Source organism: Paludisphaera soli, from assembly GCF_011064595.1.
Lineage (GTDB): Bacteria > Planctomycetota > Planctomycetia > Isosphaerales > Isosphaeraceae > Paludisphaera > Paludisphaera soli.
The window spans coordinates 1-56067 of record NZ_JAALJI010000036.1 but is presented as its reverse complement, the minus strand read 5'-3'; the positions used below and the strand labels follow the sequence as shown (position 1 = coordinate 56067).

The window sequence follows — 56067 nt, the reverse complement described above, 5'->3', positions numbered from 1 at the left end:
AATCCTTAAGAGTCGCTTAGGTCAAGTCGGACCGGCCCTGTTTGCCTCCGCAGCGACCGCGGGCTCGTCGCGAATCGAGACGATCCTGCTCCCGCGTGTTGCTCCGCCGAGGTTCTCGCGTTGGGCTGCTCGTCCTGGTCGGACCGAAAGCGGACGAGCGCCGAAGCCGTCCAACCCTCCGCCTTGCCGGCGTCGCCGTCCCGACGGCACGCCTCTTATTCCATCCCTTGTTGACACAGGATCTGCACGCATGCAAAAGCGACCCAGTCGCCGTGGTTTCACATTGATTGAGCTGTTGGTGGTCATCGCCATCATCGCCGTCCTGATCGCGCTCTTGCTCCCCGCGGTGCAGTCGGCCCGCGAGGCCGCCCGCCGCGCCCAGTGCACCAACAACCTGAAGCAGATGGGCCTGGCCCTGGCCAACGCCGAGTCCGCCTCGGGCGGCTACACCCCGGGCTTCGGACCGGCCTACAACCAGCCTGTGACCGATCCGGGCAACAGCGGTTGCGGCGGCCGGCCAAATGTGCTGACCCAGCTTCTGCCCTTTCTGGAGTTGAACAACGCCTTCAGCGCCTTCAACTTCGAATGGTGCCAGAACCTCTACGGCCCTGGAACGATCAACTTCACCGCGCAGAGCCAGATCGTCTCGGCCTACGTCTGCCCGTCCGACCCGATCAACACCAAGTTCTCGGACATGGGATACGCGAACTACGTCGCGAGCCTGGGGGCGACGGCGGCCCAGCGGCTCGGCACGGGCGTCGCCTCGTGGGAGGCCAACACGGCGCGGGCCGGCATCTTTAACGTGACGATCGACACGGCGGCCCCGAGGGTCTACCCCGGCTGGCAGCGGGCCATCCCCGTCACGGTTGCGGCCGTCACCGACGGCACCAGCAACACGGCGGCCTTCTCCGAGACCCGCCGCGGCAAGGCGCCTTCCAGCACCTCGGTCGGCGGCTTCATCGGCGGCATCCCGACCGGCGACCAGCTCAACGTCTACATCATCAACGACGGCGACCTGGGCGTGGCCCCCAATTGCACCTACGGCATGAGCGGCTACTACACCCGGATCGTCTACCGCGGCCAGCAGTACTACCGCAACCTGCCGATGACCGGGTATTTCAACCATACGCTGACGCCCAACTCCAAGTTTTACGACTGCGGCGTGTTCGGGTCGGCCTTCAACAACGGCCACCTCGCCGCCCGGAGCTACCACTCCGGCGGCGTGAACGTCGGCTTCGCCGACGGCTCGGTCCGGTTCATCAAGGACTCGATCAATCCGCAGGCCTGGCTGGGCCTCGGCACCAAGGCCGGCGGCGAGATCGTCAGCTCCGACGCCTACTGATCGGGCCCGTCCCGCTCGACACGCTTGGATCGGAGAGACGGCTCGCCCCGGGCCGTCTCTTTCCATTTCCCCCCTTCACCCTTCCGATTCGGACGACCAGGCTCCATGCGATCCCACCACCTTGCCGCTTTCGCACTCACCCTCGGCCTCGTCGCGACGCTCGCCGGCTGCGGCGAGACGGCCGCCCCGCTCACCGCCGAGAACAAGACCGAGTTCGTGCTGAACGACGTCGGCGAGATGTACCGCCAGTTCGCGTTCGCCAAGAAGAAGCCCGCGGCCACCGTCGCCGACTTCGCCCCGCTCGAGCAGATAGCCCCGCTCGGCCTGAAGGCCCTCCGCGACGGCGACGTGATCGGCCGCGCCGGGGTCGAGATCCAGGACGTCATGGAAGGCCCGGCCACGACCGACCCGGCCGACGCCGTCCTCGCCTACGCCAAGGAGGTCCCCACCTCCGGCGGCCCCGTGCTGATGCACAACCGGACGGTCAAGCAGATGACGGCCGACGAGTTCAAGGCCGCCAAGCTCGCCGGCACCGGCGACCTCGCCCCCGGCGCGGCCGCCAAGTCCAAGAACTGATCCGCCCGCGCCGGCCCCAAGGCGGCCCGCCCGAAAATCCGGCCCGAGCCTCGATCGTCCCTCGCGGGACCCTCGAAGCTCGGGCCGGTTCGCATTCCCGCTTCCTCAAGTTTCGCCGCGATCGGGCCGATGCGCCCTGGCCGGCGCGCGATCGACGCGGGCCGCCGATCCCCGGGGAGGGCGACCGATGGACGAGGACGTCAGGGCGAAGATGGACGACATCCGATCCGGCGACCGCGCCGTCCAGGGGCGGGCCTTCGAGGCCCTCCTGGCCGCGGCCGAGGGGCCGGTCGACTGGGCCTACGAGGCGTGGGACGACCTCGTCGCCGGGCTGACGCACAAGGACAACCGCCTGCGGGCGATCGCCTCGCAGCTCCTTTGCAACCTGGCCAAGAGCGATCCCGAAGGCCGAATCCTCGACGACTTCGACGCCCTGCTAAACGTCACCCGCGACGAGAAGTTCGTCACCGCCCGGCATTGCCTGCTGGCGCTCTGGAAGGTCGGCCTCGCCGGCGACCCCCAGCGTCGGATGGTGGTCGATCGCCTGGCCGGGCGCTTCGCCGACTGCGCCTCGGAGAAGAACGCCACGCTCATCCGGTTCGACATCGTCCAGGGGCTTCGCAAGCTCCACGACCAGAGCGGGGACGCGTCGATCCGCGAGACGGCCCTCGCCCTGATCGCCACCGAGACCGACCCCAAGTACCGCAAGAAGTACGCGGGCGTCTGGAAGCCCTGAACGCCCACGTCGTCAGACCTTCGAGGGCCGCGACCGGGGCTTGCGCAGGGGCTGGCACTTCGGGCAGTGGTAGGTGGGCCGGCCGATGAGCCCGGCGATCTTCGACTTCTGGACCGGGGCGCCGCAGCCGTGGCAGGGCTTCCCCCATCGGCCGTACATCGAGTTGACGGCGAGGAAGCCCCCTTCGAGGCCCAGCACCGTGCGGTAGCCGGCGTCGAAGCTGGACCCCTCGGCCTCGATCGCCCGGGCGAGCACCGGGAGGATCGCGGCGTGGAGGCGGTCGACCTCGCGCGCGGTCAGCTCGGCGGCGACCCGGAGCGGGTTGAGGCGGGCCTGGAAGAGGATCTCGTCGGCGTAGATGTTGCCGATCCCGGCGAGCACCTTCTGGTCCATGAGCGTCGGCTTGATCGCCCGGCCGGTCCGCTTCAGACGCGCGGCGAGGTCGTCGCGGGCGATGGCCAGGGCGTCGGGGCCGTGGGCGCGGGCGAAAGCGGCCTCGGCGGCGTCGGGGCCGTCGAACCAGAGGATCCGGCCCAGCCTCCGGGCGTCGCAGAACCAGACCGACGCCTCGGGTCCCGCCAGTCGGAACGTCAGGCGGACGTGCTCCGGCCGGGGGGGATCGACGAGCCAAAAGCCTCCAGTCATCCGGGGCTGAATGACGATCATCCCCGTGTCGTCGGCCAGCTCGACGACGACCCACTTGCCCCGGCGCCCCACCCTCGCGACCCGCACCCCGACGCCACGCGCCGCGAACTCCCCAGACGTGCAACCCTGGAGCATTGTCGGGTCGTGCAGCTCGATTCGGAGGACCGCGCGCCCCTCCAGGGCGGGCCGGAGCCCGCGCACCATGGTCTCGACCTCGGGGAGTTCCGGCATGGACGCCTCAGGCGGAAGGATCGGGGGTCGGGTCACGGAGGGACGGGCCATTATACGGGCGGGGCCCGGCGATGCGGGCGCGGCCCGGCCAATGAGAAGATTCCGTCAAGACTCGATCAAATTCCGTCAAGCACGATGAAAGTTCTTGACAGCTCTCCCGCCACGGTGGACACTTGATTTCGTTGGTCGTGCCAGAATCCAACCAGAACGAGTCTTCCATGCTGCCAGAGACGCGTCGTCGACGGCTCCGCGAGCTGATCACGAAGCAGGGCTACGCGACGCTCGACGAGCTGGTGAAGGCGCTCAACGTCTCCGAGAGCACGGTCCGCCGCGACCTGGAGACGCTGGACCTCACCGGCGCCGTGAAGCGGACGCACGGCGGTGCGGTCTACTCGGGGGAGGTCCGGGCGCTGCCCGCCTTCGACGAGCGGACGCACACCGCGATGGCCGAGAAGCGGGCGATCGGCGAGGCGACGGCGGCGCTGATCGAGGACGGCGACACGGTCTTGCTGGACGGCGGGACGACGACGCTGGAGGTGGCCCGGGCGCTCCTGGCGCGGGAGATCCACGTCCAGGTGGTGACGAACAGCCTGCCGATCGCCCAGCTCGTGGCGGCCAGCCACCAGACCGACCTGATCCTGATCGGGGGCTACGTCTACCCGAGGACGGGCGTCGCCCTGGGCCCCCTGGCGATCGCGATGATGCAGGGCATCCGGGTGCGGAAGGCGATCCTGGGGGCGGGCGGGATCATGGCCGACGGCGTGTACAACTCGAACCTGCTGCTGGTCGAGACCGAGCGCCAGATGATGGCGTGCGGGCAGGAAGTGGTCATCGCGGCCGACTGGACCAAGTTCGGCCGGCTGGCCCTGGCGAGGCTCTGCGGGCTGGACGAGGTGACGCGGCTGGTCTGCGACGACCGGACCCCCGAGGCGCAGCGGGCGATGCTCGAGGCGGCCGGGGTGATCGTGCATACGGCCGGGCTCGAGGGCCGCAACGGCCACGACGGGCCGGGCGGCAAGGCGGCGGCGGGACTCCCAGGCAAGGCGACCGAGACCGACGAGAGGACCGAGGCATGAGCGCGACGGCGACGGCGAACCGCGAGCAGATCGAGGATCTGGTGCGGTCGATCATCCTCAAGAGCCTGGGCGCCGCCCCGGCCGGCGGCCCGTCCGCCGGCAACGGGAACGGCGCGGCGGGGCCGCCGAAGGTGATCGTCAACATCTCGGCCCGGCATTGCCACCTGACGCAGGAGGACGTGGACGTCCTCTTCGGCAAGGGGCATCAGCTCACGCCGATGAAGCGGCTGTACCAGGACACCGACTTCGCCGCCGAGGAGACGGTGGCGGTGGTCGGGCCTCGCCAGCGGATGATCCCCGGCGTGCGGATCCTGGGCCCCTGCCGCAAGTTCAGCCAGGTGGAGCTGGCGTTCACGGACGCCATCAGCCTGGGGATCGACGTGCCGGTGAAGCTCTCGGGCGACATCGAGAACACGCCGGGCTGCCTGCTGATCGGCCCCAAGGGGTCGCTGGTGATGCCCAAGGGGGTGATCCGGGCCGAGCGGCACGTGCACATGGGCCCGAAGGACGCCGAGTACTACGGCGTGAAGCACCTGGACCGGATGAACATGCGGGTCGAGAGCCCCTGCCCCAGCACGCTGGAGGGCCTGCTCGTGCGGACCCACCCGGACTGGAAGCTGGAGGTCCACATCGACACCGACGAGGCCAACGCGTGCGACCTGGCGCACGCCAGCAACGTGATCCTGACGAAGGCCTGATCGCCTGGCGTCGCATCGGATCGGATCGAAGCGGTCGATAGTTTCCTGAACCCACCCGCGGAAGGAGGGCCCCCGTGGCCTCTGCATCCCTCGAAGCGCTCGGAATGATCGAAACCAAGGGGTTCGTGGCGCTCGTCGAAGCGAGCGACGCCATGCTGAAGGCGGCGAACGTGGAGCTGGTCGGCTGGGACAAGGTCGGCAGCGGCCTGGTGACGGCGTTCGTGGCCGGCGACGTGGCGGCCGTGAAGGCGGCGGTCGACGCCGGCGCGGCGGCGGCCAGCCGGATCGGCGAGGTCGTCAGCGTCCAGGTGATCCCCCGCCCGCACGAGGACCTCGGCGGCATCCTCTCCTTCGGGAACAAGGCCGCGGCGGCCCCCGCCAAGGCCAACGGCTGAGAAGGAGCTTCCACAGATGGCGACGGCACAGAAGCCCGCGACTCGCGGGAGCAACGGGAGCCTGGGGATGAACGGCGAGGCGCTCGGACTGATCGAAACCAAGGGGCTCGTGGGCGTCATCGAGGCGACCGACGCGATGCTCAAGGCCGCGAACGTCACCCTGGCCGGCAAGGTCTCGGTGGGCGGCTCGTTCATCACGACGCTGGTCCGCGGCGACGTGGGCAGCGTCCGCGCCGCCGTCGAGGCGGGGGCCGAGGCGGCCAGCCGCGTCGGCGAGCTGGTCAGCGCCCACGTCATCCCCCGGCCCGACGCGGCGGTCCTCCGCACGTTCCTGGGCTGAGATCCGGCCCCCTCCCCACAGACCGAACACTCACTTAGACAGGGAGCCGAGATCATGAACGGCCAAGCGCTGGGCCTCATCGAGACGATGGGCCTGGTCTGCCTGATCAACGCGGTCGACGCCATGCTCAAGGCGGCGTCCGTGGAGCTGGCCACCCCGATCATCAAGCTCGACGGCGGCGTCGTCAGCGTGATGGTCCGGGGCGACGTCAGCAGCGTCCGCGCCGCCGTCGAGGCCGGGGCCGAGGCCGCGGCCAAGGCCGGCGAACTCCGCGCGGCCCACGTCATCCCGCGGCCCGGCGCCGCGATCCTCCGCGCCTACCTGGGGGGCTCGCGTTGAAAGTCCTCGTCGCCAACCTGGGCAGCACCAGCTTCAAGTACCGCCTGTTCGACCTGGGCGACCCGGCCGAGCCGGTCCTGGCCCGGGGGGCGATCGACCGCATCGGCTCGCCCTCGTCCAGCGTCTCGTTCAAGACGGCCAAGGGGGCGGCGGAGTCGTCGCGCACGGTCGTCGATCACGGCGACGCGGTGCAGCTCTGCCTGGAGCAGCTCACCGACCCGACGACCGGCGTCCTCTCCGACGCCTCCGAGGTCTCGGCGATCGGCTTCAAGGCGGTCCACGCCCGCAACCTGACCGGGGTCCACCTGGTCGACGACGCGGTGCTGGAGGCCATGGAGGCGTTCGCCGACGTCGCCCCGGCCCACAACCCGCCGTACACCAAGGCCATGCGGATGCTCCGCGGCCGGTTCCCGGGGCTGCCGCTCGTGGCCGCCTTCGAGACCGGCTTCCACCGGACGATCCCCGAGGCCTCGCAGCGCTACGCCATCCCCGAGGAGTGGGCGACCACCCTGGGGGTGCGCCGCTGGGGCTTCCACGGGGCGAGCCACCGCTACATCTCGTGGCGGACGGCCGAGCTGCTGGGCCGCACCGACCTGAAGGTGATCTCGTGCCACCTCGGCGGCAGCTCGTCGCTGGCGGCGATCCGCGACGGGGCCTCCGTGGGCTGCAGCCTGGGGATGAGCCCGCAGTCCGGCCTGCCGCACAACAACCGCGTCGGCGACTTCGACGTCTTCGCCCTCCCCGTCCTGCTCCGCGAGACGGGCAAGAGCCTGGAGGAGGTCCTCCACGTCCTGGCCGAGAAGTCGGGCCTGGAGGGGATCTGCGGGGCGCGCGACGTCCGCGACGTGGAGTCGGCCGCCGCGGCCGGCGACGTCCGGGCCCAGCTGGCGCTCGACGTCTTCGTCGCCTCGATCCGCCACTACCTGGGGGCCTTCCTCCTGGAGCTGGGCGGGGCCGACGCGATCGTCTTCACCGGCGGCATCGGCGAGAACTCGTCGCTGATCCGCTCCAAGACCTGCCGCGACCTGGCCTGGTTCGGCGTCGAGCTGGACCCCGCGCTCAACGCCGGGGGCCCCGCCGAGCGCCGGATCTCGACCGAAGGCTCGCGGGTGCAGGTCTGGACCGTGCCGACCAACGAGGAGATCGTGGTCGCCCGCCAGTCCCGCGACCTCCTGAACTCGGGCAAGTCGTCCTCGGCCTGACCGAGCCGAGGCCGGCCGGACCGCCCTCCCGACCCCGACCCCCACAGGACCCCCCGACGATGTTCCTGGCCCGCGTGACGGGAAGCCTGGTGGCGACCCAGAAAGTCGCCTCGATGACCGGCCACAAGCTCCTGATCGTCGAGCCCTACCGGGTCGACGAGAAGGGGGGGGACCGCCTGGTCCCCACCGGCCGGACTTTCGTCGTGGTGGACTCGCTGGGCGCGGGGCTCGACGAGATGGTGCTCGTATGCCAGGGGGGGAGCGCCCGTCTGACGCCCGAAACCGAGAAGCTCCCCATCGACGCCGTGGTCATCGGCCTGGTCGACACCGTCGACGTCCGGGGCCGCGTCGTCTTCTCGACCAAGTCCGAATCCTGAAGTCGACCGGGATCGTCGCGATCGGCCCCGGCCCGAATCGCGCCCCCGCCCCCCGTCGCCTGAATTCCGCCCCAGCCCAGGAACCCCGGTGTCCGTCATGCAAACCACTGAAGATCTGATCCGCAACGTGGTCCAGCAGGTCCTCACCCAGATGGGGACCGGGCCCGCCCCGACGAACGGCCACGCCAACGGCGCGCCCAAGGGCCCGTCGGGCGACCTGGGCGTCTTCTCGACGGTCGAGTCGGCGACGGCGGCGGCCGAGGCCGCGTTCCACGCCTTCCGCGACCGCCCCCTGCTCGACCGCAAGAAGGCCGTCTCGGTCATCCGCAAGATCTGCGTCGAGCAGGCCGAGGAGCTGGGCCGGCTGGAGCTGGAAGAGACGCAGATCGGCCGGCTGGACCACAAGATCGCCAAGCTGAAGGTCTCGATCCCGCTGATCCCGGGCGTCGAGTACCTGCGGACGGACAACGCAAGCGGCGACGCCGGCGTGACCTTCACCGACTACACCCCGTTCGGCGTGATCGGGTCCATCACCCCGGTCACCCACAGCCTGCCGACGCTCGCCGCCAACGCCATCAACATGCTGGCCGCGGGCAACACGGTGGTCTTCAACGCCCACCCCTCGGGCCGGGCCATCGCCGCCCTGGGGGTCCAGAAGTTCAACAAGGCCATCGCCGAGTCGACCGGCCTGGAGAACCTGCTGACGATCATCGACCCGCCGACCATCGAGACGGCCAGCGGCCTGTTCGCCAGCCCGAAGGTCAAGCTCCTGGTCGTCACCGGCGGCCCGGCGGTCGCCCGCGCGGCCCTCGGGAGCAAGCGCCGCGCGATCGTCGCCGGGCCCGGCAACCCGCCGGTCGTCGTCGACGCCACGGCCGACCTGGACCAGGCCGCCCGCTGCATCGTCGAGGGCGCCGCGTTCGACAACAACTTGCTCTGCATCGGCGAGAAGCAGGTCTTCGCGGTCGGCTCGATCTTCGACAGGCTGATGGAGACCATGCCCAAGTACCAGGGCTTCCGCCTGACCGCCCCCCAGATCGAGTCGCTCACCCGGGCGGCCTTCGAGAACGGGTCGGACGGCAAGCCGCACGTCCGCAAGGAGCTGGTGGGCAAGGACCCGGCCATCCTGGCGGCCCACGCGGGGGTCAAGATCCCGGCCTCCACGCAGCTCCTCTACGGCGAGACCGGCGCGGACCACCCGTTCGTCCAGGTCGAGCAGATGATGCCGTTCGTCCCCTTCGTGAAGGTGCCGGACGTCGACCGGGCCCTGACGCTGGCCCACGCCAGCGAGCACGGCTACGGCCACACGGCGGTCCTGCACTCGCGCGACGTGGCGGTGATGGCCAGGATGGGCAAGCTGATGGACTGCACCATCTTCGTCGTCAACGGCTCCAGCCTCGACGGCCTGGGGGGCGAGGCCGTGCCGTCGTTCTCCATCGCCGGGCCGACCGGCGAGGGCGTGACCACCCCCCTGACCTTCTGCCGCCAGCGGCGGACGGCCATCGCCGGCGGCTTCCGCTTCTCCTGACCCGACCGCGAGGGAGCCCGCCCGATGCAGCTCGGCCGAATCGTCGCCACGGCGACCTCCACCCTGAAGCACCCGTCGTTCGAGAAGGAGCGGCTCCTGGTCGTCCAGCTCGAATCGATCGACGGCCGGCCCGACGGCGAGCCCGTGCTCGCCTTCGACCGGCTGGGGGCCCGCAAGGGGGACCGGGTCGTCCTGACGAACGACGGGGCGAGCCTTCAGGAAATGCTCGGCCGCGAGACGCCCGGACGCTGGTGCGTGCTCGGCCTCCCGGACGACCTTTGAGAACGTGGACGAGAAGCAAGGCGGGACGATCGCGATGACCCAGGCGACCTGGAACGGATCCGAGACGATGAGGCGGGCGACGGCCCCGGCCCCGGGCGCCAGCCCGACGCCGGCCTTCGCGCCCTCGCACGTCCTCGACCCGATCCGCGCCGTCGACGAGGCCGTGCGGTCCGTCCTGGCCGGGCTCTTCGGCCCGAGCCGGCCGCCGGCGCGGGCCGCGACGGCGCCGGCGAAGGGCGAGCCGGTCTTCGCCGACCGCCTGTTCGCGCTCCGGCACGCGGAGGCCCTGCCGGCCGACGCTCGGTCGGTCCGGGTCGCCGCCGGGACCGTGATCACTCCCCTGGCCCGCGACCTGCTCAAGCGTCGCGGGATCGACGTCCGGCTCGCCGGCGCGGCCGACGTCGCCGCCGCGGCGAAGGGCGAGTGGGCGTTCGCCGTCGAGCCCGGCGCGGGCTGGCTGGGCGCCCTGCAGCGGTCGTTCCTGGAAGACTCCGGCCTCTGGCGCGAGCTGGAGGCGTCGGTCGACGCGGTCGTCGAATGGCTGTCCGACGGCGAAGGGCGAGGCGCGATCTTCGTCACCACCGATGGGGCCACGGCCGTCTGGCGGGCCTGCCGGGCCCACGGCGTCCGCGCGGCGTTCGCGAACGAGCCGGCCGACGTCCACCGGGCCACCGGGACGCTGGGCGCCAACCTGATCGTGGTCGACCCGGCCGGCAAGTCGATCGCCTGGATCAAGCAGCTCGCGACCGCGTTCCGCAGGGCCGGGGCGCCCCGGGACCTGATCGCGGCCGAGTACGAACACGAGCACGAACGGGGGACGGCATGAGGATCGCCGAGGTCGTGGGCCGCGTGACGCTGTCGCGGTCCCATCCCAACCTGCGGGGCGGCCGATTCCCGATCGTCCTGCCGATGACGTTGGAGGCGCTCCGCGACGGCGCCCCGACGCGCGGCGAGGAGGTCGTGGCCTACGACCGCCTGGGCGTCGGGCTCGGCGACCTGATCGGGCTGAGCGAGGGCCGCGAGGCCGCCAACCCGTTCGGCAAGCAGAAGACCCCCGTCGACGGCTACTGCGCGTGCCTGCTGGACGCGATCTCCTTCTGAAGCCTACACGCATCCCCACGGACCAAACCGAGACGACAATCCCCCGACGGCGAAGCGAGGAACGGCCATGAGCGCGATGAACGAGTGGAAGTTGCGGGAGACGATGTGCGAGATCGGCCGTCGGATCTACAACAAGGGGTTCGCGGCGGCCAACGACGGCAACATCAGCTACCGCCTGAGCGAGGACCGCGTCCTCTGCACGCCGACGCGGGTCTCCAAGGGCTTCATGAAGCCCGACGACCTCTGCATCATCGACATGGACGGCGGCCAGGTCTCCGGCAAGCGCAAGCGGTCGAGCGAGATGCTGCTGCACCTCGCCGCGCTGAAGGCCCGGCCGGACCTCCGCTCGTGCGTCCACTGCCACCCGCCCCACGCCACGGCGTTCGCCGTCGCCCGCGAGCCGGTGCCGAAGTGCGTCCTCCCGGAGATCGAAGTCTTCCTGGGCGAGATCGCCATCTCCCCATATGAGACCCCCGGCGGCCAGGCGTTCGCCGACACGATCCTGCCGTACGTCAAGGACACTGAGACGATCCTGCTGGCCAACCACGGGACGCTCACCCTGGGGGTGGACCTGGAGGACGCCTACTTCAAGACCGAGATCATCGACGCCTACTGCCGGATCCTGATCCTGGCCAAGCAGCTCGGCCGGGTGAACTACTACGGCGACGACAAGGCGGCCGAGCTGATCAAGCTCAAGCCGGGCCTGGGCATCCCCGATCCCCGGCTCACCCGCGGCCTGGAGAACTGCGACCTCTGCGGCAACAGCCTGTTCCGCGAAGGGTACGGCTCCTTCAGCCCCGAGCCCAAGGTTTTCATCCACCCCAAGCTGCTCAACGAATCCACCCCCTCCGGCGAGACCTCGGCCTGCGGCTGCTCCACCGGCGCGGCCCACGCCCCGGCCGCCAAGGCATCGTCGAACGGCAACGGCCACTCCGGCGGCCCCGACGTCGACGCCCTCGTCCGGTCGATCACCGACCAGGTCATGAGCGCCCTCAACGGCTCGGCGAAGTGACCGGCCCGATTCCCCGCATCGCCATCTGAAACAGTCGAGCGGATCGAGACATCCCGAGGACGGCGTTCTCATGAAAGTCAGCATCATCGGCGGCGGCGGCCTGGTCGGCTCGTGCGCGGCGTTCGCCCTCCAGTGCGGCGGGATCGTCAGCGGCCTCGACCTGATCGACGTCAGCGCCGACCTCGGCAAGGGGCAGGCGCTCGACCTGCTCCACGGCTCGTCGCTGACGGCCGACCAGGTGATCCGCTCGACCGGCTACGAGGCGATCCCCGAGAGCGACCTCGTGATGATCACCGCCGGCCTCCGCCGCAAGCCCGACGAGAGCCGGCTCGACCTCATCAACCGCAACGTCGAGCTGTTCCTGAACATCCTCGACCAGGTGAAGGCCGCCGGGCTGAAGCGCGACGCGATCGTCCTGGTCGTCTCGAACCCGGTGGACGTGCTGACCTACCTGGCGACGACCCGGCTGGGCCTGCCGGCCTCGCAGGTGATCGGCCTGGGGACGCAGCTCGACACGGCGCGGTTCCGCAGCCTGATCGCCGAGGCGCTCAAGCTGCCGCCGACGCAGGTGACGGCGACGATCCTGGGCGAGCACGGCGACAGCATGGTGCCGATCTGGTCGGCCGCGCAGGCCGCCGGGATGCCGCTCGACAAGTTCCCCGGATGGACGCCCTCGCTGGGCGAGTCGCTCTTCGCCCGGGCCAAGGCCAGCGGCGCCGAGGTCATCAAGCTGAAGGGGGGCGCGGGGTTCGCCGTCGGGCTGGCGATCCGCGAGGTCGTCCACGCCGTCGCGCTCGACTCGCGGCGGATCCTGCCGGTCTCGTCGCTGGTGAACGGCCCGTACGGGATCCGCGACGTCTGCATTTCGGTCCCCACGGTCGTCGGCCGCGCGGGGGTCGTCGCCCGGCCCGAGATCGAGCTCTGGACGAAGGAGGCCTCGGCCCTGCAGCGCTCGGCCCAGGTGCTCCGCGAGACGATCGATCAGGTCCTGAAGGTCAATCCCAAGGCCGCCGGCAAGGTCCCGGCGGCCCCGAGCAAGCCCGCCGAATCCGGCCCCCGCCCCGTCCGCGTGACGATGGGCGGCGGAGGGGGCGGCGGTCCGATCGTCGGCGCGGCCTCGCGCGTGACGGTCTCGGGGCTCGGCAACGGCAACGCGAACGGCAAAGGCTACGGCCGAGGGGGCCGCTGAGATGATGAAGTCGCTCGACCGCAAGCTCGCCGCGATCCACGCGAACCCGGACTGCCGGGAGTTCATCCTGGCCGACGCCAAAGACGCCGACATGGCCCTGGGCCTCGGCGCGCCCGGCGCGTCGCCCGAGCTCCACGCCGGCGAGGTCCGGTTCAAGACCCTGGAGCAGTACCGCGAGCAGATGCGGCTGATCACCCGCCAGGGCCTCGTCGACATCATGCTCATGTCGGCCAGCTCCAATTATGCGTTGACGTTCGGCGAGCGGCTGTTCGCCGACTCGCACGTCACGCCCGCCATCCGCGCCAACGACACCACCGACATCCACCTGGCGCGAGGGGCCTCGTACGCCTCGCAGCCCGCCCTCCCCTTCCGCACCGCCAGCCTCGACCACGCGATGTGCGGCCACCTCGACTGCAAGCCCGAGGAGCGCTCGATGGGCGCGAACCTGGGCCTCTACAGCGTCACGTTCAACAACGACCTGCGCCGGGACATCGAGACGCTGGAGCGCTTCCACGACTTCCGCGAGGAGGCCGAGCGCAAGGGCTTCCGCTACTTCCTGGAGGTCTTCGACCCCAACGTCGCCACCGGCCTGGCCCCCGAGACCCTGCCGCACTACCTGAACGACATGATCACCCGGATGCTGGCGGGCGTCGCCCCGGCCGGGCGTCCCGCCTTCCTCAAGATCGTCTACCACGGCCCGAAGGCGATGGAGGAGCTGGTCCGGTTCGACCGGCAGCTGGTCGTCGGCATCCTCGGCGGCTCGTCGGGCACCACCCGCGACGCCTTCCAGCTCCTGCACGACGCCCAGAAGCACGGGGCCAAGGTCGCCCTCTTCGGCCGCAAGATCAACCACGCCGAGAACCAGCTCGCCTTCGTGCAGTTCCTCCGCCTGATCGTCGACGGGGTGATCCAGCCGGTCGACGCCGTGAAGGCGTACCACGCGGTGCTGGCCAAGCTGGGCGTGGCCCCGATCCGATCGCTTGAGGACGACCTCCAAGTCACATCGCAGTCCATGAGCTACGCCGGCGGCAAGACCGTCGCCGTCCCCGCGTCGCAGCCCGAGGCCCCGACGCCCGCACCCTCGCCGAGCCTCTTCGCGGCGATCCCCTCGGCGAACGGCAACGGCAAGCACGCGACGTCCGCGAACGGGAATGGGAAGGGGAATGGCAGCGTCTCCCACGCATCGAACGGGAGCGGCTTCCACGCCGCGCCCCGGCCGCTGGTGACGGAGTCGCAGTCCACCCGGGCGTACGAGGGGGTCTCGACGCCGGACGCGTCGGCGGGCGGCCTCCCGGACTTCGGCCGGATGACGCCCATCGACCGGCTGGCCTACCACCGGGCCCGGCTGGGACTGGGGCGCTGACACCGGCCGGGCGATTCCCGTACCCTGGTTCGTCGGCCAAGCGGCTCGGCCCCCCTTCTCCTCGGTCGGGGCCGGCCCGAATCCCGACGAACCGGAGCCGCCCCCGGGCGGGGAGAATCGCATGACGTCGGTCCGTTCGAGTCGACTGCTGATCGCGGCCCTCGCCGCCTCGGTCCTCCTCCCCGCGGCGACGGCGGTCGCCGAGGAGGCGTCGTACGTCCAGGCGAACTACACCAAGTACGAGTTCCTGATCCCGATGCGTGACGGCGTCCGCCTGTTCACGGCGGTCTACGTCCCCAAGGATCGGGCGAAGCTCTACCCGGTGATGCTCAACCGCACGCCCTACGGCGTCGCCCCCTACGGCGCCGACGCCTACCGCTCCGAGCTGGGCCCCTCCCCCCTGTTCAGCCGCGACGGGTACATCTTCGCCTATCAGGACGTGCGCGGGCGTTACATGTCGGAGGGCGAGTACGTCAACATGCGTCCCCACCGGCCCATCAAGACCGACGCCGTGGAGGTCGACGAGAGCACCGACACCTACGACACGATCGACTGGCTCCTGAAGAACGTCGGCGGCCACAACGGCAAGGTCGGCCAGTGGGGGATCTCGTACCCCGGCTTCTACACGTCCATGGGCATGATCGACGCCCACCCGGCGCTCAAGGCGTCGTCGCCGCAGGCCCCGATCGCCGACTGGTTCGCCGGCGACGACTGGCACCACAATGGGGCCTTCTTCCTGGCCCACGCGTTCAACTTCATGTCGAGCTTCGGCCACCCCCGGCCCGAGCCCGTGAAGCGGAACGCGTTCGACCGCTACATGTACAACGACAAGCCCGACGGCTACGCCTTCTTCCTCGACCTGGGCCCTCTCTCCAACGCCGACTCCCGCCACTTCAAGGGCGACGTGCCGTTCTGGAACGAGATGATGAAGCACGCCGACTACGACGACTTCTGGAAGGCCCGCGACATCCGGCCCCACCTGAAGAACGTCAAGCCGGCCGTGCTGAACGTGGGGGGCTGGTACGACGCCGAGAACCTCTTCGGCCCCCTGGAGACCTACCGCGCCGTGGAGGCCTCCAGCCCCAAGGCGACGAACGTGCTGGTGATGGGCCCCTGGCTCCACGGCGGCTGGGCCGGCGGCGACGGCGCGTCGCTCGGGCCGATCGCGTTCAATTCCAAGACGGCCGAGTACTACCGCGAGCAGATCGAGTCCCCCTTCTTCCAGGCCCACCTGAAGGGCGAAGGGGACGCGGACGCCCCCGAGGCCCGCGTCTTCGAGACCGGCACCAACCAGTGGCGCTCGTTCGACGCCTGGCCCCCCAAGGCGGCCAAGCCCAAGACGCTCCACCTCGCCGCCGAGGGCCGCGTGAGCTTCACCCCGCCCGAGCCGTCGACCGGGCCGGCGTACGACGAGTTCGTCAGCGACCCCGCGAAGCCCGTCCCGTTCATCGAGGCCGTCTCCAACCGGATGACCGGCGACTACATGATTCAGGACCAGCGGTTCGCCTCGCGACGCCCCGACGTCCTGGTCTATCAGACCGAGCCCCTGGCGGAGGACCTGACGCTCGTCGGGCCGATCCGGGTCAAGCTCCACGTCTCGACCAGCGGGACCGACTCCGACTGGATCGTCAAGCTGGTCGACGTCTTCCCCGACGACCACGCCGGCCAGACCACCGAGGGGACGCCCCTGGCGAGCTTCCAGGGCCTCGTCCGCGGCGACGTCATCCGGGGCCGCTACCGCGACGGACTGGGCTCCCCCGAGGCTTTCGCCCCCAATCAGCCGACCGCCGTGAGCTTCACGATGCAGGACGTGGCCCACACCTTCCGCTCCGGCCACCGGCTGATGATCCAGGTCCAGAGCACCTGGTTCCCGCTGGTCGACCGCAACCCCCAGAAGTTCGTCGACGTCTATTCCGCCCGGCCCGAGGACTTCCAGAAGGCCGTCCAGCGCGTCTTCCGAGAGCCCGCCGCCCCCTCGCGCCTGGAAGTCCTCGAACTGCCGCGCTGAAGCTCACGGGCCGTCCCGCGATTCGTCGCTCGCGCCTTCGCGGGGCGGGGCCTGGGGCTTACAATGGGCGTGGGGCGCGCCAGGCCCCGGATGATCCGTCGGGAGACGCCGCCTGCGAGACGAGAGAGGAAGTCGATGAACCGCCCGTCCTATCGCGTCACGGAACTGCTCGGCGACGGCATCGGCGCCGAGCTGTCGGCCGCCGTGCACCGCCTCGCCGAGTCGCTCCCCATCGACCTGGAGTTCCTCCCGGTCGACCTCCGGGTCGAGAACCGCCGGGCCCGCGGCAAGGCGATCTACGACGAGACGGTCGAGAAGATCCTCGACACCAAGGTCGCGCTGAAGCACCCGACGGCGACCACCGAGGAGAGCCCCAACGCGATCCTCCGCCGCCGGCTGGACCTCTCGGTGATCCACCGGCCGGTCTACACGATCCCCGGCGTGCCCACCAACTTCCGGCGCGAGCTGGACCTGGACATCGTCCGGATCGCGACCGGCGGGACCTACGACGACCCCGGCCGGATGATCGGCGACGACGGCGCGGTGAGCCTGCGGATCGTCGAGCGCCGGCCGGTGCGCGAGGCGGCCCGCTACGCCTTCAACCTGGCCCGCAAGACGAGCAAGAAGGTGACCAGCTCGTCCAAGTACACGATCCAGAAGGCGACCGACGGCCTGTTCGAGGCCGTCGCCAAGGAGGTCGCCGGCCAGTTCCCGGAGGTGCCGCACAACGTCGAGCTGTTCGACGCGATGCTCGGCAAGCTGATCATGGCGCCGGAGAAGTTCCAGATCGTGCTCGTGCTGAACGAATACGGCGACTTCCTGTCGGACATGGCGTGCGGCCTGGCCGGGTCGCTCGGCATCGGCGCCAGCGCGAACCTGGCGTTCGACGCCTCGGCCGTGGTCCGCGTCGCCCTGTTCGACGCCGCGCACGGCACCGCGCCGGACATCGCCGGCAAGGGGCTGGCGAACCCGACGGCCATCTTCCTGGCGTTCTCCATGCTGCTCTACCAGATCGGCGAGATCAGCCTGGGCCAGGCGGTGAAGAACGCCACCCTCGACCTGCTGCGCGAGGGGGTGCGGACGCCCGACCTGGGCGGCAAGGAGTCGACCGGGTCGTTCACCGAGGCCGTCGCGGCCGAGGTGGCCCGTCGGGTCGAGGAGAAGGCCAGGCCGCAGCCGGCCGGGCCCGGCGACGTCCCCCCGCCGGCCGCCGGCTGACCGGATCGGTCAGGGCTCGCCGAATCGCCGCCGTCGGAGCGCCGCCGCCGAGATCGGGGGGCTGAGTCGGAACCCCTGCGCCAGGTCGCAGCCCCAGTCGCGCAGCAGGGCCAGGGTGGCGTCGTCCTCGACCCCCTCGGCGACGACCTGGAGCCCCAGGTTGTGGCCCAGGTCGATGACCGAGCGGACGATGCAGGCGTCGCGACGGCTGACGGCCATGTCCTTGACGAACGAGCGGTCGACCTTCACCTCGTCGACCGGCAGCTCCTTCAGGTAGGCGAGCGAGGAGTAGCCGGTGCCGAAGTCGTCGATGGCGATCCGCACCCCCATGTCGTGCAGGTCCAGGAGGACCGCCTTCGCCCGCGACGGGTTCCTCATCATGGCGCCCTCGGTGACCTCGATGGTCAGCAGGCGGGCGGGGGTGTCGTAGCGGCCCAGGAGGTCCACGACGACGTCGATCAGGTCCGGGTCCTGGAGGTTGTCCGGGGCGAGGTTGACCGCGACCCCCTGGGGCGGCCCCCCCTCGGACAGGGCTCGGGTCTCGGACAGGGCGCGGTCGAGGACCCAGAGGCTCAGGGGCCGGATCAGCCCGGTCTCCTCGGCCAGCGGGATGAACGCCCCGGCCGTCAGGAAGCCCTCGCGGGGGTGACGCCAGCGGACGAGGGCCTCCGCGTCGGCGTCGCGCATCGTCCTCAGGTCGACCTTGGGCTGGTAGTGCAGGAGGAGCTGGTCTTCCTCGACGGCCTGCCTCAGCTCGCCGACCATTTTCAGTCGGCGGGGGTTGCAGTGGTTCTGGTCGGGCTCGTAGATCGACCAGCCGGCGCGGGCCCGCTTGGCCGCGTACATGGCGATGTCGGCGACCCGCATGAGCGTGGCCACGTCGCGGCCGTGGTCGGGGAACAGGGCGACGCCGACGCTCGCCCCCACCTCGAACACCTGGCCGTGGACGAGGATCGGCTGCTGCAAGGCGGCGAGGATCGCCCGGGCGACCTCCTCCGCCTCGGCGGCGCCGGCGTCTCCCAGGAGGATCCCGAACTCGTCGCCGCCGAGCCGGGCGACCAGGGCGGGGGGCCCCACGGCGCCGTTGAGGCGGGGGTTCAGCTCGCGCAAGACGGCGTCGCCGTGGTCGTGGCCGAAGGTGTCGTTGATCTCCTTGAAGCGGTCCAGGTCCAGCAGCAGCAGGGCGAACCGCTCGCGGCCCGATCGGGGCGACGCGAACGACTCCATCGTCGCCTGGAGCATGTGACGGTTGGGCATGCCGGTCAGGGCGTCGTGGTTGGCCCGATAGGTGAGCCGCTCCTCGGCCGTCTTGAGGCTGGTGACGTCGACGCAGCCGCCGATCGCGTAGGAAGGCAGGCCGGCCTCGTCGTCGAAGATGCGGCCCTTGCCCCGGAGCCAGCGGACCCGGCCCCCGGGCAGGAGGGCGCGGAACTCCATCGGCGTCTCGACCCGCCGGACCCGGCTCTCCTCGATCGCCGCCATCAGCGACGTGCGATCATCGGGGTGGATGCGGCCCATGGCGTCGTCGAGCGTCCTGGGGAACCCTTTCGGGGCCTCGAAGAGCGCCTGCATCTGGTCGTCCCATTCCACCCGGCCGGTCTTGAGGTCCCAGCGATAGGTCCCGGTCCCGGACGCGGCCATCGCCGCCGCGTGGCGCTGGCGGCTCTCCTGCAGCTCCCGCTCGACGGCCTTGCGGTCGGAGACGTCGATGTGGGCGCCCACCCACTCGCGGAGCGAACCGTCGGGCGCGAGGATGGGGACGGCCCGCACGCACATCTCGCGGTGGAGGCCGTCGCGGCCGCGGAGGCGGTGCTCCACCTGATACACGACCCGATCCGCCACGGAGCGCGACCAGGCCCGGCAGGTCTCCTCGCGGTCGTCGGGATGGACCGCGTCGAGCCAGCCCCAGCCCTTCAGGTCTTCGAAGGATTGGCCCGTGAACGCGCTCCAGCCGGCCTGCTCCGATTCGAACTCCCCCGTGGCCGGCGTGGACCAGACGATCGCCGCCGTCGCCTGGATCAGCGAGCGGTACCGCTCCTCGCTCAGCCGCAGCGACTCCTCGGCCCGCTTCCATTCGGTGATGTCGGTCGAGATCCCGCAGAGGGCGTAGACGCGGCCCCACGGGTCGAACAGCGGCTCCTTCACCGAGACGTAGACGTGGGGCCGGTCCGAGCCCGCCACGGGGATCACCTCCTCGATCTCCATCGCCTCTCCGGCCGCCAGGACGTGGCGGTCGTTGGCGCAGACCGCCTCGGCCGTCTCCCTGGGGTAGAGGTCGTGGTCCGTCCTCCCCAGCAGGTCCTCCGACCTGACCCGCAGCACCGCCTCGAACTGGTGGTTGATGAAGACGTACCGCCCCTCGAGGTCCTTGACGTAGACGATCGCCTTGGAGTTGTCGAGGATCGCCCGCGACAGCGCCCCCCGGGCCGTCCAGGCGGCCCCCGCGCCGCCCATGGCCTCCTCGGGCGTCCCCATGAAGCCCGAGGCCCCCGCGGCGCCGAGGGAGTGCGGGCCCGAAAGGAACCCGACGGGTCCTTCGGCCATGAAGGTGGGACGCCTCGTCATCATCCGACCCTTTCCCGATAGGGACGCCCCGGCGCCCCGACCGACCCACCGTCCACCCCCCGGCGCGGCATCCGACGGCCCCGTCGATCCCCGACGGCGGCCCCTAGGAACAACATAGGTCGCGTCCCGCCCCGCGGCGCGAAAACGCCGAGGATGCCGGTCGCGCCGGCGCGGCCTCCCGGGCCCTCGTCACCCCCCCGCCCAGCCGCGCACCCGATCGACCAGCCGGGCGGCCAGGTCCGGGCCGGGGGCCAGGGTCTCCTCGGGCCGGCCGGGGCGGACGAGGTGCAGGGCGTGGCGGCCGGCCCGGACGTCGGCCAGGTCGTTGGCGACCGTCACGTCCGCCCGGTTGATCAGGCAGGCCTCCCGCGCCCGGCGGATCAGCTCGGGCAGGGGCGCGCCCGACAGCAGCTTGAAGCCGACGAGGAAGACCGAGGGGGACCAGTCGCGCACCGAACGGATCACCTTGGGGGTCCGCCGCAGGGGGATCGTCAGGTCGTCGTGCTGCGAGCCGATCTTGCCGGCGCGGGGGGCCGGCTCGTAATCCGAGACGGCCATGGGGAGGAACGCGACGTCGATCGCCCGCGAAGTCAGCACGTCGCGGAGGGCGGCCGCGTACTCGGCGACCGTCCCCCCCGCCAGCGGGACCAGGTGCAGCCGGTCGCGACGCTCCCGCCAGCGGAGGCGGAGCCGATCGAGCCGCTCGCGCTCGGCGTCGGGGTCGGCGTCGAGGTCGCAGGCGGCCGACCGCAGGAGCGGCAGCTCGGCGAGCGGGGCGTGGACGTGCCAGACCTCGTCGCCGCGGTCGAGGCAGGCCTCGGCGATCGCCGCGGCGGTCCGCCCCGTCGAGACGTTCGTGATCACGCGCACGTCGTCGATGGGGGCGGACGTCCCGCCGCCGGTCACGACCACCTTCATGACGACCCGGCTCCTCTCCCGCCCCTTGCACGCCCCGAGGGCCCTGGGCTACGCTCGCCCAAAACGAACCGGCGACGCCGGGCCCCGCCCGCGCGCCGACCGCCCGGCGTCCCCTTCGATCCGAGCAGGCCGACATGACAGCCGACAGCCACGCCCGACGACCCGCCGACCCCGCCGCCCGCGACCTGTTCGAGGAGATGAGCCGCTGGCCGATCTTCGACCCGCACTCGCACATCGACCCGCACCGCCCCGCGGCCCGGGACCTGGACGAGGTCCTAGGATACCATTATTACACCGAGCTGGCCCATTCCTCCGGCATGCCGGCCGAGGCCGTGGCCCCCGGCCTGGCCCCCCGCGCCCGGGCCGAGAACCTCGCCCGCCACCTGGGGGCGATCGACAACACCGTCCAGCACTCCTGGCTGATCGAGATCGCCCGCACGTTCCACGGCTTCGAGCCCGACCGGATCGGCCCCGACACCATCGGCGGCCTCTACGACGCGGCCCTGCGCGAGGGCGCCCGCGAGGGCGAGGCCTGGGACCGCCGGGTCTGGGAGCGCAGCAACCTGGAGGCCGTCTTCCTGACCAACGAGTTCGACGACCCGCTCGAAGGCTGGGACACGACCCGATACGTCCCCTGCCTGCGGACCGACGACCTGGTCCTGAAGCTCCACCAGCCGGGGACGATCGGACGGCTGAAGAAGGCGACCGGGGTCGACGTCGGCGACGCGGCCTCGCTCCGCGAGGCCGTCGTCAAGCTGTTCGAGCGGTTCGTCTCCCGGGGGGCGCGGGCCTGCGCGATCAGCCTGCCGCCCGACTTCGCCCCCCGCAAGGCCGCGTTCAAGCGGGCGGTCACGCCGGTCCGCCGGGCCGTCCAGGGGCTGGACCTCAGGCCCGACGAGCACGCCGAGGTCCGGGCTACGGTCTTCTGGATGCTGGCCGAGTGCTGCGCCGAGTTCCGGCTGCCGTTCGACCTCATGATCGGGCCGATCCGGAACGTCTACCCGGCGGGCGTGGCCGGCGGCCGCGACCTGTTCGACCGCCGCGTCAGCCTGCACGAGTACCGCGAGCTGTTCAACCACTTCGCCGGGGTGACGTTCCCGGTCTCCACCCTGTCGCCCGACGCCGGCGCCGAGCTGGTGGCGTACTCCTGGATCTTCCCGAACGTGCTGCCGATGGGCCACTGGTGGTACTCGAACGTGCCGGCGTTCATCGCCGCCGATTTGAAGGCGAGGCTCCAGGCCGTCCCCAAGGTGAAGCTCCTGGGGTACTACTCGGACGCCTACAAGCTGGAATTCATCCTGCCGAAGTTCAACATGTACCGGCGGATCCTGGCCGAGACCCTGGCCGAGGAGGGGATCGTCGGCCGGGGATGGTCCCCCGAGCGGGCGCTGGAGGTCGCTAAAGTCGTCCTGGTCGACAATCCGAGACGCGTCTTCGCCCCGCGTGGCCCCGGAGAGCCCTCGGCGATTTGACCGGCCCGGGATCGGAGGGCATCCTTGTGGTCGTCGGCCGCGCGCCGACCGCTCTTCAGTTCCGCCGGAAGACCTCGGCGTCCGAGACGACCCTTTTCGTCGGCCCCCTCGCCGATCGAACTTGAGGATAGACCCCATGCGGCCCGCACACCCGGTGATCCGGTATCCGGCCCTCCTGCTCGCCTCCCTGGCGCTCGGGGCCAGCCCGCCCGCGAGGGCCCAGGACGACCCCGGCCTCTCCTCCGGGAGCGGGGCGGGGACCGCGACCGGCCGGTCTTCGGCGATCGACGACCCGATCCGGCCTCCCCAGGGCCCGCAGGCCGAGGGCCCGACGGCGCCCCTCCCCGCGCCCGACGCGGTGGCCCCGCTGGGGCCGGGCGCGAACGTCCGATTCCCCGACGACCCCTCGCTGGCGCCCTTCCTGACGATGGAAGACGCCCCCGGCGTGCCCGGGGGCCGCAGCGTGCGGATCACCCCCGAGATGATCGACAACGCCAAGCTGATCTCCGAGCCCGGCGAGCGCGGCCGGATCCTCCTGCAGATCGCCCGGGGCGCCATCCTCGGCAACCAGCTCACGCTGGCCAACCGGGCCGTCGAGGAGGCCGCCGCGGCCGCCGTCGACGAGCCCAACCGGCTGATCCACGACCAGCTCGTCATCTCGATCGTCACCGTCGCCGGGCTCCTCTCGGACTCCCTGCTCCGCGAGGCCAAGCCCCAGCTCCAACTCTTCCCCGGCGAGGCCGAGGGGGCGAAGGCCCCCGAACGCATGACCCCCGACGTGGCCATCCGGCTCGCCCGCCTCGAATGGCGGCGGGCCGCCTACATGGCCCGGCAGACCCGCAACCCGACCTACCGCAGCGAGTACCTCGACCGCGCGGTCGAGAACATGGCCGTCGGCAGCGCCGTCGTGGCCCTGGAATTCGGCCGGCCGCGGGGCGATCGCACGGCCGAGGACGTCGACGACGAGCGCGCCGCCTTCGCCAGGCAGGCCGACGAGATCCTCCTGGAAGGCGCCGACTTCGCCCAGGCGATCGAGCGACCGATCTGGAAGAACCGGGCCATGGAACGGCTGGCCACCGCCGCCGGCGAGTCCGGCCAGTACGAGCGCGCCACCGACCTGGCCGACCGGATCCAGAACGCCGAGGCCCGCGCCCGGGCGCTCGTCCTCGTCGCCGAGTTCCAGGCCCGCAAGGGCCGCGACGCCGACGCCACCCGCAGCTACAACCTCGCCGCCGTCGCCGTCGCCTCGATCGAGCAGCGCGGGCTCCGCGGCGTCCTCACCGGCATCCTCATCGACAGCCTGGTCTCCACCGGACGCTTCCAGGACGCCCGCGCCGCCCTGGCCCTCTATCCCTCCGACGCCGAGCGGTTCGTCGCCATGGGCGCGATCGCCGAGTCGCTGGGCGCCCGCCGCATGGAAGACGAGGCCCGCACCTGGATCCAGACGGAAGCGCCCGCCGTGTATCGGTCGACCCTCTTCCGACGCCTGAGCAACGGCATGCTCCGGGCCATCTCCGAGGACCGCGCTCGCGAGTTCCAGGACCGCGACTTCCCCGGCGGCCGGGTCGACTGACGCCCCCACCACCGCCCCGGCGGCGCGTCCCCCTCGACGCGCCGCCGGTGGCCGTCCCGCGATCGGGAGGCCGTGGACGCGGCCAAGCTGTTTCCCTGACGGACGATCCCTTCCGGGGTCAGCCCACCCGGGCGATGACGCACTTGAGGTAGTCGGTCTCCGGGCAGGCGGCGGAGACGGGGTGGTCGGGCCCCTGCCCTCGCTGTTCGAGGATCTGGACGGGGCGGCGGGCCTGCTCGGCGACGCGGGCCAGGACGTCGCGGAAGGTCGAGCGGTCGACCAGGCCCGAGCACGAGCAGGTGGCGAGCACGCCGCCGGGCGAAAGGACGTCGACCGCCGCGCGGTTGAGCCGGGCGTAAGCCCCCAGCGCGGGGCCCAGGTCGCGGGCGTGGCCGGCGTACTTGGGGGGGTCGCAGACGACCACGTCGAATCGCTCGCCCGCCGCCTTCAGGCGTTCGAGGACCTTCGGCACGTCCCCCTGCTCGAACTCGACGTTCGCGACGTCGTTGAGCCGGGCGTTCTCACGCGCCGTCGCGAGCGCGGGGGCCGAGCTGTCCACCGCCAGCACGCTCGCCGCGCCGCCGTGCTTCGCGGCGTTGAGGGCGAAGCCGCCGGTGAAGCTGAACAGGTCGAGCACGCGACGCCCCTCGCAGTAGCGGGCGACGGCCCGGCGGTTCTCGCGCTGGTCGCAGTAGAAGCCGGTCTTCTGGCCGTGGAGGATGTCGACCTGATACGAAAGGCCGTTCTCGACGACCGTCTCGGGCCCGTCCGGGAGCGCGCCGAGGATGTGGACGTCGCTCGCGTCGAGCCCTTCCTCGCGGGCCACGGCGCGGTCGGTGCGGGCGAGCAGCCCTTCGGCGCCGGTGAGGTCGCGCAGGGCCTCCAGGATCAGGTCGCGGCGACGATGGAGCGCGAGGCTGGAGAACAGGACGACGAGCCGGCGGCCGTAGCGGTCGACGGTCAGGCCGGAGAGGCCGTCCCCCTCGCTGAAGACCAGGCGGTAGGCGGCGTCCTCGGCGTCGAGCTTGAGCACGTCGCCGCGGAGGCCGACGGCCGCTTCGAGCCGCGACCGCCAGAAGGCGTCGTCGAGCGGAGCGTCGTCCCAGCGGTAGAGGCGGGCCCGGATGGCGCTCGACGGGTTGAACAGCCCCCGGGCGACGAACGCCCCCTCGTGGCTGACGACCGAGACCTCGTCGCCGGGGCCGGGCTCCCCCTCGACGCGGGCGATGGACGTGGCGAACGCCCAGGGGTGGCCGGCGAACAGCGGCCGGGCGCGTTTGGGCTTGAGGACGACCCTCGCGGGCGCCGCGACGGCGGCCGCGGCCGTCGCCGGCGCGTCGCCGGTCATGATCCTTCGGTCGCGCGGCTGGCGGTCTCGAACTCGGCGAGGTAGGCCAGCGTCCGTTCGAGCTGGTTCTCCAGGTGGCGGACTCGCAGCAGGCTGCGGATCCGGCAGAGCAGCTCGACCTTGTTGACGGGCTTGGTCAGGAAGTCGTCGGTCCCGGCCTGGACCCCGCGCTCGAAGTCGGCCGCCTCGTTCAGGGCGGTGACCATCAGGACCAGGAGGTCCTTGGTCTCGGGGTTGGACCGGAGCTTGCGGCAGACCTCGAAGCCGGAGAGCCGCGGCATCATGACGTCGAGCAGCAGGAGGTCGGGCTTGAACTCCTCGACGACCTGCAGCGTCTCCTCGCCGTCGCGCGCCGTGCGGATGTCGCAGTCGACGTCCCCCAGGTACGCTTCCAGCAGCTCGACGTTCTGGGCGTTGTCGTCGGCGATCACGATTTTGGGGCGGGCTTTCTGATCTTCCAAGGCTGAACCTCGCAGAGGGATCCCCAGACCGTCGCCGAGGCCGAACCGCCGACTCGACCGAGGGAAACGTCGCAGTGCGACGCATCCGGATGATTGTATCGGCAGGCGGCGGCCCCGAAAACGACCGTCCTCCGAACCCGCCGTCGGGATCCACGCTCCGATCCCGACTAAGCGAGGGATTTTACCAGATCGCCCCGATTCCAGAAGCCGGAAACGGCCGAGGGGCCCGCCCCGGACCCGGCCGGCCTAATATCGCGGCGGCGGGTGCGAATACCGGACGGAATCGAAACCCAACCGCCCCCAAGGGACCGCCGCCGCGATGAAGACATCCGCCGCCCTGTTCGTGGGCCTCGCCGCCGCCGCGCTCGCCTCCTCGGCCCGCGCCCAGGAAGCTCCCGGGCCTGAGACCGTCGACTCCTACGTCCGCGAGGTCATGGCCAAACGCCACGTCCCGGGCGTCTCGATCGCGGTCGTCCGCGACGGCAAGACCTTGCTGGCGAAGGGCTTCGGCCTGGCGGACGTGGAGCTGAACGTCCCGGCGACGGAGGAGACCGTCTATCAGCTCGCCTCGGTGACCAAGACGTTCACCGCCGCCGGGGTCATGCTGCTGGTCAAGGACGGCAAGCTCGCGCTCGACGACAAGGTCGCGGATCGGGTCCCCGGCCTTCCCGACGCCTGGAAGGACGTGACCATCCAGCAGCTCCTGAGCCACACGTCCGGGATCAAGAGTTACACCTCGGTCGAGGGCTTCGAGAAGTCCGTGCGGAAGGATTTCGCCCCGCGCGAGATCCTGGACCTGGTCGCCAAGGAGCCGCTGGAGTTCGCCCCGGGCGAGAAATGGAACTACAGCAACACCGGCTACTTCCTGCTGGGGATGCTGATCGAGGAGGTCGCCGGAAAGCCTTACGCCGCGTTCATGTCCGAGCGCGTCTTCGAGCCGCTGGGCATGGAGCGCACCCGCGTCAACGACCTGAAGGCGATCATTCCCGGCCGGGCGAGCGGCTATGGCTGGGACGACGAAAAGCAGGAACTGCGGAACGGCGAGTACGTCAGCCCCACCCAGCCCTTCGCGGCGGGGGCCCTGGTCTCGACCGTGGCCGACCTGGCGAAGTGGGACGCGGCGCTCGTCGAAGGCTCCCTGCTGGACAAGCCGACCCTGGAGCGGATGTGGACGCCCGCCAGGCTCAAGGACGGCGAGGCGGGCTACGGGCTGGGCTGGGCCGTGGGGAAGGCCAACGGCGCGCGGATGGTCTCGCACGGCGGCGGCATCCCGGGCTTCTCCACCGAGATCGCCCGGTTCCCGGACGACGGCCTGACCGTGATCGTCCTCACGAACGCCGAGGGGGGCCACGCCGGGGCCATCGCCCGCGGCATCGCCGGCCGGTTCGTCCCGGCGCTCGCCGAGAAGCCCGACGAGCCGATCGCCGACGCCGACGAGGCCACCTCGCGACGGCTCCGGGGGTTCTTCGAAGGCTTGAGCAAGGGCGAGATCGACCCCGAGCTGTTCGGCGACGAGGCCAAGAAGGTCCTCGTCCCGCGCATCGAGGCGACCAAGGCCCAGATGGCCTCGCTGGGGGCCGTCCGCGATTTCCAGCTCCTGGAACGCAAGGAGGAATCCGACGGCCTCCGGGTGCGGTATCGCGTCGCCTTCGAGAAGAGGACGCTCAAGGCGTCGTTCGCGCTCGACAAGGACGGCAAGATCCGCGGGGCGATGGTCCAGCCGGAGGACTGAGGCCGGGCGACCGGCGGGGTACAATGGCGCGATCGTCCGCCCGAAACCAGGCCCTCTCCCCCTCCCCCGGAGTCGTTTCCACCATGCCCCGCGCCCTCCTGGTCATCGACGTGCAGAACGAGTACTTCACCGGCGCCCTGCCGATCACCCACCCGGCCGGGCACCTGGAACGGATTTTGGAGGTCATGGACGCGGCGCAAGAGAGCCGGACTCCGGTGGTCGTGATCCAGCACGAGACGGCCGACGGCCCGATCTTCCGCAAGGGGTCGCCCGAGTGGGAGCTGCACCCCGAGGTCTCCGGCCGCCCCCATGACCTGCTGGTCCACAAGACCCTGCCGGGGAGCTTCACGAACACCGAGCTGGAGGCCTGGCTGCGCGGCCGCGGGATCGACACGGTGGCGATCGCCGGCTACATGACCCACATGTGCTGCGACACCACCGCGAGGCAGGCGGCCCACCTGGGGCTGAAGTCGGAGTTCCTCAACGACGCCACCGGCACGCTCGACCTGTCGAACGCCGCCGGCCGCGTCACGGCCGAGGAACTCCACCGTTCGACCTTGTGCGCCCAGCAGCAGTTCCTCAGCGAGGTCCTGCCGACCTCGGACTGGCTGAAGCGGTTGTGAGGCCCCGCCCCGCCCGGCCCCGGTCGAAACCGGCGTCCGGGCGGATTGCCGATCGCGCCGACTGTGCTACAATTGAAGGAATGCTCTGCCGGAGCTGAGTTTGGGCGTGCGTGTGCGTTCGATCGTCGAGGGCCTTCTTCTCCTTGAGGAGGCATCCCCGTGCCCCTGAGCGACCTGGATCGGAAACTGATCGACCGCTGCCTGGGCAAGGAGCCGGGGGCCTGGAACGACTTCGTCGACCGCTACCTGGGCCTGATCTACCACGTCATCCACCACGTGGCCCACTCGCGGAGCCGCCTACTCAGCGAGGCCGACACCGAGGACATCGCCGCCGAGGTCCTGCTGGCCGTCGTCGACGACGATTACGAGGTTTTGCGTCGGTACAAGGGGCTCAGCTCCCTCCCGACCTACCTGACGGTCATCGCCCGCCGCATCGGCGTCAAGGAGATCATCCGACGCCAGCGCGAGGCCGAACTCGGCCACGCCAACGCCCACCGAGAGACCGTCAGCGACCTCTCCGGCGAGGCCGAGGCCATCGCCACCGCCGAGGAGGTCGAGCGCATCCTCGACGAACTCCCCGAGAAGGAGGCCGAGGTCGTCCGGCTGTACCACCTCAAGTACATGAACTACCGCCAGATCGGCAAGCAGCTCGGCATCTCCGAGAACTCCGTCGGCCCCATTCTCGCCAAGGCCCGCAAGCGGATGCGCCGCGCCGGGCAGTCCAACCGCGCGGGGTGAGAAGACGATGAGGGGTGGACGGCCATGCGCGTTCCCCGCCCCGACGAGCGGCGCCCGCCCCTGCCGGCGGTGGTGATCGCCTGCCTGGCCCCGGGCCAGGTCCGCATCGTCGCGCTCCCGGGCGTCGGCCTCGTCGACGGCGGGATCGAGGCGGACATCCCGGCGCATTCCGTCCCGCCCGAGCTGCGGATGCCGAACTCCCGGCTCTGGGTCCAGTTCGACGAGGCCGGGACCGTCGATCGCGTGTGGTTCCGCGATGAACCGCCCCGGCCGTCGCGACCGAAAGTCGCGCAAGGACCGACGCTGCGATGGCGGTTCCTGAGCCTCTTTCGACGGGCCTTCCGCTGACGCGCGGTCGGCTCAGGGGGTCTTCGGCTTCAGGTGCTGGTCGAACCAGTCGGCGAGGATCGCGTTGTCCTTGCCGATGTCGCCCCAGCCGTGGCCGGCGCCCGGCTTGACGACTAGCTTGGCTTCGACGCCCTTCTCCTTGAGCTTCTCGATGACGATCTCGGCCTGCTGGATGGGGACCAATTCGTCGGCGTCGCCGTGGATGATGAGGGTCGGCGGGTCGTCCGGGGTGACGTGGGTGATCGGGCAGATCTGGCGGCCGATCACCTCGCGCATGGCCTCGTCGGTGATCGGCCGGTAGACCTTGTCCTTGGGGTCGAGCTGGTTGAAGTCGAACGGGGCCTTGAAGCCCTGCAGGATCCCCCGCCCCAGCGCGTTCTCGCCGGGCTTGCCGTAGTTGAAGAAGTCGGTCGGCGGGAAGAAGCAGGCGACGGCCTGCACCCGGCTCGACCCCCGATCGACCGGGTCCTTGGCGAACGGGTTCCCCAGCGCCCCGGCGGTCCCCAGCATCAGCGAAAGGTGCCCCCCCGCCGATCCCCCGGTCACCCCCAGCCGGTCCGGGTCGACGTGGTAGTCGGCCGCGTGGAAGCGGATGAACCGCACGGCGCGGTTCACGTCCTCGACGACCTCCGGGATCGTGAACCGGGGCTGGCTGCCGTGCACCACGGCGAAGACCGTGTAGCCGCGCTTCAGATACTCGGCGATCGAACCGGCGTTGATCGCCTCGTGGGCCGAGTACCAGCCGCCGCTGACCATCCAGACGATCCCCGCCCCGTTGGCGTTCGCCTTCGGCGTGAACACGTCCATCGTCAGCGCCATGCCGTGCTTCCGGCCGTACACGACGTCCTCGGTGCGGGTGAAGCTCGGAGCCTCTTCCGCACGGATCGCGGACGAGACGGCCGGGACGAGACAGACGCAGGCGGCGAAGACCCAGACGAGGCGCAGGCGATTCATCAGCCACTCCGTTTCAAATCGAGAAGAGGAAGCGATCCGAGCGGCAGTCTAGCAGCCGAGGCCGCCCGATGCGACCCGCCACGGCGGCCGCGAGAAACCCGAATCCCCGTCGGGCCGGTGGAGTCCGACTTGCCTCGGACTCGCGATCTGCTCTAATCGACGCATCGCATCAACGCCGATGACATGTCGGCCGACGTCCCCGGGGCGGAGATCCCATGAAGCCGAAGACCGTCGGCCCGATCGCCACCCTCGCAATCCTCCTCGCGGCCCTCGCCCCGTCCGGGGCGGGCGCCGAGCCCGCCCACGCGAAATTCCTGGCGACGGTCGCCGACCGCTTCGAGGAGAACCGCGCCAAGTTCACGCGGGGACGCGTCCGATTCGACTACCTGGACGGCCGCGCCGACGACCCCGACGCCGCGAGGAAGGGGGAGATCCGGGACCCCTGCACCGCCCGTTGCGAGTACCTGTTCGACGTCGAGGGGAAGCGTCCGCAGCTTCGCTACGAGAAGGAGTTCCCGCCCGAGGACATGGACGCCCGCACGAAGTCGATCTCGGATTCCCGGACGGCCTCCACCCTCGACTCGTTCCGCGCCCTGTGCGACGGGTCGCGAACGCTCTTCGACGCCATCTCCTGGCATCCCGGCCAGGGGCTGACCCACAACCCGGAGATCAGGCCGGGGAGCGACGATTTCGAGCGGCGGGCCGAGTTCCCCTACGAACTCGGCCTCCCCGAGCCGAAGACCAGGGGCATGGCCCGGCAGATTCGGAAAGCCCTCGCGGGCGAGGCGGGGGCCTCGGTCGGCTCGGTGGAGGAGGCGGCCCGCGTGGGCGACCGCGTCCTGGCCCGCTTCACCCTCCGCTTCGAGCACGGCGAGGTGACCTACCTGGTCGACCCCGAGCGTTCGTACGTCCCCCTGGAGTCGCGGTTCCGCTCCAGAGAAGGCCTTGAAAACGCGACGTTCTACGACGACGTCCGGCTCGCGCCGAACCGCGGCTGGCTCGCCTTCGAGCAGACCAAACACCTCGGCGGCGGCCCCGCGAGGCGACTCGTCGTCCGCGAGGCCGACTTCGAGGCGGCCCCCCGGCCGGCGGAGTTCGCGCTGGAGTTCCCGGAGCCGGTGCCGATGGTCGACGCGGCGAAGGGAGCCTGGTACCGCAAGCCGCAGAAGGTCTGGAGCCTCGCCTCGCTCCCCTCGTCGTCCTCGCCGAGCGTGAAGAAGCTGACCGTCCGGCGCGGGGAGTCGTCGTCGGGGACGCCGTCCGACCCGCTCCCCGGCGAGCTTGAGCCGCCCTCCTGGGCGCCGATGACGCTCGCCCTCGCGGCCGTCGGGATCCCGGCGGTCGCCCTGGCGATCCTCGCGATCCGACGCCGATCGGCCCGGCGATGAGGAAGGAAGACGCGATGCGACGGACGAGCGGGAACGAAGGCGGGCGACCGCTTCGGGGCTTCACCCTCATCGAGCTGCTGGTCGCCGTCTTCCTCGTCGGCGTCCTGGCGGCGCTCGCGATCGCGGGGGCCCAATCCGTGCGCGCCAGGGCGAGGCGGGCGGGCTGCTTGACCCACCTGGTGCAGATCAGTTTGGCGATGCACAATTACCTGCAGGCCGCCGGATCGTTCCCGCCGATCATGCTGGGCCGGCCCAACGGCGCTGGGGGAGAAGCCTACTCCCACCTCGTCAGCGCCTCGACGCGGTTGCTCCCCCACCTGGGCCAGGCGCCGCTCTACCACTCCGTGAACTTCGACCGGTCGCGGCCCTCCCCGATCGACCTCGACCTCAATTTCACGGCGATGACGACGACGGTGGCGGCCTTCCTCTGCCCGGACGACGCCCGCGCCACGGTCCCGGGCTACGGGCGGAACGGCTACCGGTTCAGCGTCGGCCCGACGGCGATGGGCGGGCCGGACCCCGTGGACTCGGCGTGGGATTCCGGGGCCTTCTCGGGCTCGAAGACGTACCGCCCTGCCGACTTCGCCGACGGGCTCTCCAACACGATCGGCGTCTCGGAGCGGCTCCAGGGGGACTGGACCCGGGGGCCGTTCCGTCGCGGGGGGGACTACCTGGGGCCGCCGGGTCCGGGGTTCGGTTCGAATCGATCGGCGGACCAGGCCGTCGCCCTCTGCTCCGGGCTCCGCGAGCCCGAAGCGATCGCCGATTCCCGGGGGGGCGAGACCTGGTTCTACACGGGCTACGCGTTCACCCTGTACAACCACTGCGCGACGCCCAACGGCGCGGTCCCCGACTGCGTCCTGGAACTCACCCCGGACACCCTCCACGGACGATCGCTCCGCGAGGGGGTGATGTCGGCCACGAGCCTGCACTCCGGGGGCGTGAACGTCGCCTTCATGGACGGGAGCGTCCGGTTCGTCCGCGACGCCATCCACCTGGCCGCCTGGCGAGCCCTGGGGACGCGCTCGGGAGGCGAGGCCGTCCCGGCCGAGTGACGGGACGTCCCATCCAGGCGCCGCGGTCGAGCGAGCGGCGGCCGACGGCCTCGGCGATGTGCTGGGGCTGGATGTCCTCGGAGGCTTCCAGGGCGGCGATCGTGCGCGAGACGCGCAGGACCTTGTCGCGGGCTCAGAAGCACGCCTTCTCCCAGCCCGTGCGGAGGAAGCCCCGGTAGCTTCGGAACAGCGACCCGGCCCGGGGGACGAGCGGCGCGAAGGCTCGGCTTCGGGAGAGGGCTTCGGCGAACTTTTTCTCGTACGGATCGAGGTCGGGGCCCTCGGCGTCCAGGGATTCGCCGATCGCGCGCAGCGCGGAGGCCGCGGCGGGCCAGTATTCCAGGTCCTCGCGGCAGGCGGGGGGCATGCCCGGCGGCAGCTCGTCCAGGAGGTCTCCGAGCTTGCGGGCGGCCTCGACGGTGATCCCCTTGGCGGTCAGCTCGTCGAGGACCACGACGGCCTCGGCGAGCCGCTCACCGGCGGCCTCGTCCCCGGTTTGCCAGTCGGTCAGGCGGCGGAGGACGCGGTGGGTCGACAGGTCGGGGTCCCAGAACCACTGGCCCATCAGGAAGGTGCTGGAGTCGCGTGTGGCGGCCTCCAGTCGGTGGCCGAACGCGACTTCGAGGCCGTTCCGCCGGACGGCCTGCGCCGTGCGCCGGAAGTAGTCCAGGTGCGGCGTGGGGAAGACGTAGGAGGACTCTGGGTTGGCCGCGAACAGGAAGGTCCCCCCGCGCATCCCCAGGCTCCGTTCCAGGTCGGGGACCGGGGCCGGAGAACCCTCCACCATGCCGATCATGGTGAGCGGGGCCGCCCCCGGCGGGGACTCGGCCTGCAGCCGCCGGGCGAGGCCCTCGCGGACCTCCACCTTCATCTCGGCCTCCCAGAGGTTCACCGGCCAGAGGTTGTACTCGATCTCGCCGTCGGGGTTCAGCTCCCGATACATCGCGCCGAACTCCCGGACCTGCCGGACGAGGCTGTCGACCTGGTTCGGCTTGCAGCCGTACCGCTCGCACCAGCAGCCGCCCGGGTCGTAGAACCAGACCTGGATCGCGTCAACCTCGCGGAACCACTCCAACTCGGACCGCCAGACGGCCTTCATCTGCTCCCACGCGCCGGGGGCGTTCGGGCAGACGCAGGCGAACCCGTGGCGGGCGTAGCTGATGTCGGCCTTCCATTCCGGATGGGCCTCCCAGAGGTCCCGGGGCAACATCGTCGGCGAGACCATGAACGTCACCTTCAGGCCCCGACGGCGCGCGTACCGGATCGCCTCGCGGACCCCTTCGTGGAGCCGGGCGTTGACGGGCCGTTTCGACAGCTCGGAGCCGGGGAACATCGTCTGGGAGTCGATCCAGAGGTAGACGTACCAGCGATTGAGCCGCGACAGGACCAGGCGGTCGACGTACCACCGCCACCTCGCCGCGTCCCACTGGTGGGGCGTGATCCCGGCCAGGTCGTAGCCGATGTTGAGGTACTCGCCCCGGGTCGCGATCGCCGGCTTCTCGACGAGCCGCCGGGCATCTCCCTCGCCCCACTCGGGGAACGCGAGCCGCACCCCCTCGGAATTCGCCCGAAGCCGCGTCTCCAGGTTCGAGACGGCATGGACCGCCCCCGCCGCCCCCGCGACCCGGACCGACAGCTTCCCCGGGCCGTCGGCCTCGATCAGGTAGCCCTCCTCGCGCTCGAAGTCGGCGAGCCCGGCGAAGGCCGCGTCGCCGGCGTCCTCGGAGACGACGACCTCCAGCCCGCCGTCCGCCGATTCGGGACCGCCCAGGGCGTGGACCCGCTCGCGGAAGTGCCGCACGGCCTCGTCGACGGCCTCGGACTGTATGGAGGACCGGAGGTCCCACCGGGCCATCGGAAAGTCCGCGGCCGTGGCGCTCGCGGCGAAGGCGAGGCAGCAGGCCAGCGCGCCGAGCGCGGCGGCCGGCGAGGCGTTCGTCGTCATGGTCGCGTCTCCAGGTGGGCGTCGCGGCGGGAGGGGGTGGCGAGGGTCGATCCGGGGCGTCACATCCAGACGCTGCGGTCGAGCGAGCGGTAGCCGACGGCCTCGGCGATGTGTTGGGGCTGGATGTCCTCGGAGGACTCCAGGTCGGCGATGGTGCGGGAGACGCGCAGGACCTTGTCGTGGGCGCGGGCGGAGAGGCCGAGTTCTTCCATGGCGGCCTTGAGGATGCTCATGGCCTCGGGCTTCAGCTTGCAGTGCTTGCGGAGCTGGCGCGGGGCCATGCGGCCGTTGACCAGCGTCCCCTCGCCGGCGAACCGTCTGGCCTGGCGGGCGCGGGCCTCCAAAACCTGCTCGCGGATCTGGGCCGAGGTCGCGCCGGGGGGCATCTCGGCGAGCTGGGTGAACGGGACGGCGGGGACCTCGACGTGCAGGTCGATGCGGTCGAGCAAGGGCCCGGAGATCCGGCTCAGGTACTTCTCCACCTGCGGCGGCGAGCATGAGCACGACCGACGAGGGTCGCTCCGGTACCCGCACGGGCACGGGTTCATGGCCGCGACCAGGATGAAGTCGGCCGGGAACGTGGCGCTGTTCATCGCCCGGCTGATGGTGACGCGGCCTTCCTCCAGCGGCTGGCGCAGGACCTCCAGTGTCTTGCGGTTGAACTCGGGCATCTCGTCGAGGAACAGCACGCCCTTATGCGACATGGAGATCTGCCCCGGCTGGGGCGGGTTGCCGCCGCCGACGAGGCCGGCGTCGCTCACCGAGTGGTGGGGCGTGCAGAACGGCCGGACGGCCATCAGCGCCTGGCCGGGCGCGAGCCTCCCCATGCTGCTGTAGATCCGGGTCGTCTCCAGGCTCTCGGCCGGGGTGAGCGGCGGCAGGATCGTCGGCAGCCGCTTGGCGAGCAGGGTCTTGCCCGAGCCCGGCGGCCCGATCATCAGGCAATTGTGATTCCCGGACGCGGCGATCAGCAGCGCGCGCTTGGCGTAATCCTGCCCCTTCACGTCGACGAAGTCCTCGTCCATGTGCGAGCACTTCGAGAAGATCTCGTCGAGGTCGACGGCCTCGGGGTCCATGTCGAGCTGGCCGGAGAGGAAGCCGACGGCCTCGGCCAGGCTCCCCACCGGGTAGACGTCGATCCCCTCGACGACCGCCGCCTCGGCCGCGTTGGCCCGGGGCACGACGACGCCGTCGCGGCCCTCGGCGGCGGCGCGCAGGACCATCGAGAGGACCCCCTTGATCGGCCGGGTCTCGCCCGTCAGGGCCAGCTCGCCGACCACCGCGAAGTCCCCCGGCCGGTCGAGCGCAATCTGCCCGCTCCCGGCCAGGATCCCCAGCGCGATCGGGAGGTCGAAGCCCCCGGCGTCCTTCTTCAGGTCGGCCGGGGCCAGGTTGATCACCACGCGGTCGGCCGGTCGCAGGTAGCCGGAGTTGACCAGGGCGCGCTCGACGCGATGGGTGCTCTCCTTGACGGCGACCTCGGCCAGGCCGACGAGGACGGTCTTGGGCATCGAGGCCGGCGAGACGTCGACCTCGACCTCCACCGGGGCGGCGTCGATCCCGATCAACGTGTAGGAAAAGAGCTTGGCGAGCATGTCTTCGGTGACCGTCTCGGGGCCGGGCCGCGGGGGCGTCGCGGGCCCGGGCCGCGCCCGGGCTTTCCTCTACTATACGTCCATGAACCGATGATTGCGAACGGCCGGCGGCCCCTCCCGGCCGGACGCCCGGGGGCGTCGCGGCGGGCCGCCCGGGACGGCGGTCGATCGTTGCGAGATTCTCATCTCCCTACTTGACGCAGCCCACGATGACAGGGATGCTGTGACGTATCGCCGGGTGACAGCCCTTCTCCCCCTCCTCATGAGGCCGGGGCCCCGGAATGCGAGTCCGCCGGTAAGGAAGCCGTGGAGGTCGTGCCGCGATGAAATACTGGATCCGATCCGCGTCGGCGTGCGGGGTCGCGTACGCGTGCCTCGCCTTCGCGGGCTGCTCGTCCTCGACCGCCGAGGCCCCCCAGATCGAGGGGAAGACCCCGGCCGATTTCCGCGAGGACATGGACAAGAAGATCAGCCATCCGCTCGGCGAACCCCCGCCCAAGGCCAAGCGGAGCGGCCGTCGATAAGGCGGACGCGCGTCCGCGCCGCCCCCCGCCCAAGCCCGCACTTCGATCGTTCCCCGTGGTCGTTCGTCGGCATCTTCGTCGTTTCTGCGAACCGAAAGGGCCTTTGCATGCGCTCGAACCCTCTCCCGCGTGGGGCTCGCGGCTTCACGCTGATCGAGCTTTTGGTGGTCATCGCCATCATCGCCGTCCTCATCGCGCTGCTGCTGCCGGCCGTGCAGTCGGCGCGCGAGGCGGCCCGCCGCGCCCAGTGCACCAACAACCTGAAGCAGATGGGCCTGGCGGTCCACAACTACGTCAGCGCCAACGAGACCCTGCCGATCGGCGCGTTCTACATGTACCCCCTGACCTGCAACCGCTGGAAGCAGGCCCACAGCTTCTTCGTGGGGATGCTCCCCTACATGGAACAGGGGACCGTCGGCAACGCCTTCAACTACAACCTGCACCCCTACCAGGCGGACAACTCGACGGTGATGGGCCTGGGGATGAGCATGCTCTGGTGCCCCAGCGACGGCGAGGTCTCGCAGCCGGTGCAGGCGTCGATCCCGCGCAACTACCTGGGGGGCTGCAGCGGCATGCCCGGCGGTGCCACGGCCACCCCGGCCTGGAAGCTCTACCACACCTCGTACGCGGGCAACGCCGGCGTCTTCCCCAACTACCCCACCGGCCCTTCGGGGGTCGACGCCGACTACGGCGCCAAGACCGGCCAGGCCAACGGCGTGATCTACTTCGGCAGCGCCACCCGGATCTCCTCGATCACCGACGGCACCAGCAACACCCTCCTGATCGGCGAGCGGGACTTCTCGCGGATCCAGCCCCAGGCGGCCAAGGACGTCTGGTTCCTCTGGTTCTCCAGCGCCTTCAGCGACACCATGTTCTTCACCTTCTTCCCGATCAACCCGTACAACCGGATCGCCACCCCCACGGTGGGCGACCTGGGGGTGCCCGGCGGCGGCAACGCCTACACGGCGGCGGCCTCCAGCCGGCATCCGGGCGGGGCGAACTTCGCCCTGTGCGACGGCTCGGTCCGGTTCATCAAGGACTCGATCAGCACCTGGCCCTACGACCAGACCACCCTGCTGCCGATCGGCGTCACCCTGAACGCCAACGGCACCTACTCCCTGGCCCCGGGCACGCAGACGGGCATCTATCAGGCCCTCTCCAGCCGCAACGGCGGCGAGATCATCAGCGCCGACCAGCTCTGACCCGGACGGGCCCGACGACGCGCCGCGCGGGCCGATCCCGCGCGGCGCGTCCCCTTCCTTTTCGAACCGCACCCGACCGGGAGCCCGCTCATGACGAGCCGACGCGCCTTCCTCGCCGGGGCCTCGGCCCTCGGTGCCGTGGCCTTCCGCGCCGACGCCCTGGACCGCGCCGCCGGCGCGGCCGAGGACCTCGGCGACGCACGCCCGTGCGACCTCGCCGCCGACGAGGACTACTGGGGCGAGATCCAGCGCTGTTTCGACGCCGACCGCACCGTCGTCAACCTGAACAACGGCGGCGTCTCCCCCACGCCGACCCACGTCCTGGAGGCCATGATCCGCGACCTGCGGTTCACCAACGAGTCCCCCGTGCAGCACATGTGGCGGGTGCTGGAGCCGAGGGTCGAGTCGGTGCGCCGGGACCTCGCCCGCGAGTTCGGCTGCGACCCCGAGGAGATCGCCGTCACCCGCAACGCCTCCGAGGCGATGGAGACCCTGATCTTCGGGATCGACCTGAAGCCCGGCGACGAGGCGATCATCACCGACCAGAACTACCCCCGCATGCAGACGAGCTGGGCCCAGCGCGCCCGCCGCGACGGGATCGTCGTCAAGAAGCTCGCGTTCCCCGTCCCCCTCACCTCGCCCGACGACTTCCTCGGCCGGATCGAGGCGGCGATCACCCCGCGCACCCGCGTGATCGAGATCCCCCAGGTCACGAACCTCACCGGCCAGGTCCTGCCGGTCCGCGAGGTCGTCGCCCTGGGGAAGTCGCGCGGGATCGAGGTCTTCGTCGACGGCGCGCACGCCTTCGCCCAGCTCCCCTTCCGCCGCGACGACCTGGACTGCGACTACTTCGGCACCAGCCTGCACAAGTGGCTGCTCGCCCCGATCGGCACCGGCTTCCTCTACATCCGCAAGGCCAAGCAGAAGTCGATCTGGCCGCTCATGGGGGCGGACCCCGAGCTGGACGAGGACGTCCGCAAGTACGAGCAGATCGGCACCCACCCGGCCGCGAACCACAACGCCGTCTCCGCCGCGATCGCCTTCCACCGCGCGATCGGCGTGGAGCGGAAGTCGGCGCGGCTGCGGCACCTGCGAGACCGCTGGGCTAGGGCCCTCCTGGACGCCAGCCCGAAGTTCAAGCTCTGGACCCCCCTGGACCCGGACTGGTCGTGCGGGATCGCCCTGGTGCAGATCGAGGGGATCGACTGCGGCAAGCTGTTCGGCCACCTCTGGGACAAGCACCGGATCGTGACCTCGCCCACCAAGCACGCCCAGTTCGAGGGGGTGCGGATCTCGGCGAACGTCTACACCACCCCCCAGGAGCTGGACCTGTTCGTCGACGCGATGAAGAACGCGGCCGCGAACGGCGTCTGACCGCCCGCCCGGCTCAGGCCTGGACGGCCGCCAGCAGGCGGAGCATCGCCTCGGGGAGGTGGTCGACCACGTCCGAGGCGATCAGGCCGTCGTCGCCGAGCTTGCGGGCGGCGGCCTCGCCGGCGAGGGCGTGGAGGTGGACGCCCCAGGCGGCCGCCGTCGTCGGGTCGGCCCCTCGGGCCAGGAGGCCGCCGATGACCCCCGCCAGGACGTCGCCGCTGCCGGCCGTCCCCAGGCCGGGCGTCCCGGCCCGGTTGACCAGGAAGTCGCGGCCGGCGACCAGCGTCTCGCGGCCCTTCAGGACCAGCACGCACCCCCATCCCTCGGCGTGGCGGGCCGCCAGCGCCTCGCGGTCGGCCTCGACCGCCTCGGGCTCGACGCCGATCAGCCGGGCCATCTCCAGCGCGTGCGGCGTGAGGACGCGCGGCCCGGCCCCCGCGGGCCGGCCGGCCTCGCCCCAGGCGTTCAGGGCCTCGGCGTCGACGACCGTCGGCAGCGGGCAGCCTTCGAGGAACTTCGAGGCGGTCCGGCGGGTCTCCGCGTGCGAGCCCATGCCGGGCCCGATCACGACGGCGTCGCAGGGCTCGACCTGGCTCTCAAGGATCGCCAGGGCGCCCCCGGCGGCCGTCCCCGCGTCGGTCTCGGGGAGGGCCAGGACCATCAGCTCCGGGACCGCCGCGCCGACTGCGAGGGCCGCCGACCTCGGCACGGCCGCCCGCACCGTCCCGCAGCCGACCCGGAGCGCGGCCCGCGCCGACAGGATCGCCGCCCCGGGGAGGCCGACCGATCCGGCGACGATCAAGAGCTTCCCCCGGTCCCCCTTGCCGGCCTCGGCCGCATGCTCGGGGAGCGGGTGCTCGGCCAGTCGTCTCGCGTCGATGATCTTCGGCTCGCGTCGGCTCATGATCTCGGTCCTCCCGACGATCCTTGTGCAATCGGCGCGCCCGCGGCTCGTTCCGGTCGCGGCGCTTTCACATCATCATGACGGGATTCGTCGCCCGTCCGCTGCGAGTGGCACGACGGTTGCTAACGATATCGAGAGATCCCCGGTGTTCGAGGAGGAGAGGCCTTTGGCGAACGACGACGAGACGTCACCCCTGGTCGAGCGGATCGGGCCCATCGCCCGCGACGCGGAGCAGCTCCTGGCGTTGCACGGCGAGTTGATCCGGAGCGAGTTCCGGCAGGCCGCCGCCGCGATCCCCCCCGCGCTGGCCTCGATGGGGGCGGGGGCGGGGCTGGCGGCGACGGGCGGGCTGTTCGGCGCGCTGGCCCTGGTCCACGGCCTGCACCGGGCGACCCGGCTGCCGCTCTGGGGCTGCTACGGCCTCGTCGGCGGACTGCTGGGCGCGGCGGGCGCGGGGCTGGCGGCCTCGGGGGCCCGGCGGCTCTCCGCGGTGGACCTCGTCCCTCGCGAGACCCTCGCGACGCTGAAGGAGGACCTCGAATGGGCCCTGGGGAAGAAGTAGCCGCCACGCCGACCGAGATCCGCGAGGCGATCGCCCAAGTCCGTGCCCGCCTCGGGGCGCACCTCCGCGCCCTGGGCTCTCCCGAACCTTCCACTTCCAGCGAGGCCGACGGCCCCGGAGACGCCACGATGTCAGTTTCCAAGACCTCCCAAGGCGCGGCGAAGACCAAGTCGACCAAGTCGGCGTCCAAGAAGGCTGAGCCCAAGGCGAAAGCCGACGCGAAGACCAAGGCCGACGCCAAGGCCAAGGTCGAATCCAAGCTCAAGCCCACGAACAAGCCGAAGGCGAAGGCCAAGTCCGACGCCAAGGCGCCCGCCAGGCTGAAGGCCTCCGGGGCCGCCTCGTCCTCGAAGTCCACCCGCAAGCCCGCCGCGAAGAAAGGTCCGGGGCTGGTCTCGCAGGCCGGCGAGGTCCTCGACACGCTGGCCGCCGGCGCGGTGATCGGGGCGGTGAAGGCCGCCGCGCAGTCGATCGCCCAGGAGGAAGCGAAGGCCCTCAAGGGGGGGCGGGGCCGCACCAAGGCCCCGACGACCGCCGACGTCCTGGCCGAGATGGCCCCCGGCGCGGCCGTCGGCGCCGTGGCCGGCGCGGCGATGTCGGTCATGCCCGAGGAGCCCGTGGCCGCCGTCAAGGCCGAGGCCGCGCCCGGCCCCGAGGTCGCCGCCGAGGCGAAGCTCTCCGCGAAGCCGGCCAAGAAGTCCCGCCGCAAGGACTCCTGAGGCGAGCCGCCGACGCATCCCGAAGGCCCGGGGAGCCCCCCCGGGCCTTCGCTTGCGCCCCGCCCCGTCAGGTCCTCCGGATGTGGCTCCGCAGGCCGAAGCGGGCATGGAACGCGACCGCCCCCGGGACCGGCGCGTCGTGGTCGACCGTCCACAGCCAGAAGCCGTGGTCCAGAAACTCGGCGAAGGCGTCCACGGCCCCCGCCCTCGTCTCGACGATCCGGATGGACTCGTCCAGGCAGGCTGCGAAGACCGCCTCCCGCGCGGACGAGGGCGTGAAGGCCCCGGAGGCAAGCCCGACGTGCAGCCTCGCCGCGAGTTCCTCGGCCCGAAAGCTCTCCTCCGCCGCGTACCTCCGGCCCTTGGCCGCGCTCCGGGCGCGGCCGCGTCCTGGCCGCATGGCGGGGGCGCTGACGACGCCGAAGCGGATCCCCTCGGCCCAGGCGTCGTCGACCTGCCGCCGCGCGTCCTCTCGGTTCCAATCCACGAGGGTCCTCTTCCGCCTCAGCGTTCCAGCAGGACGACGACCTCTTCCTGCATGGCCCCCTGGAAATTCTTAACGTGGGGGAGGCACATGGACTTGGCGACCCAGCCCAGCTTGGCGTAATGGTTGATCGCGTCCTCCAGGCGGGTCAGGTCGAACTTGCCCTCGAAGATCCGGTCCTTCGAGGTCAGCAGCTTGTACTCGCGGGCCGGGGCCTGGACGTCGGGCGGGTGATCGGCGACGGCGGCCGTCGTCGTCGTCGGCATCGATGACGACGGCGACGGCGGGGGCGGCTCGTGGTGGGCGACGGCGGGGAGCACCAGGGACGACTGGTCGGGCGCGAGCGACCAGGCGGCGGCGTCCAGGCCCTCCACGGCGATCCCCTCGTATTCCTTCTGGGAGGCCGGGGACGGCGTCGCGTGGGCGGCGGCCGCGCCGACGGCGGCGTGGGCCTTCTCCGGCGCGGCGACCTGGAAGGCGCCCCCGCATTTCTTGCACTTGAGCCGGGCGCCGACCAGGCCGACCGGGATCTTGCCGCGTTCGCCGCACGAGGGGCAGGCTATGTGAAGCATCGTCGCGATCCTCCGGCTGCGGGGATGGGCCCCCGGTTCGGGGCCCCGGGACGGCGTCCAGGGTAACGCGCGCCGGGGGGCTGTTCCATAAGGGAGTTCGGCGCGCCTGGATGGATCGGCGATCCGGGGCGACGGCCGCCCGCTTCTGGTAGGATGGAGCCCGGCGCGGCGAGGACGCGCGCCGGACGGATGGAACGCTCCCGAACCGAGCTGGGTTGCCGAATGACATCGATCGTGGTGCTCGCGCTGGGGATCCTGGCCCTGCTGACGGCGGCCGGCCTGTTTTCGCTGCTGGAGAGGGCGTCGGAGGCGTCGCAGGTCCAGCGCCTCCGCGAGCAGGCGGCGCGCGGCGACCGGGGGGCGAAGGCGGCCCTGAGGCGCGCCGGGGACCCGGAATCGGCCGCCGTGGCGGCCCGGGCCGCGGCGACCTTCGCGCTGGTGCTCGGCGGCGCCGCGGCCGGCGCGGCCCTGACGGCCGGCCGGGCGGCCCCCGACTGGCTCGCGACCGCGGCGGCCGCCGCGGCGATCGCGGCGGCGGCGACGGTCCTGGCCGACGTCGTCCCCCGCGCCCTGGCCGAGGGGCGTCCCGAGTGGTTCGCCGCCAGGCTGGCGGGGACGGTCGGCCTGGCGACGGCGACGATCGAGCCCCTGACGCGGGCCCTCCGGCGGGCGGGCGGCGCCCTCGCGCGTCGACTCGGCGCGCGGGGCCCCGAGCGGACCTCGGGGACCGAGCAGCGGATCAAGGACCTGATGCGCGAGGGGGCCGAATCGGGCGGCTTCGACGCCTCCAAGCACGCGATCTTCAAGCGCGTCTTCCGGTTCTGCGAGCGCCGCGCCCGGGCTCTGATGACCCCCCGCGACCAGGTCGTCTGGCTCGACGTCCGCGACTCTCCCGAGGAGATCGCGCGCAAGATCACGCTCAGCCCGCACGCCAGCCTGCCGGTCTGCGACGAGAGCCTGGACAACCTGCTGGGCCTGGTCCAGATGAAGGACCTGCTCGCCCGCGGCGCCGAGGGCCAGCCCACCCGGTTCAAGGGGCTCCTCTCCCTGCCCGACTTCATCTACGAGGGGACGAGAGGGCCGCAGATCCTCGACGTGCTCCGCAAGGCCCCCACCGGCGCGGCCGTCGTGCTCGACGAGTACGGCTCGGTCGTCGGCGTCATCACCCTGGCCGACGTCCGCGACGCCCTCGTCGGCACCATGGTCGAGAAGCCCGAGGACGAGGCCCCCCGCGCCGTCCAGCGCCCCGACGGCTCCTGGCTGCTCGACGGCCGGTTCCCGATCGACGAGTTCGTCGAGCTGTTCCAGGTCCCCGAGCCCCCCCAGGGGGAGTTCGACACCCTCGGCGGCCTGGTCGTCACCCGCCTCGGCCGCATCCCCCGCGTCGGCGAAGGCTTCCAGGACCTGGGCCTCCGCTTCGAGGTCGTCGACATGGACGCCAACCGCGTCGACCACGTCCTCGTCCGGCCGCTCGAACCGGCCTACTGAGCCGCGACCCGCGACGCATCCACGTCCGCATGCGCACGCATCCCGGATCCCCGCCTCGCCTTTCGACGCGAAGACTCGTCACGCCTCGACCCCGCGTCGCGTAGAACGCACGTCGTGGACGGTTGAAAAAGTTCCGATCCCGGGCGTCGAAGGGAGTGAGGGGCGTCATGCGCATGGATCCTGACGACATCAAGACGTACAAGAAGTTCCGCTACTACGTGAGCACCAACATCCCCGAGGTGCGGAACATGCCGTTCATCATCAACGCCCTGAAGCGGTTCTCCGGGAACACCTCGGAGAAGACGATCAAGGACGCGCTGCTCTGGAACAAGGGGCCTGAGATCCAGCTCGTGGAAGGCCTGATCTGCGCGGGCGTGAAGGCGTCGGGCTGCTACCGGGTGGACTCGAACGTCATCCGGGTGGAGAAGGCCCACGTCGATGAGTTCGAGGCCGGCAAGGGGCTGCGGCACACGTCCTCGGGCAAGCTCGTCTACTTCGTGGGCCTGACTCTGCTGCACGAGCTTTGCCACTGGGCCAACGACGGCACCGGCGCCGAAGACCTGACCCACGAGAAGTTCGAGCAGGCCCTCTACGGCAAGGTCATCGACGCCTCCGACAACTAACCGGCCCGCCCCCCCGCCGGCCGCTTGCCCGCCCCCCCGATCCTGGGTTAGCCTCGGTCCCAGGGGGTTATGCTTGATGCGGCGCGACGTTCCGAGACCGTTCCCGACCCGACCGGCCTCGGCCTGGCGGCGCTGGTCGTTCCGCCTGCGCCTGATCCTCGCCCTGGCGGCGCTGGCCTTTCTCGTCCATCGCGAGTGGAGCCGTCCGGCCCCGGCCCCGCGCGGCCGGGACGGCCGGGTCGCCCGCGCGGCGAAGGTCCGCGTCCCTGTCGATCCCCGGCACGTCTGGGTCGACGACGGCGACACGATCCGGATCCGCTGGCCCGACGCGCCGGCCGAGCGCGTGCGCGTCCTGGGGATCGACGCCCCCGAGGTCGGCAACCGACGATATCCCGGCCGCCGCGAGCAGGACTACGGCGAGGAGGCCAAGGCCTTCGCGCGTCGGCTCATCCTGGGGGCGGGACGGCTGGAGCTGCTCCGCGCGGCGCGTCCCGACCGCTACGGCCGGACGCTCGGCTACCTGTTCGTCGACGGCGAGAACTACTCGGTCCTGGCCGTCGAGGCCCACATGGCCGAGTCGACCGTCGGCCGCTTCGGCGACAACGGGTTCCCCGAGGAGGCCGCCCGGGTCGAGGCCGCCGCCCGCGAGGCCGGGCCGCCGCCGTTCGAGTCGCCCAAGGACTTCCGCGACCGGGCCGCCGCCCGCAAGGCCGGGTGAGGCCGTGGCCAAGCGGGCGAGCTTCGACGACAAGCTGGCGGCGATCAAGCGGCTCCGCGACCAGCCCGGTCCCGAGCCGGGGGACGTCCCCGCGCTCCGCAAGGCGATCGGCGACCGCTCCCACTTCGTGGTCGCCGCGGCGGCCGAGGTCGCCGGCGCCTGGCGGCTGGCCGAGGTCGCCCCCGACCTGGAGGCCGCCTTCGGCCGGTTCCTCGTCGACCCGGTCAAGGACGACAAGCTCTGCCGCGCCAAGATCGCGATCGTCCAGGCGCTGGAGAAGCTGGAGCACCCCCGCGACGAGGTCTTCGCTAAAGCCGCGAGCCACGTCCAGAGGGAGCCGGCCTGGGGCGAGCCGCCGTGGGTGGACACGGCCCCTCCCCTCCGCGCGGCGGGCCTGATCGGCCTGACCCGGATCGACCCGCCGGCGCTGGCGGCCAGGCTCGCCGACGCCCTGCTCGACCCCGAGCGCGACGTCCGCTCGGCCGCCGCGAGCTGCCTGGGGGCGATCGGCACCGACGCGGCGGGCCTGGTCCTGCGGTTCAAGTGCCGGATCGGCGACAAGGAGCCCGACGTCCTGTCGGAAGCCCTCCGCGCCCTGCTGGCGATCTCGGTGGAGCACCTGCCGTTCGTCCGCGAGTTCCTCGACGCCGAGGACGAGGGCCGTTGCGAGGCAGCCGCCCTGGCGATGGGGAACGCCCGCATCCCCCAGGCCCTCGGCCCGCTCCTCGGACGCTTCGCCTCCGCCACGTCCCCCCCCGTCCGCGAGACGATCCTGCTGGCCGTCGCCATGCTCCGCGCCTCGGCCGCGATCGACGCCCTGCTCCACCTCGCCGCCGATGAATCCGAGGCCACCGCCCGCGACGCCCTGAAAGCCCTGAAGATCCACAAGCACGACCCCAAGCTCGTCGCCCGCCTCGCCGCCGTCGTCGCCGCGAGCGGCAGCCCCGCCCTCCGGGCCCGGTTCGCCCGCGACTTCCCGCCCGCCGAGCCGGGCTGACCGCGATCGGCTTCGTTCGCGCCGGCCCGAGAACGAACCCATCGGACGCAAAGCTTTTCCCCGAAGGCGATTCCAACACGAACTCGGCACCGGAAATTGGGTTCGTTCGGCGCGCTTCGCGTGCCGCGACGACGTCGCACCGTGGCGCCGAGCCGAGTTCGTGCTTCCCGATCCGCGAATTGCCAAGGAGCCGAGAGCCGCCCGCGCAGACCCTCAGGGGAACCATGCTACTTTTTCGGCCGTCTCGGACGGCGTGGCGGGAAATCCGTTCGATTTCAGGCACCCGCCTCGGCCGCCGTCGGCCCTCACACGACGGCCCGCCCCGAGGCCGACGCGGGCGGTCCCTTGCGTCGCGGCCGTCGCGGGGCGATCATCGCGGGGTTCCGATCCAGACCGGTCGACGGCATCGAGGGAGTCCGATGATGGAAGCGATCCCACGCAGGACGGTGCTCCGGCGCGGCGCGTTGGGCGCGGCGGGGCTGGGCTTGGCGGCGAGCGGCTTGCGGGCGAGGGCAGACGGGGCGGCCAGGCCCCGGGTCGTCGTCGGCCTGATCGGCGCGGGGGGGATGGGGAGCGGGCACCTCAAGCTCCTGGCGGCGAGGCCGGACGTCGAGGTCGCCTGCGTGAGCGACGTGGACGCCGAGCGGCTGGCGTCGGCGGCGGCGATCGTCGAGAAGGGGTCGGGCAAGGCCCCGGCCGCCGAGCGGGACCTGCGACGCCTGCTGGACGACCGTCGGATCGAGGCCGTCTGGATCGCCACGCCCGACCACTGGCACGCGCCGGCGGCGATCCTCGCGCTCGACGCCGGGAAGCACGTCTACGTCGAGAAGCCCTGCTGCCACAACATCCGCGAAGGCCGGCTCATGGCCGACGCCGTGGCCCGCTCGGGCAAGCACCTTCAGGTCGGCACCCAGAGCCGCAGCACGGCCGTGGTGAAGGACGCGATCGACCGGGTGCGGGGCGGCGCGATCGGCGAGGTGCTGGTCGCCAAGGCCTGGAACAGCCAGCTTCGCGGGTCGATCGGCAAGACGGAGCCCTCGGAGCCGCCGTCGAACCTGGATTACGACCTCTGGCTCGGCCCCGCCCCGGCGGTCCCGTATCGGTCGAACCTCCTCCCCGGCGTCTGGCGATGGTGGCGCGACTTCGGCTGCGGCGACATGGGAAACGACGGCGTCCACGACATCGACGTCGCCTGCTGGGGCCTGGGGGTGGAAACCCACCCCTCGCGGATCGCCTGCCTGGGGGGCAAGTCGTTCTTCGACGACGATCAGCAGTTCCCGGACACCCAGTACGCCGTCTTCGAGTACCCCGACGCGGCCGGGCCGGGCGAGGCGAAGCGGCTGATCTTCGAGCAGCGGATCTGGTCCCCCTACGTCCAGGAAGGCTACGAGAACGGCGCGGCGTTTTATGGGACCGAGGGGATGCTGGTCATCGGCCACACGGTCGGCTGGACGTTGTACGGCCGCAAGAACCAGAAGCTCGCCGAGCGCACCGGCCCGGCCGACGTCTCGGCCCACCACGACGACTTCCTGGCCTGCGTGCGCGGCGAGTCGAAGGCCCCGAACGCCGACATCGCCGTGGGCCACCGTTCCGCCGCCCTGGTCCACCTGGCGAACATCGCCGCGCGGGTCGGCCGCGTCCTGGACTTCGACCCGATGGCCGAGGCGATCCGGGGCGACGACGAGGCCGCCGCGATGGTCTCGCGCAGCTACCGCGAGGGCCACTGGGCCGCCCCCCGGACGGCCTGAGCGGGATCGTGACGACGATGGCTGAATAACGTCCTTCCCCCCTGGCGGCATAGATGAGGACACATCTTTTCGACTGGGTGATTTGGCGGCCGGCCGGGTAGTCTGGGTCGGCATGGCTACCACTTCGGATCGCTGGATCGGCGGGCATCAGGCCCGGTTCTGGAAGCTCGTGAGCGGGCACGCGCACGCCGTCAATGCCCTGGCCACGGGGATCTCGGCGCTGCCGGCGGCGGCGGGGCCGTTCGCCGCGGCGCGGGCCATGACCCGGTTCCTCAACAACGACGCGATCCCCTTCCACGCCCTGATCGAGCCGGCCCAGGACGCCGTCCGCTCGGCCCTGGCAGGGCGCGGCGGCCGGTTCGTCCTGGTCGTCCACGGCTGGTGCATGTTCAACTTCCGCACGCACGACTCCAAGGGGGACCGCCGCCGACGCTCGCACGCCGCCGACCTGGGCTACGAGCTGGGCTCGGCCCTGGCCGTCGACGCCGACGACGGCCGGCCCCTGGGGCCGATGGAATTCCGCCTCCGCACCGCCGGCGGCGTGCTCTCGACCCGCCTCGGGGGGGCCGAGGACCCGCCCGGCCGCGTCGACGAGCTGGGCGACGCCATGGCCGCCGCCGAATCCTGGCGGCTGCCGCGCACGCCCGTGCACGTCGTCGATCGCGAGGCCGACTCGGTCGGCCACTACCGCGATTGGGACGCCGCCGGCCGGCTGTTCGTCGTCCGGGCCGACGCCTCGCGCGAGGTCCTGCACGGCGGCCGCGAGCGGAAGCTGGACGGCGTCGCCGCCGGCCTGGCCGGCGAGTTCGTCGCGGCCCGGGGCGACGACGGCGGGCCGGCGATCGTGACGCTCAAGGCCGGGGCCGGGCGGATCAAGGCGGCCGAGGCGGGCGTCGTCCTGCACCGGGCCGCGCGACGCAACACCGGCGAGAAGACCGCCGCGGGGGGCAAGAAGCAGGTGGACGTCCCCGGCCCCCCGCTCCCCTTGCGACCGGTCGCGACCCGCGTGGTCGGCGACCTGGGGGCCGTCCTGGCCGAATGGCGGCTGTTCACGAACGTCCCGGCCGAGCGGGCCGACGCGGCGACCATCGGCCGCTGGTACGCCCGCCGCTGGGAGGTCGAGACCTACCACAAGCTGCTGAAGTCGGCCGGCATGAACGCCGAGGGATGGCGGCAGCAGGAGGGCGAGGCGTTCCTGCGCCGCCTGTGCGCGGCGAGCCTGGCCTGCCTGACCGTCTGGCACCTGCGCCGCGAGGAGTCGGAAGAGGCGGCGAAGCTGCGGGCGACCCTGGTGCGGCTGTCGGGCCGCCGGATGAAGCACGGGGTGGAGTCGACGGCCCCGGCCCTGCTCGCCGGCCTGGAGAAGCTGCTGGCGACGCTCGACCTGCTGGAGTCCCACGACCTCGACGACCTCCGCCGCCTCGCTCGATCCATCCCCCCGAACTCTTCAACTCCTCGTAGCGCAGACTTGTGTAGACAGGGATGCCCACCGAGGGTGAAGGGAAGACGCGTGAGACCTGCCGAGGCGGCCTCAGTCAGGCGCGGGGCAGCCGGGTCAGCGGGTGGGAGGCGCGTTCGGCCAGCGGCATGGGGGAGAGGCCGCGACGGCCGTGGGAGTCGTAGCAGGCCAGGATCATCTCGACGGCGGCGCGGCCGGAGCGGGCGTCGACGGCGGGTTGCGAGTCGGTCTCGACGGCTCGGATCAGGTCGTCGAGGATGGCGCGGTTGCCGGCCGCGAGGGGGTCGCCGCCGGCTCCGGGCTCGTCGGTAGCGGTGATGGCCGACCAGGCCCCGGGGCCGGCGGCCTCCCACGCGGCGTCGGCGAGGAGGAAGGCGGGCGGGGACCAGCCGAAGCCCATGCCGATGCAGCCCTTCGAGCCGCGGATCTCCAGGCCGAACCGCTTGCCCGGCTCCTTCGGGCGGGCGGTCGCGAAGTGGGCGACGGCGGCGGTGCCCTGGAAGCCGAACATCGCATCGATACGGTCGCCGGCCAGCGGGCCGATCCCCTCGGCGCCGTCGCGGACGTCGGCCGGCCCGACCGGCCGGCCCTCGGCGGTGACGCGGGCGAAGCACCAGGCGGGCTCGCCCAGCAGGTCGCGGCAAAGGTCCAGAACGTGGACGCCCAGGACCATCAGGTCCTCGCCGCCTCCCCGGCGGTCCTCCTTGCCGCGCCCCCGGAGTTCCAGCACCTCGCCGATCACCCCCTCGGCGATCATCGCCTTGATCCGCGCGTAGCGCGGGGCGTATCGGGTCTGGAAGGCCATCGCCAGCTTCATGTGGGTGCGGTCGCAGGCGTCGACGATCGCGTCGCACGAGGCCAGGTCGGGGGCCATCGGCTTCTCGCAGAAGACGCCGCGCACGCCGTTCTCGGCGCAGGCCAGGACCATGTCGGCGTGGCCGTCCAGCCAGCGCGGGGCGACGGCGACGAACTGGGGCTTCTCGGCCTCCAGCATCGCCCGGTGGTCCTCGTAGGACTTCTCGACCCCCAGCCGCTTCGCCGCCCGTTCGCGGCCGGCGGGGTCGGGGTCGGAGACCGCGACGACCTGGAGCCGGGGGTCGTCCCGGAACGCCAGGTCGAGGCCGTGGCCGTAGTCGCCGCGTCCCGTCCGGCCGATCACCGCCGCGCGATAAGGGGGAGCGAACACGTCCGAGCCCTCCGATTGCCGAGAGATCCGCCGACCGACGCCCCTCGGATCGTCCCCCGACGGCTGGGTGCCGTCAAAGGAAATCGCGGGGGGAGACGACGGGCGACGCATTCAAGCCGGCCAGGTGGTGGCGGATTTCGGTCGGGGTGCCACGGGTTCCCCGAACCCGTGGACCGGCCGGGGGTCTCGGCGACGGCTCGGGAGCGGCCCGACGCCGATCCACGGGTTCGGGGAACCCGTGGCACACAGGCGGAACTCGACCGGGGGGTGGTCGCTTTCGTCTCGATATCCCGCCCAGGGCGGCCGGGCCGGCCGCCCCACGGGGGGGTCGCCTGGGGGTCAGACGCGTTCGAGGACGAGGCTGGCGTTCTGGCCGCCGAAGCCGAAGCTGTTGGACATGGCGGCGCGGAGGGGCATCTCGCGGGCCGTGTTGGGGACGTAGTCCAGGTCGCAGTCGGGGTCGGGGGTGGCCAGGTTGATGGTCGGCGGGACGACCCCGCGCTCCAGGGCCATGGCGGTGGCGGCGGCCTCGACGGCGCCGGAGGCCCCGATCAGGTGGCCGATCATCGACTTCTGGCTGCTCATCGGGATCGACGGGGCGCGGTGGCCGAAGACCCGCTTCACGGCCATGGTCTCCATCAGGTCGTTGAGCCGGGTGCTGGTGCCGTGGGCGTTGATGTAGTCCACCTCGCCGGCGTCGAGCTTCGCCTCGCGGAGGGCCGAGGTCATGGAGAGCGCCGCGCCCTTGCCCTCGGGCTCGGGGCGGGTGATGCCGAAGGCGTCGAACGAGGAGCCGTAGCCGGTGACCTCGGCGTAGATCCGCGCACCGCGGCGCCTGGCGCGGCGGTAGCTCTCCAGCAGGAGGACGGCGGCCCCTTCGCCCAGGACGAAGCCGTCGCGGTCGGCGTCGAACGGCCGGGAGACCTCGACGGGCGGGCGGACCGACGCGCTGACGGCCTTCATCGCCGAGTAGGCGACGAGCAGCTGGGGGTCGAGCCGGCTGTCGCAGCCGCCGGCGAGCATCACGTCGGCGTCGCCCCGGGCGATCAGCCGGAAGGCGTCGCCCACGGCCTGGGTGCCGGCGGCGCAGGCGGTGACGATGGTGTTGTTCGGCCCCATCGCGTGGTGCAGGATCGAGATGTGGGCCGCCGCCATGTTCGGCAGGTGCTGCAGGAGCCAGAGCGGGAAGATCGACTCGGAACGCGACTGCGCGAACCGGGCCATGTCGAACCCGCCGTCGGCGCCGAGCCCCGCGCGGATCGGCGCGACCAGCTCGCCCACGTCCACCGGCGTGATCCCGGTCCCCATGCAGACGCCGAACCGCGTCGGGTCGAGCTTAGAGCGGTCGACCCCCGAGTCCTCGACCGCCATCGCCGCCGCGCCGACCGCGAACCGCATGGCGCGGCTCATCAGCTTGGCGTTCTTCTTGTGCTCGCCCAGGTAGGGCGTCACGTCGAAGTTCTTGACCTCGCCGGCGATCTTGATCGGCAGTCCCGTCGTGTCGAAACTCTCGATGTAACCCACGCCCGAGCGGCCCTCGGCGATCGCCTCGCTGAAGGCGCGCGACCCGATCCCGTTAGGCGCGACCACACCGATCCCTGTGATCACCACGCGGTGCATAATTCCCACCCTCACCCGGTGCCCGACGAACTTGCAGTGTGGGATTCCCGCCCCGACCGTCCTGACCCCCTCAGCTCCACCGGCGACGGGCCGTCCCGCCGCGAAAGCCCACCGGACTCCCTTCCGTCCCTGAAATCGAACCTAACCCATGCCGGCCGACGGAAAGACTCACGCAGCCACTTCCCGCCGGATTCTTCGCCGTCCGCCGGCACGTCTTGCCCTGCCATGTCATTTTAACACGCTGTCGAAAGCCTTGCAATCGGCGGCCTCAATCTGGGGTAAATATAGACGACTAGGCAAGCAGCTTCCCAAAAAACGCTCCCGACGCACGCTTCGGGAAGGATCGCCGCACGAGTGGGGAGGGCCGACAGAACTTGCCGACGAACCCCCGGGACGGCATAGTCGTCTGAATGACGGTATCGGCCGCCGACTGTGGCGCCGGATACGGGAAGGCGGGCCGCCCCGGGGTCGGGGTTCCCGTCGTCCCGCCTGGGCCGGTCGCGCGAATCGAGGCCGGCCCCACCCCCAATTTGCGAACGCGAAAGGTCCGAGAATGCCTCTCTCTCTGGCGGAACGGGCGGGATTGATCGAGCCCTCCGCGACCCTGGCGATGGGCGCCGAGGCGCGCAAGCTCAAGGCCCAGGGCCTCGAGATCCTGGACTTCGCCCTGGGCGAGCCCGACTTCGACACGCCGGCCAACATCCAGGACGCCGCCATCCGCGCCATGCGCGAAGGCAAGACCCACTACACCCCCCCGGCCGGCATCCCCGAGCTTCGCGAGGCCGTCGCGAAGGTCTACACCGACCAGCACGGCGTGAAGACGGACCCGGCGCAGGTGGTGGTCTCGAACGGGGCCAAGCATGCCATCCACAACGCCCTCATGGCCGTCTGCGGCCCGGGCGACGAGGTGGTCATCCCCGCCCCCTACTGGGTCAGCTACTCCGACCTGGTGAAGCTCACCGGCGCGAAGCCGGTCCTGGTCTCGACGCCCGAATCCGCCGGGTTCAAGATGACCCCCGAGCAGTTCGAGGCGGCCGTCACCCCCCGGACCAGGCTCCTGATGATCAACAGCCCGTCCAACCCGACGGGCGTGGTCTACGAGCGCTCGGAGCTGGCGGCGCTGGCCGAGGCGGTCCTCAAGACCGACGTCGGCGTGCTCTCGGACGAGATCTACGAGCAGCTCACCTACGGCGACGCGCGGCCGACCTGTTTCGCGAGCCTGCATCCCGAACTCCCAGCCCGGACCATCACCGTCTCGGGCGTCAGCAAGACGTACGCCATGACCGGATGGCGGATCGGCTGGAGCGTCGCCCCGACGGCGGTGTCGAAGTTCATCGGCGACCTCCAGAGCCAGGAGACGAGCAACCCTTGCTCTATTAGTCAGTACGCGGCGATCGAGGCGATCGTGGGGCCGCAGGACTCGGTCCGCGAGATGAAAACCCAGTTCGCCCGCCGCCGCGCCTACGTTTTGGAGCGGATCGAGAAGCTCCCGGGCGTCACCTGCCTGCCGCCGGGGGGGGCGTTTTACGCCTTCATGAACGTCTCGTCGCACTTCGGCCGGACGCTCGCGGGCCGGGAGGTCACGGACTCCACCTCGTTCTGCCTGGCCGCTCTGGCGAAGGCGAACGTGGCGCTCGTGATGGGCTCGGCCTTCGGGTCCGAGGGCTACGCCCGGATGTCGTTCGCGACCGACCTGGCGACCCTGGAGAAGGGATTCGACGCCCTGGAGCGGTTCCTCGCAAGTTGAGCGGCCGGGAGGCCGATGAAAGGGGAAGCGGAGGGCTGCGGGATCGCTGATTGAGGGGCCTCACACTCCCGGATCGACCTTGCGTCGGTCTCCGACCTGGGCTAAGTTGCGGCCCCCTTCGCGATTCCACCTCTTTCTGGATATCCCGCGCCGGTTTCCCGTTCGCCCCGGCCGTCCGATCCTCGCGGCGTCGACCGAATCGACGCCGCCGGACCGACCGCCCGGATCCGACCCGTCCCGTCGAGGAAAGCCCGACCCATGATGGCCAAGGCCGCGTCTCGCATGCTGCTCGCGCTCTCGGCCTGCCTGGCGGCCGCCGGCTGCCGGACCGGCGGCGCGCCGTCGGCCCGGTCGACGCCCCCGCCGGCCCCCCCTAAGGTCTCGTTCTACCTCGACGAGTTCGTCCGCGACCACAACCGCAACGCGCGACTGATCCAGACGGTGAAGTCCAGCCCTTCGATCGGGGTCCGGGTGATTGAGCCCGACACCGGCAAGGCCAGGAGCTACTCGGCGAGCGGACGGTTGGCTGTGGTCCAGCCTTACGATTTCAAGCTGGAACTGGGGAGTCGCGGGATCGGGCTCGATCTGGCTGACATGGGCTCGAACCGCGACGAGTTCTGGTTCTGGGTCAAGAACGATGACCGATACATCTTCCGGGCCGCCTACGAAGACCTGGCCAAGAGCGACCTCGCGGCCACCTACCAGCCAGACTGGATCGTCAGCTCGTTGGGCCTGAGGCCGATCACGCCCGACGAGGCGGCCGCGGCCCGGATCACCCCCGGCCCCCAACCCGGCACGACGCTGCTGCGGCTCCCCCCCTCGCGCGACCAGGGTTCGGCATACATCCGCGAGATGGTCGTCGACGACGCGACGAACCGGATGCTCGCCTTTCACGCCTACGATCGGGACGGCAAAACCCTGCGCGGACGCGCGACCATCAAGCACTACGCCGAGATTCCGGTCAAGTCGGTCGTCGAGGCCGAGGACGAGGCCAACTCCGAGCGGGATCGCCCTGCGGAAGTGACGTGCCGGGTCCCCGACAACCTCATGCTGGAATGGATCGATGAGAAACTGACGCTGGAAATCAGCATGTCGGGCATCAAACTCAACCAAGAATTCCCGGAATCACAACGCACGGCGTTGTTCGTCCAACCCCAGCTGAGCGGGGCCAAGACGATGGACCTCGCCGAAATGACCCCCACCCGCCCCCGCGGCGAGACCGGCCCCGGCCGCGGCGGCGACACCACGGTCCGCGAGACGCTCCCCGCGCCCGAGCCGATCCCCTCCCCGTCGCGACGAGGGGCCTCGGCCGCGCCCCGCGAGGGCAACGGCGTCCGCCTGGGCCCGCCGGTCGAGATCAGCGGCGCGCGGCTCCAGTCGCCCGACGACGACCCCGAGCCGCGGCCCCGCCAGGGGACCGGAGCCGGCGCCCGTCCGGCCTCGCGACGCACCGCGCCCCGGCCCGACTCGCCGGCGGCCATCCCCCTGATCCTCCCCGTCCTGGACGAGGTCGTCGGCGCCGCCCCCCCTCGCGCCCCCGAATCGCCCCGCTTCCAGACCGCCCGCGCCGAGGACCACCCCGGCGACCTTCATATCGCCCGCTGACCGTCGAGAATCCCTCCGCCCTGGCGAGGGAAGGCCGGCACGAAGGCCCCGGAGCATCCGCCTTCGCGAATCGTGCTTCTCCCCTCGTGGGAGAAGGTGGCCGAAGGCCGGATGAGGGAGCGACGAGCACGAGAACCATCGGAGGAACACAGGCCGTCCTAG

51 protein-coding genes and 3 pseudogenes are annotated in these 56067 nt (G+C 71.4%); 40 read left to right on the top strand and 14 right to left on the bottom strand.

The genetic code is table 11. From position 1 onward, the window contains the following. Positions 1-250: 250 nt before the first annotated feature. From G6O68_RS28505 to G6O68_RS28495, 3 genes are all read left to right on the top strand, one after another. Entirely contained in the window at positions 251-1342 is a 1092-nt protein-coding gene (locus G6O68_RS28505) for a DUF1559 domain-containing protein (RefSeq protein WP_165252567.1), read from the top strand. Positions 1343-1447: 105 nt separating this feature from the next. Beyond that, positions 1448-1918, top strand: coding sequence for a hypothetical protein (locus G6O68_RS28500; RefSeq protein ID WP_165252565.1), 471 nt, complete (start codon positions 1448-1450; stop codon positions 1916-1918). A gap of 187 nt (positions 1919-2105) precedes the next feature. Continuing rightward, complete coding sequence (locus G6O68_RS28495; RefSeq protein ID WP_165252563.1) at positions 2106-2654, top strand: hypothetical protein; 549 nt, start codon at positions 2106-2108, stop codon at positions 2652-2654. 12 nt (positions 2655-2666) lie between these two features. On the opposite strand, the gene mutM is transcribed toward G6O68_RS28495, so the two are convergent. Continuing rightward, on the bottom strand, positions 2667-3530 hold the full coding sequence (gene mutM / locus G6O68_RS28490; RefSeq protein ID WP_165252561.1) for a DNA-formamidopyrimidine glycosylase: 864 nt from the start codon (positions 3528-3530) through the stop codon (positions 2667-2669). 218 nt (positions 3531-3748) lie between these two features. On the opposite strand from mutM, the gene G6O68_RS28485 reads away from it, so the two are divergent. From G6O68_RS28485 to G6O68_RS28410, 16 genes and pseudogenes are all read left to right on the top strand, one after another. Beyond that, entirely contained in the window at positions 3749-4606 is an 858-nt protein-coding gene (locus tag G6O68_RS28485) for a DeoR/GlpR family DNA-binding transcription regulator (RefSeq protein ID WP_165252559.1), read from the top strand. Beyond that, on the top strand, positions 4603-5304 hold the full coding sequence (gene pduL, locus G6O68_RS28480) for a phosphate propanoyltransferase (protein ID WP_165252557.1): 702 nt from the start codon (positions 4603-4605) through the stop codon (positions 5302-5304). The genes G6O68_RS28485 and pduL overlap by 4 nt, the downstream gene beginning before the upstream one ends. A 104-nt stretch (positions 5305-5408) precedes the next feature. Continuing rightward, positions 5409-5699, top strand: coding sequence for a BMC domain-containing protein (locus G6O68_RS28475; RefSeq protein ID WP_165252555.1), 291 nt, complete (start codon positions 5409-5411; stop codon positions 5697-5699). A 16-nt stretch (positions 5700-5715) separates the two neighbouring features. Then, complete coding sequence (locus G6O68_RS28470; protein WP_315852144.1) at positions 5716-6039, top strand: BMC domain-containing protein; 324 nt, start codon at positions 5716-5718, stop codon at positions 6037-6039. A gap of 54 nt (positions 6040-6093) precedes the next feature. Next, entirely contained in the window at positions 6094-6378 is a 285-nt protein-coding gene (locus G6O68_RS28465; RefSeq protein ID WP_165252553.1) for a BMC domain-containing protein, read from the top strand. After that, positions 6375-7580, top strand: a complete 1206-nt coding sequence (locus tag G6O68_RS28460) for an acetate/propionate family kinase (RefSeq protein ID WP_165252551.1) — start codon at positions 6375-6377, stop codon at positions 7578-7580. The genes G6O68_RS28465 and G6O68_RS28460 overlap by 4 nt, the downstream gene beginning before the upstream one ends. A gap of 59 nt (positions 7581-7639) precedes the next feature. Further along, positions 7640-7957 carry a EutN/CcmL family microcompartment protein gene (locus G6O68_RS28455; RefSeq protein ID WP_165252549.1) on the top strand — a complete coding sequence of 106 codons (318 nt, stop codon included), beginning with the start codon at positions 7640-7642 and terminating at the stop codon, positions 7955-7957. Positions 7958-8054: 97 nt separating this feature from the next. Further along, a complete protein-coding gene (locus G6O68_RS28450; protein WP_165252547.1) occupies positions 8055-9485 on the top strand; it encodes an aldehyde dehydrogenase in 1431 nt (476 codons plus the stop codon). 24 nt (positions 9486-9509) lie between these two features. Continuing rightward, entirely contained in the window at positions 9510-9767 is a 258-nt protein-coding gene (locus tag G6O68_RS28445; RefSeq protein ID WP_165252545.1) for a EutN/CcmL family microcompartment protein, read from the top strand. 4 nt (positions 9768-9771) lie between these two features. Further along, entirely contained in the window at positions 9772-10593 is an 822-nt protein-coding gene (locus tag G6O68_RS28440; protein WP_165252543.1) for a hypothetical protein, read from the top strand. Continuing rightward, positions 10590-10868: a EutN/CcmL family microcompartment protein gene (locus G6O68_RS28435; RefSeq protein ID WP_165252541.1), complete on the top strand. Its 279-nt coding sequence runs from the start codon at positions 10590-10592 to the stop codon at positions 10866-10868. Before G6O68_RS28440 ends, G6O68_RS28435 begins: the two co-directional genes overlap by 4 nt. 67 nt (positions 10869-10935) lie before the next feature. After that, complete coding sequence (locus tag G6O68_RS28430) at positions 10936-11880, top strand: class II aldolase/adducin family protein (protein ID WP_165252539.1); 945 nt, start codon at positions 10936-10938, stop codon at positions 11878-11880. A gap of 70 nt (positions 11881-11950) precedes the next feature. Next, a pseudogene (locus tag G6O68_RS28425) lies at positions 11951-12871 on the top strand (lactate/malate dehydrogenase family protein); the annotation flags it as partial. 199 nt (positions 12872-13070) lie between these two features. Continuing rightward, the gene (locus tag G6O68_RS28420) at positions 13071-14432 is read left to right on the top strand and encodes a hypothetical protein (protein ID WP_165252535.1); all 1362 of its coding nucleotides are present in this window, start codon (positions 13071-13073) and stop codon (positions 14430-14432) included. A gap of 121 nt (positions 14433-14553) precedes the next feature. Continuing rightward, the gene (locus G6O68_RS28415; RefSeq protein WP_165252533.1) at positions 14554-16440 is read left to right on the top strand and encodes a CocE/NonD family hydrolase; all 1887 of its coding nucleotides are present in this window, start codon (positions 14554-14556) and stop codon (positions 16438-16440) included. 135 nt (positions 16441-16575) lie between these two features. Next, the gene (locus G6O68_RS28410; RefSeq protein WP_165252531.1) at positions 16576-17658 is read left to right on the top strand and encodes an isocitrate/isopropylmalate family dehydrogenase; all 1083 of its coding nucleotides are present in this window, start codon (positions 16576-16578) and stop codon (positions 17656-17658) included. A 9-nt stretch (positions 17659-17667) separates the two neighbouring features. Here G6O68_RS28410 and G6O68_RS28405 read toward each other — a convergent pair whose 3' ends face one another. Both G6O68_RS28405 and G6O68_RS28400 read right to left on the bottom strand, forming a co-directional pair. Further along, entirely contained in the window at positions 17668-20202 is a 2535-nt protein-coding gene (locus G6O68_RS28405; protein WP_165252529.1) for a sensor domain-containing protein, read from the bottom strand. Between the two features lie 210 nt (positions 20203-20412). Further along, positions 20413-21141, bottom strand: a complete 729-nt coding sequence (locus G6O68_RS28400; RefSeq protein WP_165252527.1) for a phosphopantothenoylcysteine decarboxylase domain-containing protein — start codon at positions 21139-21141, stop codon at positions 20413-20415. Positions 21142-21275: 134 nt separating this feature from the next. Here G6O68_RS28400 and G6O68_RS28395 point away from each other — a divergent pair, with 134 nt between their 5' ends. Then, positions 21276-22613, top strand: a complete 1338-nt coding sequence (locus G6O68_RS28395) for a glucuronate isomerase (RefSeq protein WP_165252525.1) — start codon at positions 21276-21278, stop codon at positions 22611-22613. A 136-nt stretch (positions 22614-22749) separates the two neighbouring features. After that, positions 22750-24186, top strand: a complete 1437-nt coding sequence (locus G6O68_RS28390; protein WP_165252523.1) for a hypothetical protein — start codon at positions 22750-22752, stop codon at positions 24184-24186. A 118-nt stretch (positions 24187-24304) separates the two neighbouring features. Here the strand turns inward: G6O68_RS28390 and G6O68_RS28385 are convergent, their stop codons facing one another. Both G6O68_RS28385 and G6O68_RS28380 read right to left on the bottom strand, forming a co-directional pair. Next, positions 24305-25534, bottom strand: coding sequence for a class I SAM-dependent rRNA methyltransferase (locus tag G6O68_RS28385; RefSeq protein ID WP_165252521.1), 1230 nt, complete (start codon positions 25532-25534; stop codon positions 24305-24307). After that, positions 25531-25995 (bottom strand): response regulator, encoded by a 465-nt coding sequence (locus tag G6O68_RS28380; protein ID WP_165252519.1) that lies wholly within the window; start codon positions 25993-25995, stop codon positions 25531-25533. Before G6O68_RS28380 ends, G6O68_RS28385 begins: the two co-directional genes overlap by 4 nt. A 319-nt stretch (positions 25996-26314) precedes the next feature. On the opposite strand from G6O68_RS28380, the gene G6O68_RS28375 reads away from it, so the two are divergent. From G6O68_RS28375 to G6O68_RS28360, 4 genes are all read left to right on the top strand, one after another. Next, positions 26315-27727 carry a serine hydrolase gene (locus G6O68_RS28375; protein ID WP_165252517.1) on the top strand — a complete coding sequence of 471 codons (1413 nt, stop codon included), beginning with the start codon at positions 26315-26317 and terminating at the stop codon, positions 27725-27727. Positions 27728-27810: 83 nt separating this feature from the next. Further along, entirely contained in the window at positions 27811-28350 is a 540-nt protein-coding gene (locus G6O68_RS28370) for a cysteine hydrolase family protein (RefSeq protein WP_165252515.1), read from the top strand. Positions 28351-28509: 159 nt separating this feature from the next. Further along, a complete protein-coding gene (locus G6O68_RS28365) occupies positions 28510-29088 on the top strand; it encodes an RNA polymerase sigma factor (RefSeq protein WP_165252513.1) in 579 nt (192 codons plus the stop codon). Positions 29089-29112: 24 nt separating this feature from the next. After that, a complete protein-coding gene (locus G6O68_RS28360) occupies positions 29113-29436 on the top strand; it encodes a hypothetical protein (RefSeq protein WP_165252511.1) in 324 nt (107 codons plus the stop codon). 12 nt (positions 29437-29448) lie between these two features. On the opposite strand, the gene G6O68_RS28355 is transcribed toward G6O68_RS28360, so the two are convergent. Further along, a complete protein-coding gene (locus tag G6O68_RS28355; RefSeq protein WP_165252509.1) occupies positions 29449-30390 on the bottom strand; it encodes an alpha/beta hydrolase in 942 nt (313 codons plus the stop codon). A gap of 215 nt (positions 30391-30605) precedes the next feature. Here G6O68_RS28355 and G6O68_RS28350 point away from each other — a divergent pair, with 215 nt between their 5' ends. Together G6O68_RS28350 and G6O68_RS28345 are read left to right on the top strand one after the other, a co-directional pair. Continuing rightward, the gene (locus G6O68_RS28350; RefSeq protein WP_165252507.1) at positions 30606-31778 is read left to right on the top strand and encodes a hypothetical protein; all 1173 of its coding nucleotides are present in this window, start codon (positions 30606-30608) and stop codon (positions 31776-31778) included. Between the two features lie 14 nt (positions 31779-31792). After that, positions 31793-32833, top strand: a complete 1041-nt coding sequence (locus G6O68_RS28345) for a DUF1559 family PulG-like putative transporter (protein WP_165252573.1) — start codon at positions 31793-31795, stop codon at positions 32831-32833. A 7-nt stretch (positions 32834-32840) separates the two neighbouring features. On the opposite strand, the pseudogene G6O68_RS33685 reads toward G6O68_RS28345, so the two are convergent. From G6O68_RS33685 to G6O68_RS28330, 3 genes and pseudogenes are all read right to left on the bottom strand, one after another. Next, positions 32841-32966 (bottom strand): annotated as a pseudogene (locus tag G6O68_RS33685) (magnesium chelatase subunit ChlI family protein); the annotation flags it as partial. Next, positions 32967-34778: a hypothetical protein gene (locus G6O68_RS28335; protein ID WP_165252505.1), complete on the bottom strand. Its 1812-nt coding sequence runs from the start codon at positions 34776-34778 to the stop codon at positions 32967-32969. It lies immediately after the preceding pseudogene. A gap of 59 nt (positions 34779-34837) precedes the next feature. Further along, positions 34838-36373, bottom strand: a complete 1536-nt coding sequence (locus G6O68_RS28330; RefSeq protein WP_165252503.1) for a YifB family Mg chelatase-like AAA ATPase — start codon at positions 36371-36373, stop codon at positions 34838-34840. 323 nt (positions 36374-36696) lie between these two features. Between G6O68_RS28330 and G6O68_RS28325 the strand changes: the two genes are divergently transcribed. The 3 genes from G6O68_RS28325 (at position 36697) to G6O68_RS28315 (ending at position 39473) form a co-directional block, all read left to right on the top strand. Continuing rightward, a complete protein-coding gene (locus G6O68_RS28325) occupies positions 36697-36897 on the top strand; it encodes a hypothetical protein (protein ID WP_165252501.1) in 201 nt (66 codons plus the stop codon). Between the two features lie 107 nt (positions 36898-37004). Beyond that, entirely contained in the window at positions 37005-38099 is a 1095-nt protein-coding gene (locus tag G6O68_RS28320) for a DUF1559 domain-containing protein (RefSeq protein WP_165252499.1), read from the top strand. A gap of 90 nt (positions 38100-38189) precedes the next feature. Next, complete coding sequence (locus tag G6O68_RS28315; protein ID WP_165252497.1) at positions 38190-39473, top strand: aminotransferase class V-fold PLP-dependent enzyme; 1284 nt, start codon at positions 38190-38192, stop codon at positions 39471-39473. A gap of 13 nt (positions 39474-39486) precedes the next feature. Here the strand turns inward: G6O68_RS28315 and G6O68_RS28310 are convergent, their stop codons facing one another. Next, on the bottom strand, positions 39487-40377 hold the full coding sequence (locus tag G6O68_RS28310; RefSeq protein WP_165252495.1) for an NAD(P)H-hydrate dehydratase: 891 nt from the start codon (positions 40375-40377) through the stop codon (positions 39487-39489). Positions 40378-40543: 166 nt separating this feature from the next. On the opposite strand from G6O68_RS28310, the gene G6O68_RS28305 reads away from it, so the two are divergent. Together G6O68_RS28305 and G6O68_RS28300 are read left to right on the top strand one after the other, a co-directional pair. Beyond that, the gene (locus G6O68_RS28305; RefSeq protein ID WP_165252493.1) at positions 40544-40939 is read left to right on the top strand and encodes a phage holin family protein; all 396 of its coding nucleotides are present in this window, start codon (positions 40544-40546) and stop codon (positions 40937-40939) included. Continuing rightward, positions 40918-41658: a hypothetical protein gene (locus tag G6O68_RS28300; RefSeq protein WP_165252491.1), complete on the top strand. Its 741-nt coding sequence runs from the start codon at positions 40918-40920 to the stop codon at positions 41656-41658. The genes G6O68_RS28305 and G6O68_RS28300 overlap by 22 nt, the downstream gene beginning before the upstream one ends. Before the next feature lie 67 nt (positions 41659-41725). Here G6O68_RS28300 and G6O68_RS28295 read toward each other — a convergent pair whose 3' ends face one another. Beyond that, positions 41726-42145: a hypothetical protein gene (locus tag G6O68_RS28295; RefSeq protein WP_165252489.1), complete on the bottom strand. Its 420-nt coding sequence runs from the start codon at positions 42143-42145 to the stop codon at positions 41726-41728. A gap of 17 nt (positions 42146-42162) precedes the next feature. Continuing rightward, positions 42163-42714: a DUF4177 domain-containing protein gene (locus G6O68_RS32510; RefSeq protein ID WP_206108234.1), complete on the bottom strand. Its 552-nt coding sequence runs from the start codon at positions 42712-42714 to the stop codon at positions 42163-42165. A gap of 222 nt (positions 42715-42936) precedes the next feature. On the opposite strand from G6O68_RS32510, the gene G6O68_RS28285 reads away from it, so the two are divergent. The 6 genes and pseudogenes from G6O68_RS28285 to G6O68_RS28260 form a co-directional block, all read left to right on the top strand. Beyond that, entirely contained in the window at positions 42937-44202 is a 1266-nt protein-coding gene (locus G6O68_RS28285) for a hemolysin family protein (protein ID WP_165252487.1), read from the top strand. 167 nt (positions 44203-44369) lie between these two features. Then, complete coding sequence (locus G6O68_RS28280; RefSeq protein ID WP_165252485.1) at positions 44370-44825, top strand: hypothetical protein; 456 nt, start codon at positions 44370-44372, stop codon at positions 44823-44825. A gap of 76 nt (positions 44826-44901) precedes the next feature. Continuing rightward, complete coding sequence (locus G6O68_RS28275) at positions 44902-45543, top strand: thermonuclease family protein (RefSeq protein ID WP_165252483.1); 642 nt, start codon at positions 44902-44904, stop codon at positions 45541-45543. Between the two features lie 4 nt (positions 45544-45547). After that, positions 45548-46540, top strand: coding sequence for a HEAT repeat domain-containing protein (locus G6O68_RS28270; protein WP_165252481.1), 993 nt, complete (start codon positions 45548-45550; stop codon positions 46538-46540). 419 nt (positions 46541-46959) lie between these two features. Next, the gene (locus G6O68_RS28265) at positions 46960-48288 is read left to right on the top strand and encodes a Gfo/Idh/MocA family protein (RefSeq protein WP_165252479.1); all 1329 of its coding nucleotides are present in this window, start codon (positions 46960-46962) and stop codon (positions 48286-48288) included. 112 nt (positions 48289-48400) lie between these two features. Next, a pseudogene (locus G6O68_RS28260) lies at positions 48401-49489 on the top strand (transposase); the annotation flags it as partial. A gap of 334 nt (positions 49490-49823) precedes the next feature. On the opposite strand, the gene G6O68_RS33680 reads toward G6O68_RS28260, so the two are convergent. Both G6O68_RS33680 and G6O68_RS28250 read right to left on the bottom strand, forming a co-directional pair. Beyond that, positions 49824-50933 carry a Gfo/Idh/MocA family protein gene (locus tag G6O68_RS33680; RefSeq protein ID WP_165252475.1) on the bottom strand — a complete coding sequence of 370 codons (1110 nt, stop codon included), beginning with the start codon at positions 50931-50933 and terminating at the stop codon, positions 49824-49826. A 339-nt stretch (positions 50934-51272) separates the two neighbouring features. Next, positions 51273-52553 (bottom strand): beta-ketoacyl-[acyl-carrier-protein] synthase family protein, encoded by a 1281-nt coding sequence (locus G6O68_RS28250; RefSeq protein ID WP_165252473.1) that lies wholly within the window; start codon positions 52551-52553, stop codon positions 51273-51275. A 553-nt stretch (positions 52554-53106) separates the two neighbouring features. Between G6O68_RS28250 and G6O68_RS28245 the strand changes: the two genes are divergently transcribed. Together G6O68_RS28245 and G6O68_RS28240 are read left to right on the top strand one after the other, a co-directional pair. After that, complete coding sequence (locus G6O68_RS28245; protein ID WP_165252471.1) at positions 53107-54300, top strand: pyridoxal phosphate-dependent aminotransferase; 1194 nt, start codon at positions 53107-53109, stop codon at positions 54298-54300. Between the two features lie 258 nt (positions 54301-54558). Then, positions 54559-55905: a hypothetical protein gene (locus G6O68_RS28240; protein ID WP_165252469.1), complete on the top strand. Its 1347-nt coding sequence runs from the start codon at positions 54559-54561 to the stop codon at positions 55903-55905. Positions 55906-56067: the final 162 nt, after the last annotated feature.

Excerpts from the sequence above, each read along its gene's own strand:
- mutM (WP_165252561.1), bottom strand. The coding sequence starts at position 3,530 with ATGCCGGAACTCCCCGAGGTCGAGACCATGGTGCGCGGGCTCCGGCCC.
- G6O68_RS28335 (WP_165252505.1), bottom strand. The coding sequence starts at position 34,778 with ATGACGACGAACGCCTCGCCGGCCGCCGCGCTCGGCGCGCTGGCCTGC.
- G6O68_RS28405 (WP_165252529.1), bottom strand. The coding sequence starts at position 20,202 with ATGGCCGAAGGACCCGTCGGGTTCCTTTCGGGCCCGCACTCCCTCGGC.
- G6O68_RS28280 (WP_165252485.1), top strand. The coding sequence starts at position 44,370 with ATGCGCATGGATCCTGACGACATCAAGACGTACAAGAAGTTCCGCTAC.
- G6O68_RS28345 (WP_165252573.1), top strand. The coding sequence starts at position 31,793 with ATGCGACGGACGAGCGGGAACGAAGGCGGGCGACCGCTTCGGGGCTTC.
- G6O68_RS28475 (WP_165252555.1), top strand. The coding sequence starts at position 5,409 with ATGATCGAAACCAAGGGGTTCGTGGCGCTCGTCGAAGCGAGCGACGCC.
- G6O68_RS28455 (WP_165252549.1), top strand. The coding sequence starts at position 7,640 with ATGTTCCTGGCCCGCGTGACGGGAAGCCTGGTGGCGACCCAGAAAGTC.
- G6O68_RS28320 (WP_165252499.1), top strand. The coding sequence starts at position 37,005 with ATGCGCTCGAACCCTCTCCCGCGTGGGGCTCGCGGCTTCACGCTGATC.
- G6O68_RS28275 (WP_165252483.1), top strand. The coding sequence starts at position 44,902 with ATGCGGCGCGACGTTCCGAGACCGTTCCCGACCCGACCGGCCTCGGCC.
- G6O68_RS28330 (WP_165252503.1), bottom strand. The coding sequence starts at position 36,373 with ATGCTCGCCAAGCTCTTTTCCTACACGTTGATCGGGATCGACGCCGCC.
- G6O68_RS28400 (WP_165252527.1), bottom strand. The coding sequence starts at position 21,141 with ATGAAGGTGGTCGTGACCGGCGGCGGGACGTCCGCCCCCATCGACGAC.
- G6O68_RS28500 (WP_165252565.1), top strand. The coding sequence starts at position 1,448 with ATGCGATCCCACCACCTTGCCGCTTTCGCACTCACCCTCGGCCTCGTC.
- G6O68_RS32510 (WP_206108234.1), bottom strand. The coding sequence starts at position 42,714 with ATGCTTCACATAGCCTGCCCCTCGTGCGGCGAACGCGGCAAGATCCCG.
- G6O68_RS28435 (WP_165252541.1), top strand. The coding sequence starts at position 10,590 with ATGAGGATCGCCGAGGTCGTGGGCCGCGTGACGCTGTCGCGGTCCCAT.
- G6O68_RS28415 (WP_165252533.1), top strand. The coding sequence starts at position 14,554 with ATGACGTCGGTCCGTTCGAGTCGACTGCTGATCGCGGCCCTCGCCGCC.
- G6O68_RS28245 (WP_165252471.1), top strand. The coding sequence starts at position 53,107 with ATGCCTCTCTCTCTGGCGGAACGGGCGGGATTGATCGAGCCCTCCGCG.
- G6O68_RS28370 (WP_165252515.1), top strand. The coding sequence starts at position 27,811 with ATGCCCCGCGCCCTCCTGGTCATCGACGTGCAGAACGAGTACTTCACC.
- G6O68_RS28285 (WP_165252487.1), top strand. The coding sequence starts at position 42,937 with ATGACATCGATCGTGGTGCTCGCGCTGGGGATCCTGGCCCTGCTGACG.
- G6O68_RS28250 (WP_165252473.1), bottom strand. The coding sequence starts at position 52,553 with ATGCACCGCGTGGTGATCACAGGGATCGGTGTGGTCGCGCCTAACGGG.
- G6O68_RS28395 (WP_165252525.1), top strand. The coding sequence starts at position 21,276 with ATGACAGCCGACAGCCACGCCCGACGACCCGCCGACCCCGCCGCCCGC.
- G6O68_RS28445 (WP_165252545.1), top strand. The coding sequence starts at position 9,510 with ATGCAGCTCGGCCGAATCGTCGCCACGGCGACCTCCACCCTGAAGCAC.
- G6O68_RS28350 (WP_165252507.1), top strand. The coding sequence starts at position 30,606 with ATGAAGCCGAAGACCGTCGGCCCGATCGCCACCCTCGCAATCCTCCTC.
- G6O68_RS28420 (WP_165252535.1), top strand. The coding sequence starts at position 13,071 with ATGATGAAGTCGCTCGACCGCAAGCTCGCCGCGATCCACGCGAACCCG.
- G6O68_RS28390 (WP_165252523.1), top strand. The coding sequence starts at position 22,750 with ATGCGGCCCGCACACCCGGTGATCCGGTATCCGGCCCTCCTGCTCGCC.
- G6O68_RS28485 (WP_165252559.1), top strand. The coding sequence starts at position 3,749 with ATGCTGCCAGAGACGCGTCGTCGACGGCTCCGCGAGCTGATCACGAAG.
- G6O68_RS28430 (WP_165252539.1), top strand. The coding sequence starts at position 10,936 with ATGAGCGCGATGAACGAGTGGAAGTTGCGGGAGACGATGTGCGAGATC.
- G6O68_RS28505 (WP_165252567.1), top strand. The coding sequence starts at position 251 with ATGCAAAAGCGACCCAGTCGCCGTGGTTTCACATTGATTGAGCTGTTG.
- G6O68_RS28240 (WP_165252469.1), top strand. The coding sequence starts at position 54,559 with ATGATGGCCAAGGCCGCGTCTCGCATGCTGCTCGCGCTCTCGGCCTGC.
- G6O68_RS28385 (WP_165252521.1), bottom strand. The coding sequence starts at position 25,534 with ATGACCGGCGACGCGCCGGCGACGGCCGCGGCCGCCGTCGCGGCGCCC.
- G6O68_RS28355 (WP_165252509.1), bottom strand. The coding sequence starts at position 30,390 with ATGAATCGCCTGCGCCTCGTCTGGGTCTTCGCCGCCTGCGTCTGTCTC.
- G6O68_RS28410 (WP_165252531.1), top strand. The coding sequence starts at position 16,576 with ATGAACCGCCCGTCCTATCGCGTCACGGAACTGCTCGGCGACGGCATC.
- G6O68_RS28300 (WP_165252491.1), top strand. The coding sequence starts at position 40,918 with ATGGGCCCTGGGGAAGAAGTAGCCGCCACGCCGACCGAGATCCGCGAG.
- G6O68_RS28265 (WP_165252479.1), top strand. The coding sequence starts at position 46,960 with ATGATGGAAGCGATCCCACGCAGGACGGTGCTCCGGCGCGGCGCGTTG.
- G6O68_RS28495 (WP_165252563.1), top strand. The coding sequence starts at position 2,106 with ATGGACGAGGACGTCAGGGCGAAGATGGACGACATCCGATCCGGCGAC.
- G6O68_RS28360 (WP_165252511.1), top strand. The coding sequence starts at position 29,113 with ATGCGCGTTCCCCGCCCCGACGAGCGGCGCCCGCCCCTGCCGGCGGTG.
- pduL (WP_165252557.1), top strand. The coding sequence starts at position 4,603 with ATGAGCGCGACGGCGACGGCGAACCGCGAGCAGATCGAGGATCTGGTG.
- G6O68_RS28315 (WP_165252497.1), top strand. The coding sequence starts at position 38,190 with ATGACGAGCCGACGCGCCTTCCTCGCCGGGGCCTCGGCCCTCGGTGCC.
- G6O68_RS28325 (WP_165252501.1), top strand. The coding sequence starts at position 36,697 with ATGAAATACTGGATCCGATCCGCGTCGGCGTGCGGGGTCGCGTACGCG.
- G6O68_RS28450 (WP_165252547.1), top strand. The coding sequence starts at position 8,055 with ATGCAAACCACTGAAGATCTGATCCGCAACGTGGTCCAGCAGGTCCTC.
- G6O68_RS28375 (WP_165252517.1), top strand. The coding sequence starts at position 26,315 with ATGAAGACATCCGCCGCCCTGTTCGTGGGCCTCGCCGCCGCCGCGCTC.
- G6O68_RS28310 (WP_165252495.1), bottom strand. The coding sequence starts at position 40,377 with ATGAGCCGACGCGAGCCGAAGATCATCGACGCGAGACGACTGGCCGAG.
- G6O68_RS28465 (WP_165252553.1), top strand. The coding sequence starts at position 6,094 with ATGAACGGCCAAGCGCTGGGCCTCATCGAGACGATGGGCCTGGTCTGC.
- G6O68_RS28470 (WP_315852144.1), top strand. The coding sequence starts at position 5,716 with ATGGCGACGGCACAGAAGCCCGCGACTCGCGGGAGCAACGGGAGCCTG.